This window comes from Acidovorax sp. Root402, assembly GCF_001425125.1.
In the GTDB taxonomy this organism is placed as follows: domain Bacteria; phylum Pseudomonadota; class Gammaproteobacteria; order Burkholderiales; family Burkholderiaceae_C; genus Acidovorax; species Acidovorax delafieldii.
This window is the reverse complement of the sequence record NZ_LMDQ01000013.1, coordinates 277,025-334,695: the sequence shown is the minus strand read 5'-3', so window position 1 is coordinate 334,695 and position 57,671 is coordinate 277,025. Positions and strand designations below refer to the sequence as shown.

The 57,671-nt window shown below is 66.8% G+C and carries 48 protein-coding genes and 1 tRNA gene (2 of these 49 running past the window's edge); 15 read left to right on the top strand and 34 right to left on the bottom strand.

The window, feature by feature from the left end; all coding sequences use genetic code 11:
• Positions 1-1,653, bottom strand: partial view of a CHASE2 domain-containing protein gene (locus ASC83_RS08995; RefSeq protein WP_162245486.1) — the 5' portion only. 357 nt of this gene lie to the left of the window's left edge; 1,653 of the gene's 2,010 nt are visible here — the first part of the coding sequence; its start codon is at positions 1,651-1,653; the stop codon falls past the left edge of the window.
• Positions 1,654-1,832: 179 nt separating this feature from the next.
• Between ASC83_RS08995 and ASC83_RS08990 the strand changes: the two genes are divergently transcribed.
• The 5 genes from ASC83_RS08990 (at position 1,833) to ASC83_RS08970 (ending at position 8,222) form a co-directional block, all read left to right on the top strand.
• A complete protein-coding gene (locus ASC83_RS08990) occupies positions 1,833-2,093 on the top strand; it encodes a hypothetical protein (RefSeq protein ID WP_015013035.1) in 261 nt (86 codons plus the stop codon).
• 47 nt (positions 2,094-2,140) lie between these two features.
• A complete protein-coding gene (locus tag ASC83_RS08985) occupies positions 2,141-3,148 on the top strand; it encodes a formylglycine-generating enzyme family protein (protein WP_200938926.1) in 1,008 nt (335 codons plus the stop codon).
• A 118-nt stretch (positions 3,149-3,266) separates the two neighbouring features.
• Positions 3,267-3,965, top strand: a complete 699-nt coding sequence (locus tag ASC83_RS08980) for a response regulator transcription factor (RefSeq protein WP_056060880.1) — start codon at positions 3,267-3,269, stop codon at positions 3,963-3,965.
• A 74-nt stretch (positions 3,966-4,039) separates the two neighbouring features.
• Positions 4,040-5,782, top strand: a complete 1,743-nt coding sequence (locus ASC83_RS08975) for a FecR domain-containing protein (protein WP_082522395.1) — start codon at positions 4,040-4,042, stop codon at positions 5,780-5,782.
• 103 nt (positions 5,783-5,885) lie between these two features.
• Positions 5,886-8,222, top strand: coding sequence for a CHASE2 domain-containing protein (locus ASC83_RS08970; RefSeq protein ID WP_056060875.1), 2,337 nt, complete (start codon positions 5,886-5,888; stop codon positions 8,220-8,222).
• On the opposite strand, the gene mnmH is transcribed toward ASC83_RS08970, so the two are convergent.
• The 5 genes from mnmH to ASC83_RS08945 all read right to left on the bottom strand — a co-directional run bounded on the left by mnmH (position 8,223) and on the right by ASC83_RS08945 (position 13,045).
• On the bottom strand, positions 8,223-9,329 hold the full coding sequence (gene mnmH, locus ASC83_RS08965) for a tRNA 2-selenouridine(34) synthase MnmH (protein ID WP_056060872.1): 1,107 nt from the start codon (positions 9,327-9,329) through the stop codon (positions 8,223-8,225). It lies immediately after the preceding gene.
• Complete coding sequence (selD, locus tag ASC83_RS08960; protein ID WP_056060869.1) at positions 9,329-10,381, bottom strand: selenide, water dikinase SelD; 1,053 nt, start codon at positions 10,379-10,381, stop codon at positions 9,329-9,331. Before selD ends, mnmH begins: the two co-directional genes overlap by 1 nt.
• 250 nt (positions 10,382-10,631) lie before the next feature.
• Positions 10,632-10,721: transfer RNA gene (locus ASC83_RS08955), tRNA-Ser, on the bottom strand.
• Positions 10,722-10,754: 33 nt separating this feature from the next.
• Positions 10,755-12,071: a serine--tRNA ligase gene (serS, locus tag ASC83_RS08950; protein ID WP_056060866.1), complete on the bottom strand. Its 1,317-nt coding sequence runs from the start codon at positions 12,069-12,071 to the stop codon at positions 10,755-10,757.
• Positions 12,072-12,103: 32 nt separating this feature from the next.
• On the bottom strand, positions 12,104-13,045 hold the full coding sequence (locus tag ASC83_RS08945; RefSeq protein WP_056060863.1) for a threonine/serine dehydratase: 942 nt from the start codon (positions 13,043-13,045) through the stop codon (positions 12,104-12,106).
• 168 nt (positions 13,046-13,213) lie between these two features.
• Here ASC83_RS08945 and ASC83_RS08940 point away from each other — a divergent pair, with 168 nt between their 5' ends.
• Positions 13,214-13,942 carry an HPP family protein gene (locus ASC83_RS08940; RefSeq protein ID WP_056060861.1) on the top strand — a complete coding sequence of 243 codons (729 nt, stop codon included), beginning with the start codon at positions 13,214-13,216 and terminating at the stop codon, positions 13,940-13,942.
• Between the two features lie 129 nt (positions 13,943-14,071).
• Here ASC83_RS08940 and ispH read toward each other — a convergent pair whose 3' ends face one another.
• Both ispH and ASC83_RS08930 read right to left on the bottom strand, forming a co-directional pair.
• Entirely contained in the window at positions 14,072-15,067 is a 996-nt protein-coding gene (ispH, locus tag ASC83_RS08935) for a 4-hydroxy-3-methylbut-2-enyl diphosphate reductase (protein ID WP_056060858.1), read from the bottom strand.
• Positions 15,067-15,531 carry a peptidylprolyl isomerase gene (locus ASC83_RS08930; protein ID WP_056060856.1) on the bottom strand — a complete coding sequence of 155 codons (465 nt, stop codon included), beginning with the start codon at positions 15,529-15,531 and terminating at the stop codon, positions 15,067-15,069. The genes ispH and ASC83_RS08930 overlap by 1 nt, the downstream gene beginning before the upstream one ends.
• 88 nt (positions 15,532-15,619) lie before the next feature.
• Here ASC83_RS08930 and radC point away from each other — a divergent pair, with 88 nt between their 5' ends.
• Both radC and ASC83_RS08920 read left to right on the top strand, forming a co-directional pair.
• Positions 15,620-16,333, top strand: a complete 714-nt coding sequence (gene radC / locus ASC83_RS08925; protein WP_056060853.1) for a DNA repair protein RadC — start codon at positions 15,620-15,622, stop codon at positions 16,331-16,333.
• A gap of 185 nt (positions 16,334-16,518) precedes the next feature.
• Positions 16,519-17,265 carry a Smr/MutS family protein gene (locus ASC83_RS08920; protein ID WP_369816967.1) on the top strand — a complete coding sequence of 249 codons (747 nt, stop codon included), beginning with the start codon at positions 16,519-16,521 and terminating at the stop codon, positions 17,263-17,265.
• Positions 17,266-17,403: 138 nt separating this feature from the next.
• On the opposite strand, the gene ASC83_RS08915 is transcribed toward ASC83_RS08920, so the two are convergent.
• The 9 genes from ASC83_RS08915 to ASC83_RS08875 all read right to left on the bottom strand — a co-directional run bounded on the left by ASC83_RS08915 (position 17,404) and on the right by ASC83_RS08875 (position 26,235).
• On the bottom strand, positions 17,404-19,416 hold the full coding sequence (locus ASC83_RS08915; RefSeq protein WP_235509356.1) for a bifunctional 2',3'-cyclic-nucleotide 2'-phosphodiesterase/3'-nucleotidase: 2,013 nt from the start codon (positions 19,414-19,416) through the stop codon (positions 17,404-17,406).
• 174 nt (positions 19,417-19,590) lie between these two features.
• Complete coding sequence (locus ASC83_RS08910; RefSeq protein WP_056060848.1) at positions 19,591-19,824, bottom strand: hypothetical protein; 234 nt, start codon at positions 19,822-19,824, stop codon at positions 19,591-19,593.
• Between the two features lie 11 nt (positions 19,825-19,835).
• Positions 19,836-20,249, bottom strand: coding sequence for a GFA family protein (locus ASC83_RS08905; RefSeq protein WP_056060845.1), 414 nt, complete (start codon positions 20,247-20,249; stop codon positions 19,836-19,838).
• A complete protein-coding gene (locus ASC83_RS08900; RefSeq protein WP_200938924.1) occupies positions 20,246-20,719 on the bottom strand; it encodes a RidA family protein in 474 nt (157 codons plus the stop codon). The genes ASC83_RS08905 and ASC83_RS08900 overlap by 4 nt, the downstream gene beginning before the upstream one ends.
• Positions 20,720-20,760: 41 nt before the next feature.
• Positions 20,761-21,852 (bottom strand): M48 family metalloprotease, encoded by a 1,092-nt coding sequence (locus ASC83_RS08895; RefSeq protein ID WP_056060839.1) that lies wholly within the window; start codon positions 21,850-21,852, stop codon positions 20,761-20,763.
• A 19-nt stretch (positions 21,853-21,871) separates the two neighbouring features.
• Positions 21,872-22,465, bottom strand: a complete 594-nt coding sequence (locus ASC83_RS08890) for a LemA family protein (protein WP_056060837.1) — start codon at positions 22,463-22,465, stop codon at positions 21,872-21,874.
• Between the two features lie 114 nt (positions 22,466-22,579).
• Positions 22,580-23,002, bottom strand: coding sequence for a group II truncated hemoglobin (locus ASC83_RS08885; protein ID WP_056060835.1), 423 nt, complete (start codon positions 23,000-23,002; stop codon positions 22,580-22,582).
• 124 nt (positions 23,003-23,126) lie between these two features.
• The gene (locus tag ASC83_RS08880; RefSeq protein WP_056060832.1) at positions 23,127-25,316 is read right to left on the bottom strand and encodes a cyclic nucleotide-binding domain-containing protein; all 2,190 of its coding nucleotides are present in this window, start codon (positions 25,314-25,316) and stop codon (positions 23,127-23,129) included.
• Between the two features lie 34 nt (positions 25,317-25,350).
• The gene (locus tag ASC83_RS08875; protein ID WP_056060829.1) at positions 25,351-26,235 is read right to left on the bottom strand and encodes a neutral zinc metallopeptidase; all 885 of its coding nucleotides are present in this window, start codon (positions 26,233-26,235) and stop codon (positions 25,351-25,353) included.
• A 112-nt stretch (positions 26,236-26,347) separates the two neighbouring features.
• Here ASC83_RS08875 and pcp point away from each other — a divergent pair, with 112 nt between their 5' ends.
• The 3 genes from pcp (at position 26,348) to ASC83_RS08860 (ending at position 29,830) form a co-directional block, all read left to right on the top strand.
• On the top strand, positions 26,348-27,022 hold the full coding sequence (pcp, locus tag ASC83_RS08870; protein WP_056060826.1) for a pyroglutamyl-peptidase I: 675 nt from the start codon (positions 26,348-26,350) through the stop codon (positions 27,020-27,022).
• Positions 27,023-27,143: 121 nt separating this feature from the next.
• Positions 27,144-28,133 (top strand): delta(1)-pyrroline-2-carboxylate reductase family protein, encoded by a 990-nt coding sequence (locus ASC83_RS08865; RefSeq protein WP_056060823.1) that lies wholly within the window; start codon positions 27,144-27,146, stop codon positions 28,131-28,133.
• Positions 28,133-29,830 carry a diguanylate cyclase gene (locus ASC83_RS08860; RefSeq protein ID WP_235509339.1) on the top strand — a complete coding sequence of 566 codons (1,698 nt, stop codon included), beginning with the start codon at positions 28,133-28,135 and terminating at the stop codon, positions 29,828-29,830. Before ASC83_RS08865 ends, ASC83_RS08860 begins: the two co-directional genes overlap by 1 nt.
• 59 nt (positions 29,831-29,889) lie before the next feature.
• Here the strand turns inward: ASC83_RS08860 and ASC83_RS08855 are convergent, their stop codons facing one another.
• From ASC83_RS08855 to ASC83_RS08800, 12 genes are all read right to left on the bottom strand, one after another.
• Positions 29,890-30,258: a hypothetical protein gene (locus ASC83_RS08855; RefSeq protein ID WP_056060820.1), complete on the bottom strand. Its 369-nt coding sequence runs from the start codon at positions 30,256-30,258 to the stop codon at positions 29,890-29,892.
• 136 nt (positions 30,259-30,394) lie between these two features.
• The gene (gene dcd, locus ASC83_RS08850; RefSeq protein ID WP_015012892.1) at positions 30,395-30,967 is read right to left on the bottom strand and encodes a dCTP deaminase; all 573 of its coding nucleotides are present in this window, start codon (positions 30,965-30,967) and stop codon (positions 30,395-30,397) included.
• Positions 30,968-31,047: 80 nt separating this feature from the next.
• Positions 31,048-32,346 carry a guanine deaminase gene (guaD, locus tag ASC83_RS08845; RefSeq protein WP_056060818.1) on the bottom strand — a complete coding sequence of 433 codons (1,299 nt, stop codon included), beginning with the start codon at positions 32,344-32,346 and terminating at the stop codon, positions 31,048-31,050.
• 112 nt (positions 32,347-32,458) lie between these two features.
• Positions 32,459-33,559 (bottom strand): BMP family ABC transporter substrate-binding protein, encoded by a 1,101-nt coding sequence (locus tag ASC83_RS08840; protein ID WP_056060815.1) that lies wholly within the window; start codon positions 33,557-33,559, stop codon positions 32,459-32,461.
• Positions 33,560-33,738: 179 nt separating this feature from the next.
• Complete coding sequence (locus ASC83_RS08835; protein ID WP_056060812.1) at positions 33,739-35,313, bottom strand: methyl-accepting chemotaxis protein; 1,575 nt, start codon at positions 35,311-35,313, stop codon at positions 33,739-33,741.
• A 217-nt stretch (positions 35,314-35,530) separates the two neighbouring features.
• A complete protein-coding gene (locus tag ASC83_RS08830; RefSeq protein ID WP_056060809.1) occupies positions 35,531-36,583 on the bottom strand; it encodes an adenosine deaminase in 1,053 nt (350 codons plus the stop codon).
• Entirely contained in the window at positions 36,583-37,566 is a 984-nt protein-coding gene (locus ASC83_RS08825; RefSeq protein ID WP_056060806.1) for an aromatic ring-hydroxylating dioxygenase subunit alpha, read from the bottom strand. The genes ASC83_RS08830 and ASC83_RS08825 overlap by 1 nt, the downstream gene beginning before the upstream one ends.
• Positions 37,567-37,953: 387 nt before the next feature.
• A complete protein-coding gene (locus tag ASC83_RS08820) occupies positions 37,954-39,120 on the bottom strand; it encodes a BMP family ABC transporter substrate-binding protein (RefSeq protein ID WP_056060802.1) in 1,167 nt (388 codons plus the stop codon).
• A 109-nt stretch (positions 39,121-39,229) separates the two neighbouring features.
• The gene (locus tag ASC83_RS08815; RefSeq protein WP_056060799.1) at positions 39,230-40,150 is read right to left on the bottom strand and encodes an ABC transporter permease; all 921 of its coding nucleotides are present in this window, start codon (positions 40,148-40,150) and stop codon (positions 39,230-39,232) included.
• The gene (locus tag ASC83_RS08810) at positions 40,150-41,223 is read right to left on the bottom strand and encodes an ABC transporter permease (protein ID WP_056060797.1); all 1,074 of its coding nucleotides are present in this window, start codon (positions 41,221-41,223) and stop codon (positions 40,150-40,152) included. Before ASC83_RS08810 ends, ASC83_RS08815 begins: the two co-directional genes overlap by 1 nt.
• Complete coding sequence (locus ASC83_RS08805) at positions 41,216-42,802, bottom strand: ABC transporter ATP-binding protein (RefSeq protein ID WP_056060792.1); 1,587 nt, start codon at positions 42,800-42,802, stop codon at positions 41,216-41,218. The genes ASC83_RS08810 and ASC83_RS08805 overlap by 8 nt, the downstream gene beginning before the upstream one ends.
• A gap of 79 nt (positions 42,803-42,881) precedes the next feature.
• Positions 42,882-43,814, bottom strand: coding sequence for a LysR family transcriptional regulator (locus ASC83_RS08800; protein ID WP_082522392.1), 933 nt, complete (start codon positions 43,812-43,814; stop codon positions 42,882-42,884).
• A 104-nt stretch (positions 43,815-43,918) separates the two neighbouring features.
• Between ASC83_RS08800 and ASC83_RS08795 the strand changes: the two genes are divergently transcribed.
• Positions 43,919-45,547 (top strand): xanthine dehydrogenase small subunit, encoded by a 1,629-nt coding sequence (locus ASC83_RS08795; RefSeq protein ID WP_056062072.1) that lies wholly within the window; start codon positions 43,919-43,921, stop codon positions 45,545-45,547.
• Positions 45,544-47,913, top strand: coding sequence for a xanthine dehydrogenase molybdopterin binding subunit (xdhB, locus tag ASC83_RS08790; RefSeq protein ID WP_056060787.1), 2,370 nt, complete (start codon positions 45,544-45,546; stop codon positions 47,911-47,913). The genes ASC83_RS08795 and xdhB overlap by 4 nt, the downstream gene beginning before the upstream one ends.
• Positions 47,914-48,784: 871 nt before the next feature.
• Here the strand turns inward: xdhB and ASC83_RS08785 are convergent.
• Positions 48,785-50,911 (bottom strand): diguanylate cyclase domain-containing protein, encoded by a 2,127-nt coding sequence (locus ASC83_RS08785; RefSeq protein ID WP_056060784.1) that lies wholly within the window; start codon positions 50,909-50,911, stop codon positions 48,785-48,787.
• A 391-nt stretch (positions 50,912-51,302) separates the two neighbouring features.
• Positions 51,303-51,926 carry a Crp/Fnr family transcriptional regulator gene (locus tag ASC83_RS08780; protein ID WP_056060781.1) on the bottom strand — a complete coding sequence of 208 codons (624 nt, stop codon included), beginning with the start codon at positions 51,924-51,926 and terminating at the stop codon, positions 51,303-51,305.
• Between the two features lie 292 nt (positions 51,927-52,218).
• On the opposite strand from ASC83_RS08780, the gene ASC83_RS08775 reads away from it, so the two are divergent.
• Complete coding sequence (locus tag ASC83_RS08775) at positions 52,219-53,259, top strand: porin (RefSeq protein WP_056060776.1); 1,041 nt, start codon at positions 52,219-52,221, stop codon at positions 53,257-53,259.
• A gap of 73 nt (positions 53,260-53,332) precedes the next feature.
• Here the strand turns inward: ASC83_RS08775 and ASC83_RS08770 are convergent, their stop codons facing one another.
• Positions 53,333-54,688 (bottom strand): glycerate kinase, encoded by a 1,356-nt coding sequence (locus ASC83_RS08770; RefSeq protein WP_056062069.1) that lies wholly within the window; start codon positions 54,686-54,688, stop codon positions 53,333-53,335.
• A 101-nt stretch (positions 54,689-54,789) separates the two neighbouring features.
• Here ASC83_RS08770 and ASC83_RS08765 point away from each other — a divergent pair, with 101 nt between their 5' ends.
• Positions 54,790-56,667 (top strand): phosphodiesterase, encoded by a 1,878-nt coding sequence (locus ASC83_RS08765; protein WP_056060773.1) that lies wholly within the window; start codon positions 54,790-54,792, stop codon positions 56,665-56,667.
• 172 nt (positions 56,668-56,839) lie between these two features.
• Here ASC83_RS08765 and ASC83_RS23490 read toward each other — a convergent pair whose 3' ends face one another.
• Entirely contained in the window at positions 56,840-57,172 is a 333-nt protein-coding gene (locus ASC83_RS23490; RefSeq protein ID WP_082522391.1) for a multidrug efflux SMR transporter, read from the bottom strand.
• Between the two features lie 186 nt (positions 57,173-57,358).
• Positions 57,359-57,671, bottom strand: the final stretch of a protein-coding gene (locus ASC83_RS08760) for a urate hydroxylase PuuD (protein ID WP_056060770.1). Its footprint extends 932 nt past the window's final position; 313 of the gene's 1,245 nt are visible here — the last part of the coding sequence; its start codon lies beyond the right edge, outside the window — the gene reads right to left on this strand; it ends in the stop codon at positions 57,359-57,361.

The window sequence follows — 57,671 nt, the reverse complement described above, 5'->3', positions numbered from 1 at the left end:
GTGTGTGGCGCCCGACAGCAAGATGCCTGTGCCAAAGGCCTTGTTGGCGCCCTCCAGCCGCGCGGCGGTGTTCACCGCATCGCCCACAGCGGTGTATGTAAAGCGCTCATGCGACCCCAGGTGTCCCACCGCCGCCTCGCCCGTGTGCAGGCCAATGCGCAGTTGCACCTGGGCAAACGGTGTGCCCTGCCACTGGACCCGCAGGTCCACCATGTCGGCCTGCATGGCCAGTGCGCAGGCCAGAGCCCGGTCCGCATGCCGGGCATCAGGCAACGGTGCGTTCCAGAACGCCATGACGGCGTCGCCGATGAACTTGTCCAGCGTGCCACTGTGCTGGTGCACCGTGTGGGTCATGCGGGAGAAGTAGGCATTCAGCGCCTGCGCCACGGCCTCGGGCGGCAAGTGCTCGCTGGCGGCGGTGAAGCCTGCCAGGTCAGAGAACAGCAACGTCAGCACGCGGCGCTCGCCATGTAGTTGCGGCTGGGCTCCGTCGGCCACCAGGGCGTCGACCACAGCGGCAGGCACGTAGCGGGCAAAGTCCGCGCGCAGCTGTTCGCGGCGGCGGTGCTCGCGCCAGTAGCTCTCGGCTGCACCCACGTTCAAATGCAGCGCCACGCCCGCCAGCGTGGGCAGCGCCGTCCACCACACCCCTGCCAGGTAGGCCCAAAGCCCACCCAGCAGGGCCAGCACTGCCAATGCTGCGCTGAACAGCACCGCCCGCCCACCGCGCCAGCGCCGGGTCAAAGCGGCCACACAGCCCACGGCCAGAATGGCCTGCAGCCAAGGGCCTGCCGGGTGGGCGGGCACCACCCAGTCCCCCGCCAAGCCGTTCATCAGAGCCGTGGCGTGCACCAGCACGCCGGACTGCGTGCCCGCGCCCAGCGCACGCAGGGGCGTGGGGAACTGATCAACCCCGTCCACTGGCGTGTTCTGCCCCAGCAGCACCAGGCGCCCCTGCACGGCCGCAGCCGGTAGCGCCTGGCCGGCCTCCAGCGCCTGGGTGTAGTGGGCGTAAGGCAGCGGGACCTCGGGGGCGTAGTAGCGCAGCAGCGCGCCCGGCGGTGGGGGCTGAAAACTGCGCCTGCCGCTGCGCGCCAGCTCCTGCCACAGGGCATCGCTCCGAGCGGGTGCAAGGCGCAGCACGCCATCGTCGTCCGGCTGCACCGCCACACTGCCCTGGCGGGCCATGGGAAACACCCAGGGCACGGTCTGCCGGTATTGCGCCACCTGCGAGGTGTTCACCGCCACATCGGCCGCAGCCAGCACCACCGGCATACGCCCTTGCAAGGCTGCCGCAAGCGCCGCATCGTCCGCAGGGGACTGGGGTGCGGCAAACAGCATGTCGATGCCCAGCGCCGAGGCGCCCGCCGCAGACAAGGCCTGGACCAGTTGCGCGTGCAGGCGGCGCGGCAGGGGCGGGGTCAGGTTCAGCGCCGCCAGACTGGGTTCGTCCAGCCCGACCACTAGGACGCCCACATCGGGCGGCGGCGCAGCGGTCCAACTGGCCAGCAGGTCATGCTCCAGCCGCTTCAGCGGCGTCCACACCGGCAAGGCGGGCAGCAGCGCCAGCAAGCCCAGCGCGAGCAGTACCCGCAACGCCCAGGGCCGCCAGGCGTCTTGTGTAACCGGTGCTCGCGTACTTGCACTTGCCATCCCGCCCCTCCACCGCTGCATGCAGCCGAGCATGCAGCGCCCACTGTAGTGGCTGTGCCTGCGCGTGCACAGTGGGGGCTTACACGCATGCCCCACGCCACGGACGCCTCGCACAACGCCTATGGGCAGCCACCGGGCATGTGCGTAAACTGGCCTTTTGATCGGCTTGGGAGACTTCCATGAAACTGCTGTGTGCCTCCGTGTCCGTGCTGGCCCTGCTGGCGGGCTGCAATGCGACCAACCCCTACGGCCCCTCAGGCCCCATGGCCTCGGGCCGCGACCGCACCTTCAGCGTGCCGGTCTATGGGCCCGACACTTCCCAGGCGTATGCGGCGGCCAGCCGCGAATGCCAGCGCATGGCCTTGCACGCCAAACTGTTGCGCAACGATGGCTCGCGCCTGGTGTTTGAATGCGTGAGCGAGTTGCAGGACAAGCCTTGAGGCCAGCCGCCCCACCAGCATGCCGTAGCTGGGCGAGCGGTGCGGCCTTGCTGGCGCTGTCCGCGCTGCTGGCGGGCTGCCAGCACACACCGTCCACCCAGGCGGGCACGGTCACGTCGCCCTGGGTCAACAGCCTGGGCATGGCCTTTGTCCGTGTGCCTGCGGGCACCTTCTGGATGGGGGGCGTGCCCCCCGTCGAGACGCTGGAAAAGAACTTCCCGCTGCTGGAGCGCAAGCGCCTGACCGACCTGGCAGATGAATCGCCAGCGCACGAGGTGCAGATCACCCGCGATTTCTACCTCGGCCAGCACGAGGTCACGGTGGGGCAGTTCCAGCGATTCCTGGAGGCGTCCGGCTACCGGCCAGAGTCCGAGGCCGATGGCACGGGGGGTTATGGCTACAACCCCGCCTATGACCCGGCCACCACGCGGCGCGGCGATGCGTTCGAGGGGCGCGACCCGCGCTACTCGTGGCGCAACCCCGGCTTTGCGCAGGGCCCGGACCACCCCGTGGTGAACGTGACATGGAACGACGCGCAGGCCATGGCCCAGTGGCTCAGCCGCACCGAGGGCCATCGCTACCGACTGCCCACCGAGGCGGAGTGGGAATACGCCTGCCGCGCGGGCAGCCGCAGCCTGTACCCGCATGGTGACAACCCGCAAGAGCTGGTCTCAGCGGGCAATACCTTCGACCAGGCCGCAGCCCCTCAGTGGTCACGCTGGCGCCAGCATGCGCTGGCGGGCAACGACGGATACGCGTTTACCGCGCCGGTAGGCCGCTTTGCCCCCAATGCCTTCGGGCTGTACGACATGCTGGGCAACGCCTGGGAGTGGACGGGCGATTGGCATGGCGACACCTACTACGCCGAGTCTCCACGCAATGACCCCACCGGTCCGGCCGAGGGCAGTGTGCGTGTGCGCCGGGGCGGCTCGTGGCACACCTGGGCGCTCTATGCACGCTGCGGCTACCGCAACTGGAACAGCCCGGAGACGCGCTACACGCTGGTCGGCATGCGACTGGTGCGTGAGATTACGGCAGAGCCCCCCGCGCGGTGACCACCACGGGCCGGGAGGGTTAACAAATGTCAAATCCCCTCTCGTTCCGCTCGGCGCGAGCCCGCGCCGTGGTAGTTATCGCCAATAATCCGCAGTTCGATTTTGGATGGGGAGAACCATGCGCATAGCCGCTTTGGACGACGATGCGCTTCAGCTGGATCTGATCAAGCAGGCCACGGAGGCGATGGGCCATGTGTGCCATACCCACCTGACCGGTGCGGAGCTGATGCGCACGCTGCGCCGCGAAACCTTTGATCTGCTGATCGTGGACTGGCACCTGCCCGACACCACCGGACCCGAGGTGGTGCGCTGGGTGCGCCAGAACGTTGCGGCCCGCGTGCCCATCCTGTTCGTCACGCACCGCCAGGAGGAGCGCGATATTGTGGAAGGCCTGGGCAGTGGGGCGGATGACTTCATGGTCAAGCCCGTGCGCATCGGCGAACTCAATGCCCGCGTGGCCGCCCTGCTGCGCCGCGCCTACCCCGACAACACCGGCGGCGTGATGGAGTTTGGCCGCTACCGCTTCCTGCCCGAAACCCGGTCCATCGAAATGGACGGAGTGGCGGTGGAGCTGAAGAACCGCGAATACGACCTCGCCCTGTTCCTGTTCCAGAACATGGGGCGACTGCTGTCGCGCGACCACCTCAAGGAAGTCGTCTGGGGCCAGGTGGCCGATGTGATGTCGCGCTCGCTGGACACCCACATCTCGCGCCTGCGCACCCTGCTCGACCTGCGCCCCGCCAACGGTTTCATCGTGACAGCGGTGTATGGCGTGGGCTACCGTTTTGAAGCCGTCGAAGCCCAGCACAAAGGCTGAAGGCCGCGACAGAGTCCGGCGGGCTCTGCCACCAGCATGCCTGCCCGTTCCGTGCCCCATGAAGGAGACATGACTTGATCACCCCCCTGCCATTTCGCATGCACTCAAGTGCTGCAGCCCTGTTGTGCGTGGCAGCAACCACCGCCTTCTCGGCCCAGCCGGTCGCTGCCCCGGCAGCCCCCCAACAAGGCGATGAAATTGCCCACGCCGTGAAAGAGGGCGACACCCTGGAAGGACTGGCCCGCAGCTACCTCGCCAACCCGCGCCAGTGGCCGTTGCTGCAAGCTCGCAACAAGGTGGCCGACCCCAAGCGTCTGCAGCCGGGCTCGTTGATCTTCATCCCCGTGCGACTGCAGCCCAGCGAATCGGCCACCGTACAGTTTGTGCAGGGCGAGGTCACGGCGCAGGCGCGGGGCAGCGGCACGCCCGCCCCCATTGCGACCGGCAGCAAGCTGGAAGAAGGCACCGAGCTGAAGGTGGGCCCCGAGTCGTTCGTGGCAGTGCAGCTGGCCGATGGCACCGTGGTGCGGGTACAGGCGCAGTCCGAGCTACAGCTGCGCCAGCTGCGTCGGCGGGGGCGCGCAGGCAGCGTGCAGTCAGTGCTGGAGATGCACAAGGGCGGCGTGGAATCGACCGTGCCCCTCAGCGCCGAGCCCCTGCGCCGCATGGAGATCCGCACACCGCTGGCGGTGACCAGCGTGCGGGGCACGCAGTTCAGCGTGGCACTGGCCGATTCGGGCCAGACCACGGCGTCGGTAGAGCATGGCTCTGTCGCGGTGCAATCGCGGCGTGACACTGACAGCGAGCCCGGCGCTGCACTCGAGGCGCCGACCGCGCTGCTGGCTCCGGGCCAGGGTCTGGCAGTGGCCACGGATGGCACGGTGGGCGCCCCCCGTCCTTTGCTGCCCGCCCCCGATACCTCCGGCATGCCCACCACACTGGGCGATGCGGGACTGCTGGCCATCGACCTGCCCATGGCCTCCGGGGCCACCCGGTATGTGGCGCAGGTGGCGCAGGACCCGACGTTCACCCAGGTGCTGCGCCATGGCAGCTTCCCCGACGGCCGTCTGCGCTGGAAGGCGCTGGACGATGGCCGCTACTACCTGGCCGTTCGGGCACTGGACGATGCAGGCATCGCGGGCCTGCCCGCCGTGCAGCCGTTCACCGTCAAAACACGCCCGGTCGCACCGCTGTACCAGCACCCTGCGCCCGGCGCCGTCGTACCCAGTGGCGCGGCCGAGCTGCGCTGCACGGAAGTCCCCGGCGTGCGCTGGTACCGCGTGCAGGTGGCCGCCGACGCCCAGTTCACCCAGCCCCTGCGCGACGAGCAGCGCCTGACCGAATGCCGCCTGCCCCTGGGGGCGCTGCCCGCAGGCAGCTACTTCTGGCGCATCGCCAGCCTGCTGGCGCTGCCCGACGGGCAGGCAGACCAGGGGCCGTTTGCACCGCCACAGCCTTTCACGGTGGCCGACCGGCCGACCGCCTTGTCCCTGCAAGCTCTGCAGGCGGAGGACGGAGACCCGACCGTGCGCCTGCACTGGCCTGCCCAGGCGGGCCAGCGCTTCCGGCTGCAGCGCACTGTGGCTACCGATCTGGACTTTGCCAAGGTCGCAGAGGACACCGTGCTCGACGCCCCGACCTGGACGGCCAGCAACCTCGCCGCCGGCGAGTACCTGGTGCGCATCCAGGTGCTGGATGCCAGCGGGCTGGAGAGCGATTTCTCCCCCCCGCGCAAGATCCGCGTGGGCACTGGCATCCGCACCGGTGCGGGTTTGCCGGTGTCCACCAGCAGCGGCACGCCCGTGGGGCGCCCTTGAGCGGGGCATGGAGCCCGTCCAGCCCAGCCGTGCGGGTCGCACCAGCGCGCGCAGCGGCCCTGGCATGCGCTGAGCAGACGCCCCGCATCCCACCACCCCTTTCATGCTGACCATCGCCCACCTGCGCCGCCGCCGACGCCGCCTGGAATGGGCGCTGCTGGCCTGCGCGCTGATGGCGCTGGTGACCTGGCTCAGCACCGCGGATAGCCTGAGCCGCGTCAACCACCTGGTGCAGGATGCAGGCATGCGACTGGTCTCGCGGCCCGCACACCCCGACATCGTGATCGTGGCCATCGACGACGCCAGCATCGCCGCCATCGGCCGCTGGCCCTGGCGCCGGGCGCTGCATGCCGAGCTGATCTCGCGCCTGACCACCCAGAACCCCCGTGCCATCGGCATGGACGTGCTGTTCAACGAAGCCGACCTGGACTATCCCGAGGACGACGTGCTGCTCACCGACGCCATCCGGCGCAGCGCCCGTGTGGTGCTGCCCGTGCTGCGGCGCGGCTATGGCTCGGTCAGCAACCAGACCGACCTGCCCTGGCCCGCATTTGCCGAGGCTGCCGCCGGCCTGGGCCATGTGCATGTGGCGCCAGACAGCGATGGCGTGGTGCGCAGCCTGTACCTGCAGGAAGGCCCGGCGGCCGCCCCCTGGCATCACTTCAGCACGGCGCTGCAGTGCGTGGCAGACCGTCAATCTGTGGCCGCCTGCGCGCCCTCGCCCGCCAGCGCATCGGATACCAGCCCCTGGCAACGCAATGACCCCACGCTCATCGCCTACGCCGCCGGGCCATCGCCCTTCACCACCTACTCCTACATTGATGTGCTGCGTGGCCAGGTGCCAGCCGGAGCACTGGAGGGCAAGTACGTGCTGGTCGGCGCTGCAGCCTCGGGGCTGGGCGACATGTTTGCTACGCCCGTCAGCCAGCAGTCGCGCCTGATGCCGGGCGTGGAGGTGGTTGCCCATGTGCTGGATGCCCGCCTGGTCGGCGAACACATCGTGCGCGCACCGCAGGCCTTGAACATCGCCTTCAACCTGGTGCCTGTGGCCTGTGCGCTGGTGGCCTTGCTGCTCATCGGCCCCCTGGCCGCCTTGCTGACCAGCGCCGGGCTGGCCCTGGCCACCTTGCTGCTGAGCATGGCCCTGCCCTGGTGGGCAGGTCTGCAGTTCGCTCCGGCCGCCGCCTTGCTGGGCCTGGCGCTGGCCTACCCGCTGTGGAGCTGGCGGCGCCTGAGCGCGGCTGCGCACTTTCTGCGGCTGGAGATGGAGAACCTTCAGCGCCAAGGCCTGGCCATGCGCTTGCGCAGACGGCCCGGAGACTCCGCCGACTTTCTGGAGCGCCGCATCAACGCCGTGGAGCGCGCATCCCGCCAGCTGCGTGACCTGCACCAGTTCGTGAGCGAAAGCCTGCAGCAGTTGCCCTCACCCACCATCGTCTGCGCCCCCGACGGTGAAATCCTGCTGGCCAACCAGGCGGCCCGCCAACACCTGGGTGGGTCCGCCCAGCCCTCCTTGCAGGGCCTGTCCGTGGTGGACCTGCTGGCCGACCTGGTGCAGACAGGGAATCAAGAGCCGATCGTTACCCAGGCAGCCTTGCAACATGCTGCCTTGCCAGAACAGACCGAGGGCACCGACGCCCGGGGCCGCAGCCTACTGGTGCAGTGCAAGCCTTTCACCAACCTGGCCAATGCAGGCTGGCTGCTGACCCTGGTGGACCTGACCGAGATGCGCCGTGCGCTGCAGCAACGCGACCAGGCGATGCACTTCATCTCGCACGACATCCGCGCGCCCAACGCGTCCATCCTGACGCTGCTGGAGATGCAGCGTGCCTACCCCGGCCGCCTGTCGGACCACGAGTTGCTGGAGCGCATCGAACGTTATGCACAGGCTTCGCTGGGCATGGCCGAAAGTTTTGTGCAACTGGCCAGCGCGCAGACGCAGGAATACCGCATGGCGCCGCTGGACCTGGCCGCCCTGCTATCCGAAACCACCGACGACCTCTGGACCCTGGCCCGTGACCGCAACGTGGACGTGCGCACGGTGTCCACCCCAGACACTGCGCCCTGCCTGGGCGACCGCGCCCTGCTGTCCCGCGCGCTGACCAACGTGATCCACAACGCCATCAAGTTCAGCCCCGACGGCGGCACGGTGCAATGCGCCATCGTGGCGCGGGGTACGCACTGGGTGGTGTCGGTACGGGACCAGGGCCCGGGCATTGCCCCCGAGCAGCAAGGCCGCCTGTTCACGCCCTACCAGCGGTTGCACGACCACAGCCACCCGGCCATCGCAGGGGTCGGCCTGGGTCTGGCACTGGTTCAGACCGTCGTGCTGCGCCACGGCGGGACGCTGGAGGTGGACAGCGACGTAGGGCGGGGGGCCGAGTTCCGGCTGGTGCTGCTGCAGCGGCTGGATGCGCCGCCGGACGACGACGAGCAATAGCTAGCGGCGAGGGGCTGACTGCGACTGCAGAAAATCGAGCACCGCCCGGTGGTCGCCCTGGAAAACGATGCGATCAGCCCGGCTTTGCCGCTGGTAGGCATACATCGGGTCGTAATAGTCGCGCATGAGTGCAGCAATCCAGCCGCGGTGCAGAGACAGGTCACCCTGATTGCGTTGCTGTACCAGCGCTGCCTGCATTGACCCACGAAGCGCCTGGTAGCGGTCGCCCCCAAGGCGCTTGGCGAGTTTGCCCAAGCTATCGAGCAACCGCGCTGCAAACAGGTCGGTACCCGCCACCTCGCCATGGACGGCCACAAAATCTGCGCACTGCTGCCACACATAGTCGCCCAAGATGCGCTCTACACGGGCATCGAAAGCGTCCTCCAGGCAGACGACGGGCACCTGCTCCAGCCGCTGCCGCAGCTCCAGGGGCACTGAGCAGCTGCCCACATGGCGACCCTCGTCCTCCAGCACAAAAGTCGCATGGCCCCGTGCTCGTTTCTTCAGCACGTCGATGGCCAGCCGGTTCTCAAAATCGATCTGCGTCGGCTGGCCGCTCACGCGCTGGCCAAAACTGGAGCCTCGGTGGTTGGCATGGCCTTCCAGGTCCAAACCGTTGGCCAGTTGCGCAATCACCTCGGTCTTGCCGGTGCCGGTCAGGCCACTGAGCACCACAAACCCACACTCCGCCGCCGCAGCCTGCGTGGTGCCGATGAGGAAACCCCGCATGGCTTTGTAGCCCCCCACCACCCGGGGGTAGTCCATGCCCGCTTCGTTCAGCAACCATTGCTGCACGATCTGCGAGCGCAGCCCGCCACGAAAGCAATACAGCACGCCTTGTGGATGCGCCTGCGCAAACTGCGCCCACGCCTCAATGCGCTGGCGCTTGATGTTGCCAGACACCAGCTGGTGCCCCAGCGCAATTGCGGCCTCCTGGCCCTTGTGCTTGTAGCAGGTGCCCACCTGCTGGCGCTCGCCATCGTCCATCAGGGGAAGGTTGGCTACGCCAGGAAACGCGCCCTGCCCAAACTCCACCGGCGCGCGCACATCCATCATGGGCACATCGTTCAGGAAGATGTGCCGGTAGTCCGTCAGGTTGTCGGGCATCAGCGCAACTCGACGGCAAAGGCCTGTCGCGGGGTGAGCTGGCCGATGGGCTGCAGCGCCAGGCCCAGTTCCGCAGCCGCCTGCAGGAACTCGGCCTCGCCCTCCGGACTCACGGCCACCAGCAGCCCCCCGCTGGTCTGAGGGTCGCACAGCAGGTGCTTTTGCACCTCCGTCAGGGGCGCAATCTTCGCGCCATAGCTGTCAAAGTTGCGCAACGTGCCTCCAGGCACACAGCCCTGGTCCATGTAGTAGTCCACTCCCTCCAGGCGGGGTACTGCCGCATAGTCAATCACAGCGCTCAAGCCGCTGCCCTCCGCCATTTCGACCAGATGCCCCAACAGGCCGAAGCCGGTCACATCCGTCATGGCTGCCACGCCTGCCAGCCGGCCGAATTGGCTCCCCGGCCGGTTGAGCGTGCACATCAGGTCGCGCGCCACCCCCACATCCTGGGGGCGCAACTTGGCCTTTTTCTCTGCGGTGGTCAGGATGCCGATCCCAAGGGGCTTGGTCAGATACAGACGGCAACCCGCCGTGGCCGTGTCGTTGCGTTTGAGATGACGCTTTTCGACGATGCCCGTCACCGCCAGGCCGAAAATGGGCTCAGGCGCATCGATGGAGTGACCGCCCGCGAGCGAAATACCTGCCGCATCGCACACCGCACGCCCACCGCGCACCACCTCACGCGCGACCTCAGGCGGCAGCACATTCACCGGCCACCCCAGGATGGCAATGGCCATCAGCGGATCGGCACCCATGGCGTAGATGTCGCTGATCGCATTGGTGGCAGCAATGCGCCCGAAGTCGTACGGGTCATCCACGATGGGCATGAAGAAATCGGTGGTGGACACCACGCCGCGCTCGGCATCCAGGGCATACACCGCCGCATCGTCCCGCGAGGTGTTGCCCACCCAGAGCCGGGGGTCCAGTTGCTGCGCCCCACTGCCCGCCAGGATCACGTCCAGCACCTTGGGGCTGATCTTGCAGCCACAGCCCGCGCCGTGGCTGTACTGGGTCAGGCGGATGGGGGATGTTGTCAGGGTCTCAGGGAGCATGCGAGGTTCTTTCGTGGCATCAGGCGCGGGGCGCGCTACCCGTATTCTGGCGCTGCGCGGACGCGGCCATGCATTGCAACGAATACCCTACCCGTCCTGCGCCCGCACAGCGATACGAACACAACGGCGAATCTGCGAGCCGCTTCACCAGCGCCATCCGAAGCGGGCCAGCGAGCCACCTGAATTGTTCCAACGGACCCAAAGAAAAAGGCCCTGTGCTATTGATTGGATAGCTACAGGGCCTTGATGCTGGCGGAGAGGGTGGGATTCGAACCCACGGTAGTGTTGCCACTACGCCTGATTTCGAGTCAGGTACATTCGACCACTCTGCCACCTCTCCTATGTGTCGAAGCCTTCGATTATAGCCAGATTTTCAGGGCTTGAGCACAGCGGTGCCGCCCAGGTAGGGGCGCAGCACCTCGGGCACCGTCACGCTGCCGTCGGCCTGCTGGTAGTTTTCGAGCACTGCCACCAGCGTGCGGCCCACGGCCAGGCCCGAGCCGTTCAGGGTGTGCAGCAGCTCGTTCTTGCCTTGGGCATTCTTGAAGCGGGCTTGCAGGCGGCGGGCCTGGAAGGCTTCGCAGTTGCTCACCGAGCTGATCTCGCGGTAGGTGTTCTGCGCGGGCAGCCACACTTCCAGGTCGTAGGTCTTGGCTGCGCCAAAGCCCATGTCGCCGGTGCATAGGCTCATCACGCGGTAGGGCAGGCCCAGCTTTCGCAGCACCGCTTCCGCGTGGCGGGTCATTTCCTCCAGCGCTTCGTAGCTCTTGTCGGGGTGCACGATCTGCACCATCTCGACCTTGTCGAACTGGTGCTGGCGGATCATGCCGCGCGTGTCGCGGCCGTAGCTGCCGGCTTCGGAGCGGAAGCACGGCGTGTGGGCCGTGAGCTTGATGGGCAGGTCGGACTCGGCCACCACCACGTCGCGCACAAAGTTGGTCAACGGCACTTCGCTGGTGGGGATGAGGTAGAGCGCCGCGTTGTCGGGCACGGGTTCGCCGTCCTGGCCGCCCTTCTTGGCGGCAAAGAGGTCGCCCTCGAACTTGGGCAGCTGGCCCGTGCCCTTGAGCGAGTCGGCATTGACGGCGTAAGGCACGTAGCACTCGGTGTAGCCGTGCTCTTGCGTCTGCACATCCAGCATGAACTGGCTCAATGCGCGGTGCAGGCGGGCGATGGGGCCCTTCATCACGGTGAAGCGCGAGCCCGACAGCTTGACGCCCATGTCGAAATCGAGGCCCAGCGGGGTGCCGACATCGACATGGTCTTTCACCTCGAAATCGAATTTGGCAGGCGCGCCCCAGCGGCGCACTTCCACGTTGCCAGCTTCGTCGCTGCCCACCGGCACGGACTCGTGCGGCAAGTTGGGCACGGCCACCAACATGGCCAACAGTTCGGATTGGATCTGCTCCAGGCGCGCGGCGGATTGCTCCAGCTCCAACTTGCCTGCGGCCACCTGGGCCTTGACGGCTTCGGCGCCGTCCTTGTCGCCCCGGCTCATCAGCATGCCGACCTGCTTGGACAGCTGGTTGCGCTGGGCCTGCAGCTCTTCGGTGCGGGTCTGCAGCGTCTTGCGCTCGGACTCCAGGGCCTGGAAAGCGGAGACGTCCAGGAAGGCCTGGGGCTTTTTGCGGGTTTCCAGCCGCGCGATGGCGGTGTCGAGGTCTTTGCGGAGGAGAAGAATGTCAAGCATTGCAGGATTTTAAGGGGGTGGTCGGCACAGGCTCAGGCCAAGCTGGCGGGGTCAAAGTTGGCGCCACAGAGAATCAGGGCCACCGTCTCTTGCGGTTGGGGCTTGTAGGCGCGGGTTTGCAAAGCTGCCAAGCCCAGCGCGGCGGCGGGCTCCACGGCCAACTTCAGTTCCTTCCACAGCCACAGCTGGGCCACGCGGATGGCGTCATCGGGCAGCAGCAGCGCGTCGCGCACATGGCGTTGGCTCACTTCCCAGCTGATCGCCCCGATGCGGCGGGCGCCCAGCGAGTCTGCAGCCACGCCACCTACATCCACATCCACGGGCTGGCCCACAGCCCGCGCGGCGTGCAGCGTAGGCGCGCGTTCGGGCTCCAGTGCGACCACATGGGCGCGGCTTTCCACCCACGCGGCCACACCGCCAATGAGGCCGCCACCGCCCACGCTGACCAGCACCGAGTCGGGCAAGCGGCCGCCCTGCTCTTCCATCTCCAGCGCCAGCGTGCCCGCACCCGCTACCACTTCGGGCTGGTCGTAGGCATGGGCCTGCAGCGCACCCGTGGCCTTCTGGCGGGCCACGCAGGCTTCAAAGGCTTCGGAATATGCGGCGCCAGTGACGACCACCTCGGCCCCCAGGGCACGCAGGCGGGCACGTTTGGCCTCGGGCGAGACCTCGGGCACAAAGACCTCGCAGCGCACCCCCAGGGCCTGGGCGGCCGCCGCCACGGCAATGCCGGCGTTGCCGCCGGAGGCAATGATCACGCCGCTCTCGGGCACCGGGTTGGCCAGCAGGCGGTACAACATGCCCCGCGCCTTGAAGCTGCCGCCCACCTGCAAATGCTCCAGCTTGAGCCAGACCTCTGCACAGTCCACGCCCAAGGACTTGCCGGACAGGCGCATCAGCGGCGTGGTGCGCAGAAAGTCGGGCTGGGTGGCCAGTTGGCGGCGGGCAGCAGCAATGGCGGCGCGGTCGATCATGCAGGGGCTCCGAATGGCAGATGGTGTCAAAAGAAGGGGGCAGTGTAGGGGCTGCCCGCAACATGCAGACACAACGCTGACTGCGCGCGCGCCGCACAACTGCCGATAACATGGGCAGAGCAGTCCCCACCCCACCGCGCTGGCCGGCCTGCGCGCAGGAGAAAAACCATGTTCTTTGTGTTCGGCCCGTCAGGCCAGATGTACCGGGGCGGCCCCGAAAACCTGGCACGTATCTCTGCGGTGCGCAGCGTGCAGCGCCCGCAGGCCCTGCGCACGCGGGCCATGGACGCACAAGATGGCCAGCCAGGGCCCGTCTTCACGGCCCCGCCCCGCCCCACTGCGGCCGACACCAACGCTGCTGCGCCTGCAGCCATCGTCAACCTGCGCATGCACGACGCGGTGAGCGCCTACGCACAGACAGAGCAAGGCCCCCAGGCCAGCACCCGCCAGCCGTTGACCAAGGTGAGCGATGTGATGACCACCGGCGGCGTGAGTGTGGCGCCCGACGTGCGTGTGAACGATGCCTGGCAGACCCTGGCCGAGCACAAAGTGGCGCAGGCGCCCGTAGTGGATGTGCTGGGCCGCGTGATCGGACTGCTGCTGAGGGCCGACATGGCGCCACTGGACCTGCTGCCCGAGCCCGGCGCCGTCAAACAGGCCATCGACCTGGCCCGCCGCCCGGTGGCCGAGGTGATGGTGAGCCCGGTGCCCACTGTCTCCCCCGACACCGAGCTGCGCCGCGTGGCCGCCGTGCTGCTGGACACCGGCCTGCCCGGCCTGCCGGTGACGGACGAGGCGGGCGTGCTGTCGGGCTTTATCTCGCGCACCGACATCCTGCGCGCCGTGGCAGCCGACCCACCACTGGACCTGTGGAGCGGGCCCGCCGTGCCCTTGTAAGGAAATATTTGAATAAAAATGGCCGCTGGCGCTAGAAGAATATGCGCCAGCCGCTATCAATTCAGGAGTGAATAAAAAGGGCGCCTGTTGGCGCCCTTGCACGATCACCGGCGGCCCCTCATGCCACCATCAGTGGGCCGATGGACCTGTCTCTGGCGTGCGCTCACGAATCTCCAGCCCCGTGGCCGCGTCGATCTTGAGCCCCTTGGGCAGCGGGAACTTGATGGTTTCCTCGATGCCCGCCATGGTGCGGACCGACACAGCGCCCAGCGCCTTGATGCGGTCGATGACCTGCTGCACCAGGATTTCAGGCGCGGAGGCACCCGCAGTGAGCCCCACGCGCGAACGGCCCTTGAACCACTCGCCCTGCAGCTCGTCCGCACTGTCCACCATGTAGGCGGTGGTGCCCAGCTTGGCGGCCAGCTCGCGCAGGCGGTTGCTGTTGGAGCTGGTGGGGCTGCCCACCACGATCACCACATCCACCTGCGGGCTCAGCACCTTGACGGCGTCCTGCCGGTTCTGCGTGGCGTAGCAGATGTCCTGCTGTTTGGGTTCGCGCACATTCGGAAAGCGCGCCCGCACGGCGGCAGAGATTTCGGCAGCGTCGTCCACACTCAGCGTGGTCTGCGTGACCACCGCCAGCTTCTCGGTCTGCGCGGGCTGCACGCGGGCCACGTCCTCCACGTCTTCCACCAGATGGATACCGTGGTCGAGCTGGCCCATGGTGCCCTCCACCTCGGGGTGGCCCTTGTGGCCGATCATGATGAACTCGTAGCCCTCTTTGGCAAGCTTGGCCACTTCGACATGTACCTTGGTCACCAGCGGGCAGGTGGCGTCAAAAATGCTGAAGCCACGCGCCTCGGCCTCCTGCTGCACGGCCTTGCTCACACCATGGGCGCTGAAAACCAGCGTGGCGCCCGGGGGCACATCCGACAGCTCTTCGATGAAGATCGCGCCCTTGGCCTTGAGGTCGTTCACCACGTAGGTGTTGTGCACGATCTCGTGGCGCACATAGATGGGGGCGCCAAACTTCTGGATGGCGCGCTCCACGATCTCGATGGCGCGGTCCACACCGGCGCAAAAGCCACGCGGCTCGGCCAGCAGGATTTCTTTCGGCGCCAGCATCACAGGATCCCGATCAGCTGCACTTCAAAGGTCACGGGCTGGCCCGCCAGCGGGTGGTTGAAGTCGAACAGCACGGCGCCGTCGTCACGCACCTGCATCACGGCCCCGGCGTAGCTGCCCTGGCCGTCGGGCGTGGGGAACTGCACCACGTCGCCCACGTTGTACTTCTCGTCGGGATCGCCCAGTTCGTTCATCAGCTTGCGGGCCACCCACTGCTGCATGTCGGGATTGCGCTCGCCAAAGGCCTCGCCCGCAGGCAGCTCGAACGTGGTGCGCGTGCCCTCGGCCAGGCCTAGCAGGCGCTGTTCCATGGCGGGCGACAGCTCGCCCGTGCCCAGCGACAGGGTGGCGGGTTTGTCGGTAAAAGTGTTGATCACATCCCCCGCCGGGCCGGCCAGGCGGTAGTGCAGCGTGAGGAAGGAGCCCGGCTGAACAGTGGGAAGGGAGGTGGAAATAGAGGTCATGAGAGTCCCGATAAACTGCCGCGATTGTAGAAAACCGGGCAAACCCCTACCGCAGCCACCGCTGCTGGCGCGTCCCACCTCCTCTTCCATGGCCATCAAAGACCTGCCCGCCGACGCCCAGCCCCGCGAAAAACTGCTGGCACGCGGCCCCGCCGCGCTGGCCGATGCCGAGCTGCTGGCCATCCTGCTGCGCACAGGCATCGTGGGCAAGGGCGTGCTGCAGATGGCGCAGGAGCTGCTGGACCCGCCCGGCATCGACCCCGACACGGGCGCCGTCACCGGCGGCTTTGGCGGCATTGCCGGGCTGTTGCACACCAGCGCGGCCGACCTGGAACGCATCAAGGGCCTGGGCCCCGCCAAACGCGCCGAGCTGGTGGCCGTGCTGGAGCTGGCCCGCCGCGCCCTGGCCCAGCAGCTGCGCGAACGCGAGGTGTTCGACTCGCCCGATACCGTCAAGCACTATTTGCAACTGCACCTGGCCGCCAAGGGACACGAGGTGTTTGCCGTGCTGTTCCTCGATGCACAAAACCGCCTGCTGGCGCTGGAGGAGCTGTTTCGCGGCACGCTCACGCAGACCAGTGTGTACCCGCGCGAGGTGGTGCTGCGCGCCCTGCACCACCAGGCGGCCGCCGTGGTGCTGGCCCACAACCACCCCAGCGGTAGCGTGCAACCCAGCCGCGCCGACGAGGCGCTGACCCAGACCCTGAAGACCACGCTGGCCCTGGTGGATGTGCGCGTGCTCGACCACGTGATCGTGGCGCCGGGCCAGGCGCTGTCGATGGCAGAAAAGGGCCTGGTATGACCGCCCCAGCCCCCGCGCCCCCCCCGCTACCCACGGCCCTGCAAGCGGCGCTGGCACGTGCTGCGTACGCTGCTCCCGGTAAAGCGGCGCCTATGGAAACCACCGCTCCCGCACCGGCCCCCACCGCGCCCCGGTCCACCCGGCGCGTAGGGCTGGCCGACAAAAAAGCGGCGGCCAAGGCGGCCATGCGCCCGCTGCGCCACGCCCCCGCCGCGCCTGCGGCCACAGACAACCCCGCACCACCCCACCGCCGCGCTCCCCCGGCCCCGCGCCGCGCGGGCGAACGCATCACCCAACTGCAGGACCTGGCCACCGTGGCCCGCCGCCTGCGCGAGGACCAAGAGCGCCGCGAGGCCGAAGACAAAGCCCGACGCGAAGCCGCCGCCCGGGCCGAGGCCGAGCGCCACCTCTTCAGCCGCAGCGTGGGCCCCGTCACCCCACTGCGCAACCCGAATGTGGCGCGTCTGCGCCGCCACCAGCCGCCGCCGCTGCCGGTGCAGCACTGGCTGGACGAGGAACGGGTGCTGCTTGAATCCATCAGCGACGACTTCGACGTGAGCACCCTGCTCGACACCGACGACCAGTTGAGCTTTCGCCGCCCAGGCATTGGTGTGGAAGTGACGCGCCGCCTGCGCTCTGGCCACTGGAGCATCCAGCGCCAGCTGGACCTGCATGGCCTGCGCGTGGACGAGGCGCGCGAAGCGCTGGGCGACTTCATCCGTCATGCCCACAAGACGGGCCTGCGCTGCGTGCGCGTGGTGCATGGCAAGGGGTTGGGCTCGCCCGGCAAAAGCCCCGTGCTCAAGGGCCGCGTGCAGCGCTGGCTGGTGCAGAAGAACGAGGTGCTGGCCTTCGTACAGGCGCGACCCATGGATGGGGGCGCAGGGGCGCTCGTGGTGCTGTTGCAACCCGTTCTACGCAAAAATTCATGAAAAATAGCTGCAAGCGTTACATCCATATGCGCTTGCAGCTATCAAAGGCAGAGCATTTCAGAGCCCTACAGCAGGCTGCTCCGTAGCGGTGCTACGAACGCATGCACCGCCACGGCCTCCGTAACAGGAGGGGGACGACTACTTGGACAGGTCCACGCCGTACTTTGACGTGCCCTTGCCCGACCCGTCATCGGCCGCCAGCAGCGACACATTGCCCAGCCCGGCCGCCTGCGCCACGCTGAGGGCATTGGCGCCCGAGCTGAACACCACTGGACCCGCCACCGTGGCCTTGGCAAAGCGCCAGCTCTTGGCAGCGCCGTTGGCTGCGCGGGTCACTGCCGGGTTCTTGCGGATGTAGTCGATCACCACGTCGCGGTTGGCGTCGGGCGAAGCCCAGATGGTGCCTGAGCCGTCGAGCTTGTCGATGAAGCTCTTGCCGCTGGTCGCGCGGTAGTTGTTGGTGGCGATCACGAACTCCTGCGCCGCGTCGATGGGCTTGCCCAGGTACGTCAGGTTCTTGATGCGGCTGCCCACGGGCTGGGTCACGTCGATCTCATACTGCATGTCGGCCGTAGTGAACATGTCGAAGTTGTACCCAGGGAAGGTGCTGATGAGCTGCTGCTCGGTGGTCTTGGCGGGGTCGATCTGGTTGAAGCGCTTGGCAGCGGCTTCGAGCCAGTTCTTGATGTCGCCACCGTTGACCTTCACCGCGTAGACGGTGTTGGGGTACAGGTACAGGTCGGCCGCGTTGTTGATGGCCAGCGGGCCCACGGCCACGTCGGTGTAGTCGGCCCCGCCCTGGAAGCCGCTCTTGAACGGTGCGCTCACCGACAACACCGGCAGCTGCGCATACTGCGGCAGGCTGGCCTTGATGTACGCCGCCACGTAGGCCTGCTGTGCCTGGTTCACGATCTGGATCGCGCCCGGGTCGCCCACGTCGGCAAACAGCGTGCTCATGCGGAAGTCGGTCTGGCCGATAGGCGTCTTCACGTACTTGATCGCGGCCTGGTGCTGGGTCTCGATCAGCGGAGCGATGGCGGGGTCGGCGTCCACGGTCACCGTGGCGCCTGCGGCATTCTTGTTCTGGATGTTGCGCAGCTCGCTCTTGCTGGCGGACTTGTTGACCACCCACTTGCTGCCGTCCCATTGCAGCGCCAGTTGCACCACACCCAGGGCCTTGCCCCAGGAGCTGGCCATGACGGCAGGCACGCCGTTGATGGTGCCCGCCTTGTGGTCCACGCCGGCCAGGTTGAAGCTGGGTGTGGCGGCCGTGTCGGGGAACACGCCATGCTGGTGGCCCATCACCATCGCGTCGATACCTGCCACCTTCGACAGGTACAGGCCCGGGTTCTCCATGGTGGCCGAGTAGGCGGCACTGTCGAGCCCGCCGTGCAGTAGCGCCACCACGATGTCAGCCCCCTTGGCACGCAGCTCGGGCACGTACTTGTTGGCGGATTCGACGGCGCCTTCGGTGTAGACCTTGCCTTCCAGGTAGCGCTTGTCCCAGTTCATGATGCCGGGTGTGGTGAAGCCGATCACGCCGATCTTGATCGGCAGCTTCACTTCCTTGCCATCCGTACCCTTGGCCACCAGCGTGCGCTCCAGCAGCGTGTAGGGCTGCACCAGCGGCTTCTTGGTCTTATTGCTGTACACGTTGGCCAGCACGGCGGGGTAGCCAGCGCCTGCGCACTTCTTGGAGGGGTCCACGCCGTCCACATCCAGCCCGCCGCCCAGCACCTGGTTCAGGAAGGGCAGGCCGTAGTTGAACTCGTGGTTGCCCAGCGTGCCCGCATCAAAGCCCAGCGCGCCCATGGCTTTGTACATGGACAGCTGCTGCGTGCAGGGGATAGGGCTGATGGTGGCCTCGTAGTCGGCCAGCGCGGTGCCCTGGATGGTGTCGCCGTTGTCCACCAGCAGCGTGTTGGCAAACTCCTTGCGGGCCGCGCGCACCAGCGTGGCCGTGCGCTCAAAGCCGTAGCTTTTGTCTTCGGCCAGCTTGAAGTAGTCGTAGCTGCGCACGTTGAAGTGCAGGTCGGTGGTCTCCAGCACGGCCAGCGTGGCCGTGGCGCCCGCGTTGCTGCTGGCGTTGTCGCTGCTGCCGCCGCAGGCAGCCAGCGACGCGGCCAGCGCCACCATGCCCCATGCAGCCATGCGGCGTGAAACATGCGAAGGAGAAATCAGAAAGCCCAGAGTGCGTTCAGACATGAACAGTCCCGAATTGAAACAAGGGACCGAGTGTCTGGGCCGGGTTTGACAGCGGTGTGACGTGGCAACGTGGCCGCAACACTTGTGTCTCGTGCTGCGGTCAGTGCGCCTTGCAGCGAGTCAATCGATGCGGTACACGTCGCCGTTGTGCGGCGAGGCGCTTTCGTGGAACAGGTCTTCCAGAAACTGTGCCAGCTCATGCTCTTCGACAAAGTCGGGGATCACAAAGCCCGACGGTGAGCGCTTGCCATCTGCGCCCACGCGGTAGGCCTGCCACAGCGCACCTTCGCGGCGCACTTCGACGATGCGACCGAAAACATTAAAACGGGGGTGAGCGTTCAACGGTGCTGCCATGGGGTACCGATCTATCCTTCGGCCTCTTGCCGAAAACCATCACAGATCACTACCCATGCGGCTTTGGAGGCCACGTGGATGTGCTTTTGGGGCGGGGTCTCGTAGGCGGTGTCCAAGGTACCCAGCGGCACGGCCACCCACTCGCTATAGGGGCCTTCGCTGTGCCACAGCAAGGGCGAGCCACACACCGAGCAAAACGTGCGCGTGACCGGGGGCGAAGACCGGTAGGTGCGCGTCAGCCCTTGCCCAGACACGAAGCGATGGTGCACACGCAACACGCTGCCATAGCTGCCAAACGCCGCACCATGCGCCTTGCGGCACATCGAGCAGTGGCAGTGCGATGCACCCTGCAATGGCGCCGTGGTTTCGTAACGCACGCCACCACACAGGCAACTGCCTCGCTGCACAGCAGCAGGCGTCGTCATGGCGCCACCGACGCGATCAAGTCCACCTCCACCGTCGCGTTCTTGGGCAGCTGCAGCACACCCACCGAGGTGCGGGTGTGGGCACCAGCCTCGCCCAGCACGGCAAACAGCACCTCGGAGGCACCGTCGGCCACCTCGCTTTGCTGCGTGAAGGCAGGCGCCGACTGCACGTACACGGTGATGCGCAAAATGGATTGCACGGCATCGAGCGAACCCAGCGAGCGCTGCAGCAGGGCCAGCGCCCGTATCACACACACCTTCGCTGCTTTTTGCGCATCGGCCAGCGTGGCGACCGCCCCGGCAGCGCCCGTGACCACCACCGTGTCGCCCACGCGCGGGATCTGCCCGCTCAGGTAGATGTGGTGGCCGTCACGCACCAGCGGCACATAGTTGCCACCAATCTTGATCTCGCCCTCAAAGCTGTAGCCCAGTGCCTGGGCTTGTTCCTGAAATCTCGCGTCGCGTGACATGGACATGGGTCTCCTGAAAAAACTGCGGCCTTCGCAACGGGCTACATGAAGCGCGCAAAAGGGTCTACCAGCGAGGCGATCGACACGGTGCCGGGCGCCCCACCCTCGTCACGCCGCGCCGATTCATGCCCTGCATGTACGGGCACGGCGGGCAAAGGCTGCATGCGGCGGCCATACACGCGCTGCACGCGGTCGTCGAGCGTGGGGTGGGTATCCAGCCAGCGCTCCATGCGGCTGCGGCCGGGTACATCCACCAGCAGCATGTGTTGCACGGCCGGGTGGGCCAGGCCGGTGTGGACGGGGTTCTCGGCATACCCGGCCAGGGTGTCACGACGCTGGGCCATGACCTTGCGCAGTACGCCACCCAGGCCATCGCGGCTGCGGGTCCATTGCACCGCGCGTGCGTCGGCCAGGTATTCGCGCTGGCGTGATACGGCGGCCTTGAGCATGCGGCCGGTGAGCCAGCCCGCAAAGCCCGCCACCATGATGGCCGACCCGAACCACCAGGCCAGGCCCCGACGCTCGCGCATCGTGTCGCCAAAGTTGTAGACCAGCTCCAGCCCGAACACCATGCCCGCCAGGCGCATCTTCAGGCGGGTGTCGCCCTCATGCAGATGGCTCAGCTCGTGCGCCAACATGCCCTGCATCTCTTCGCGGGTGAGGTAGTCCAGGGCACCCTGCGTCACGGCAATGACGGCGTCGCTCTCGTCCCACCCGGCAGCGAACGCATTGATGGCATCGGTGCGCGGCATGACCATGATCTGCGGGCGCGGCATGTGCGCGGCAATGCACAGCTCGTCCACGATGTTGGACAGCCGCTGCTCGGCGTGCGACAGCGACGGGCGCAACTCGCGCGCGCCCACACGCTGCGCCAGCTTGACACCGCCTGCGCGCAAGTTGGACGTCTCCACCCACCAGCCGCCCAGCACCAGCATCAGCGAGACACCCACATTGGCGGCCAGAAAACCTTGTGGAAAGGGCAAGTGCACGGGCAGCACCGCCACCATCAGCCACCAGGCCAACGCCAGGGCAGCGTGCACAGCCGCTACCAGAACGACCACAGCGAAGGCAAAACCCAGCAGCAAGCGACGCGTCTCGCTGCGCGCGTTGTGCTGGTGATCCCAGAACTTCATGCGAATGGAAGCGGAAGGGTCAGAACTTCACCCGGGGCGCGGCGCGCTCTTCATCGGACTGCGTGGATGCCAGCATGGGCGCGGGCGCAAAACCCAGCAGGCGCGCGACGATGAGGTCCGGGAACTGCGCCGCCGCGTCGTTGAACTCCAGCGCCTGGTCGTTGTAGGCCTGACGTGCAAACCCCAGGCGGTTTTCGGTGCTGGTGATCTCTTCGGACAGCGACTGCATGGAGGCGTCGGCCTTGAGTTCAGGGTAACTCTCGGCCACCACCATCAGGCGGCCCAAGCTGCCGCCGAGTACACCCTCTGCCGCCGCCAGCGCGCCCATGGCGCTGGCGCTTTGCGGTGCGGCACGCACCGCTGCAGCCGCGCCCTGCGCCTGGCTGCGGGCCTTGATCACGGCTTCCAGCGTGGCGGCCTCGTGCGCCAGATAGCCACGCGCCACCTCTACCAGGTTGGGGATCAGGTCATAACGGCGCTTGAGCTGCACGTCGATCTGGCCAAACGCATTGGCAATGCGGTTGCGCAACTGCACCAGCCGGTTATAGACCGCCACCGCCCACAAGCCCAACGCGACCAGCACAACGACCACGACCCATGCGGTTGCCGACATACCCCACCTCCTGTATTTGTTGGAGGGAGCATCTTAGAGCCTGTGGAGGCGGCTCCCAGGAAACATACCAGGGCGCCATTCAACGGCGCAAACGGGCACCACCTCGCGGGCGGGCTACACCCCTTTGTTGCGCATCCAGTCCGCCGTGCCCATGAAGCTTTCCTTCAGCCGCACGCGCAGGTCGGAGGGCACGCCGGTCTCGCCCATGGCCTGGTCCATGCAGGCCACCCATTGGTCGCGCTCCTTGATGCCGATGGCAAACGGCATGTGGCGCGCGCGCAGGCGCGGGTGGCCAAACTGGTCGGTGTAGTACGACGGCCCACCCAGCCATCCGCACAAAAACATGAACAGCTTTTGCCGCGCCTGGCCGAGGTCGCTGCCATGGGCGGCACGCAGCTCGGTGTAGCCGGGCTCCAGGTCCATCAGGTCATAGAAGCGCTCGGTCAAGGCGCGCACGCGTTCTTCGCCGCCGATCCATTCAAAAGGGGTGGTGGCCACGGGGGCATCTGCGGCGGAGGACGAGGGGGTGGATTCCATGGGGTTGGCAAGGAGAGGTTGCCAGACGGTGTCGGGAAGACTTGGATTATAGAAATCCGGGCCTTGTCATGCGCCTGCCGCGCCGTTGGCACAGCCGCACTCCGACACCCAATGCCCTGCCCTGCTACTCCAGCACCGCCCGCAGCTGCCGCGTGGTCACCGCCAAGCGCCGGGCGCCGATCTGGGCCAGATTGTTCATCACCGTGAGGGCCGCCTCGGGGTACTGCCTTGCCCAGGCATCAAAATGTGCGCGCGACAAACGCACCAGATGCGCCGGGCCACGTTCGGCGCCCGCGCAGGCACTGCGTGCCGCACCATTGAGGAAGGCCATTTCGCCAAACGCCATGCCGGGGCCTACGGTGGCCAGGCGCAAGCCCTTGTCGGGCGGCCATTGGGTGACCAGCGTGATGTGGCCGGACTTGACCACGAGGAGGTCATGGTCCGTATCCCCCGCATGGAACACTACGCCATGGGGCGGGACAGCCTGGGACACCAGCAGCGCCTGCAAGGCCTCGGCGGCGGCCTTGGGCACGCCCTCGCCCACCTCGCCCAGCACATCGCGCTCGGGGTGCGCGGGGCGTTGCTCGATGGGCCGCTGCGACAAGATGCCCACCTCGGCCCATTCCAGCGCCCGGTCCAGGTCGGCAAAGGCGCGCACATGCTCCCCCGCATGCTCGGCGGCCATGGGGTCCAGGGCTGCCACGGCCGCGGCGATGCCCTGCTGGTCCAGATCGCGCACCAGCGCCCGCAGTTGGGCCATTGCGGTGCTGTCCCACGCGGGCACGCGGCCCGCGTCCAGAATGACCCAGCGATGCCGCGGCAGCAGCAGCATGCGCACCTGCTCGGCCAGGTGGGCAGCCACGCCAAAAGACATCACGCCTTGCAGTTCAAACACCGCCACCTGGTTCATGCGCGGCGTCAGCCAACTGTCCGACCCGGCACGGCGCAAGCGCCGCGAGCGCAGCTCGCCATCCAGACGCACATGGCGCAGCACCGTGGCGGCAGAGTCGTGCAGCAGCACAAACGTGGCCACCACCAGGCCAGCCACCAGCGCCCCCACGCCCCCCATCACGGCAAACACCAGCGCCACCAGCCAGCTTTGCGCCCAGGTCACCCGGGACCGGCGGGCATAGCCCAGCGACCACATGAGGCCCGGCACCTGCATCAGCCCCGCCAGCACCAGCCCCCCGGCAAGACAGGCCATGGGCACCCAGTGCAGCCACCACGCCCCGGTGACCGCCACACCCAGCATGATGGCGGCGTGCCAGCGCGGGGCATCGCGCGAGGCCCCCGCCTGCGCCAGCACAATGCGCGAACGCGACGCGCTGGTGGACGCGGGAATCATGCCCATCAGCCCACACAGCGCACCCAGCAAACTCTCGCGGCGCAGCGCCAGGTTGGCATTGCCACGCAGGCCATGGTCCAGCTCCAGCTCCTGGTTGAATACCAGAATCTCCAGGCTGTTGACCAGCGCCATCAGCACCGCCAGCACCACCAGAGCGGAGCCCTGCTGCCGGGCCAGGGCCATCCAGGGAATGCCCGTCCAGTCGGGCAGCATGGGCCAGGCAAACACGCTGGGCGGCACGGCCGGCACAAACACACTGCCCAGCCCCACACCCCATACCCCCGCCAGCGCCACGGCCAGTGCCACCAAGGCCACAGCCGACAGCAGCCCCGGCATGCGGGGCCAGCGCCGGCGCAGCCCCCAGGCCAGCCCCACCACGGCCAGCGCAGCCAGCAGGTGCCAGCTGGTGCGTGCATCCCACAGCGCATCGGCACCCGCACCAAAGCCATTGCGCACCTGTCCCACCACCATCGACAAGCCCACACCGGCTGCAAACCCGTGGGTGACCGAGATGGGAAGAAACCGCGCCACCGACGCCAGCCGCAACACCCCCAGCAGCCACTGGAACACAAAGGCCAAAGCCACCGTGGCACCGCTAACCGCCAGCACCTGGCGCGCGCTCAGGCCCAGGCTGGGGGCCGCTCCGTGGGCAGTCGCCAGCACGGCGGCAAACAGCAGGGCCACCACCGTGGTCGGTGCATACACCACCCCGGCACGGGGTGTCACCAGGGTCAGCAGCAGGCCGGGCAATGCAGCCGACCACAACGCCAGCGCGGCCAGAGAATGCTCACCCGCCAGCGGCGCAAATGCCAGCAGCCCCAGCCCCACGGCGTGGGGCACGGTGACCGCTGCCGCAGACCACGCCGCCGCTGCGCCCGAGGGCTGCGGCGCCGACGGCCCGACCTCAGCCCCCGCCGAAGGCCCGGCACGGCGATGCAGCGAGGCAGTCACGGGTGCGGTCGGCGGCATGGAGAAGGTCTAATAATCCCTGGACACTGCGCGCCTAGAGGCTGCGCGCCGCAAAGGTGTCGCAGGTCTTGACACTGCCACTTTGCAGGCCGCTGTTGAACCATCGCTGCCGCTGGGCGCTCGTGCCATGCGTGAAGCTCTCGGGCACCACCGCGCCGCCATTGGCCCGCTGCAGCGCATCGTCACCAATCTTGGCGGCGGCGTTCATGGCTTCTTCCACATCGCCCTGCTCCAGGATCTGGCGGGACTTCTGGGCGTGGTGGGCCCACACCCCCGCAAAGCAGTCGGCCTGCAGCTCCAGCCGCACCGACAGCGCGTTGTATTCCACCTTGCTCACACGCCCCCGCATCTGGTCCACCTTGGCGCTGATGCCCAGCTGGTTCTGCACGTGGTGTCCCACCTCATGGGCAATCACGTAGGCCTGGGCAAAGTCGCCCGGGGCACCCAGCCGGGTCTTGAGAGTCTCGTAGAACCCCAGGTCGATGTAGACCTTCTGGTCAGCGGGGCAATAGAACGGCCCCATGGCTGCCTGCCCCGTACCACATGCGGTGGGCGTAGCGCCCCGGAACAACACCAGCCGCGGGTCCTGGTAGCGCCCGCCGCCCTGGCGGAACACCTCGCCCCACACGTCCTCCGTGTCGGCAAGCACCGTGGACACAAAACGTGCCATGGTGTCATCGGCCGGTGGGCGGTGGGCCGGGGCATGGGGCTGCGTCTGTAGCTGGGGCGCCGGGCCGCCGCCGCTGAGCAGTCCCAGGATGGTCAAGGGGTTGATGCCCAGCACCCAGCCCCCCACCAGCGCGATCACGATGGTGCCAATGCCGATGCTGCGCCCACCAAACACCGGCGATCCACCGCCGCCGCCCTCGTCACGGCGGTCTTCCACGTTGTCGGACTCGCGATTGCCTTCCCATTTCATTGCGTCTCTCCAGCGCCCTCCAGGTGGGGCGGCCAAGCCTGCATGTTACGCGCGGGGCCGCCCTGGCGCGGACGATTTACGATGTGTTCCACCCCGCTTTTGCCTGCCTTTCATGACATCTGCCGCACACCATAGCGCGCCCCATGCCGGGCCCACCATTCTTCTGACCGGTTTTGATCCGTTTGGTGGTGGCGCGCACAACCCCAGCTGGCTCATTGCGCAAGCGCTGCACGGGCAACGCATCGCAGGACACCAGGTGGTGGCTGCGCAATTGCCCACGGTGTTCGGGCAGTCGTTGCAGCGGCTGCAGTCGCTGTTGCTAGAACACCGGCCCACCGTCACGCTGTGCTTGGGCCTGGCAGGTGGTCGGGCAGCGCTGTCCATCGAGCGCATCGGCATCAACATCAACGATGCGCGCATTCCAGACAACGGTGGCGCACAGCCCATAGACACCCCGGTGCAGCCCGGCGGACCTGCCGCCTACTTCGCCAGCCTGCCCATCAAAGCCATGCTGCGCGCCGTGCAACGCGCAGGCGTGCCCTGCGAGGTGTCGCAAACCGCTGGCACCTTTGTCTGCAACCATGTGCTGTACGGCCTGATGCATCTGCTGGCACAAGGCATAGGCCCAGAGGGCGCACGGGGTGGTTTTGTGCACGTGCCCTGGCTCAGTGGCCAGGGGGACCCCCATCTGCCCCTGCGCGACATGGTGCGCGGCATGCATGCCGCCCTGTGGGCTGCGGTGCTGACGCCGCAGGACATCGCGCTGCAGGCAGGAGCCACGCATTGATGGGGATGGCAGCCATGGCGAACCTGAACCCGCGCCCAGCGCACGCTGGGTGACCTTGGGCACCGCACAGGTGAGGGCTTCTCCGCTCCCACGAGAGCGGCATGCTGTGTACAGTCCGCCTATGCTTTTTGCCCCCTCTTCAGCCCCCTCGGGCGTGCTGGACGCAGCAGCCACCGCTGCGCGGTTGCCCTGGTCCGATCTGGCTGACGAAATAGCGGCCTTGCTCAAAGACCCCAAAGTCGTGGTGCCGCAACGCGCCGTGCTGCCGCTGGCGCAAGGCGGCAGCTTGTTTGTGATGCCCGCCACGGATCAATCGGTGGCGATGACCAAGCTCATCACCTTCACCCCGGGCAACGCGGGCACAGGACGCCCGTCGATCCAGGGCGATGTGGTGGTGTTTGACATCGCCACGGGCGAGCGTCGGCTGGTGCTGGACGGGCCCACTGTCACCGCGCGGCGTACCGCCGCGGTCTCTCTGCTGGCCGCCAGGCATCTGGCGCAGGTGCCACAGGGCCCTTTGCTCATCGTCGGCGCAGGGGTGCAGGGCCTGGCACATGCCGAGGCATTCATCCACGGCCTGGGCGTGCGCGAGGTGTGGATTGCCTCGCGCAGCAGCGCCAGCGCCCAGGCCCTGGCAGCGCAGGTTCGCGACCTGGGCATCGACGTGCAGGTGGTGGCCGATGCCGATGCCGCCGTGCCCCACTGCCCGCTGATAGCGACCTGCACCACGGCCAGCGCACTGGTGCTGAGCGCCCCGCCCCGGCCCGACGCATTTTTGGCGGCCGTGGGCGCTTTCACGCCCGCCATGGCAGAGCTGGCCCCAGCCCTTTGCCAGCATGTGGCACGGCACGGACGCATCCTGGTGGACACCAGCGATGCACTCCATGAGGCAGGTGACCTGCTGCAGGCAGGCCTGGATGTGGCGGCGCTGCCGACGCTGGGTGAGATGGTCCGGAGCCCTGGTGCCGCAGCCCCCGAGCGGCGTTCGGGCCCGGTGCTGTTCAAGAGTTGCGGCTGGGCCGGCTGGGACCTGGCAGCAGCCCGGCTGGCCCTGCGCCGCGCCAGCCCGGCACCGGCCGCGACGGCACACTGGGCAGACCCTTCCGCATGATGCTCATCACACGTTTTTCAGACCACAGCCTGCGCATGCAGATCGCGCTGGTGTTTGGCACGCTGGTCGTGACCCTGTCAGTGCTGCTGTCGCTGGGGTTTGGCGAGTTGCTCAAGCACCGCATTCAGCGCGATGCAGGCAGTTCCTTGCAGGTGGTCGCCGAAAACGCAGGCAAGCTTCTGGCCCTGGGCCTCATGCAGCGCAGCCTGGAGGCCGAGGTGATGGCCAGTGCCGAAGTGGTGTGGTCCAAGGGGCTCGACTCTGCCGAGGCCCAGCACATGCTGGCCCGCAGCCAGGCCATGCAGCCCACCAACATCTGGATCGGTGTGGCCGATGCGCAAGGCGTGGTGCGCAATGCCACACGCGGCCTGCTGGTGGGCCAGAGCGTGGCCCAGCGGCCCTGGTTTCAACACGGACTCGAAGGAGTGCATGTGGGCGACGTCCACCCCGCCAAGCTGCTGGAGTCCCTGCTGCCCCCCACCGCCACCGGCGAACCGCACCGGTTTGTGGACTTTGCAGCGCCCATACGCATCGGTCCCACCACGGTGGGCGTGCTGGGAATCCACGGCAGCTGGCAGTGGACACGCGAGGTACTGGAGAGTTTGACCCCTGCGTCATCCGATGAAAGCGCGCTGGAACTGTTCATCTTTGACCGTGAAGGCCAGTTGATTTTCGCGCCTGGCGGACAGACCGAGGTGATGCGGTCCGCCGGACAGCGACTGCCCGAGGACATCAGTGTCAACAACAACCGTGATGGCGACCGTACGCAGACCACCGTGGTGCGGTGGAGGGATGGCAAGCGCTACCTGACCGCCGCCACGCAGCTGCAACCGCGCAACGCGGCCAGCGATCTGGGCTGGCGCATCGTGGCACGCCAGCCTGTCGAATTGGCTTTCGCGGAGGCAGACAACACCGTGCAACTGGCACTGGTGATTGGCCTGACGGCCGCGCTGCTGGCATCCGCCCTGGCCTGGCTGGCCGCCCGGCGCCTGAGCGTGGACCTGTATGCCCTGGCCGACGCGGCCAGTGCGGTGGAGGCCGGGCTCCCCGGCAGCGACATTCCGACCATGCAAAGCAGCCGCGAGGTACAACAGCTGTCTCAGTCTCTGGGCCGCATGACGCACCGCCTGCTGGCCGCCCGCGAGGCGATGGAAGAAAAAGTGCGCCTGCGCACGCTGGAGCTGGAGGCCGCGAACCGCGCGCTGGACCTGCAGGCACGCACCGACGCCCTCACCGGGTTGCTGAACCGGCGCGGCTTCGAGACACAAATGGCCTTTGCGGTGGCGCTGGCGCGGCGCAGCAGCCGTCCGCTGAGCCTGATCACCGTGGACGTGGACCACTTCAAGCGGGTGAACGACACCTACGGGCATGAAGCCGGAGACGAGGTCCTGCGGCGCCTGGCACGCACGCTGGAGTCCCGCCTGCGTGGCTCTGATGTGGTGGCGCGACTGGGGGGAGAAGAGTTCGTGGCGTTGCTGCCCGACACCGACCTGGGGGGCGCCCAGTCCATTGCGCAGGCCCTTGTCACCGCCATGGCAGAGCAACAGAACCCGGTCGTGGGCACCATCACCGTCAGCGCAGGTGTCGCAACCATGCGCAGCGCAGACGACAACGGCGCCGCCATGCTGCGTCGGGGCGATGCAGCGCTCTACGAGGCCAAGGGCCAGGGACGCAACAGGGTCTGCGTGGAGGCGTGAGGGCTGCCCGAGCCCGCAGTGGCGCCGTCCCCCGGTGTTGCGGGCCGTGGCTCCGGGCTTTAGGCTTGCAGCACGGGTGCCTCAAAATACGGCTGCAGCTGGGCTGACAGCTCTTGCAGGCCAGCGTCCGGAGCGCCGGCCGCCAACGCCAATCGCTCCAGGGCATAGGGCCGGTGGCCCAGCATCATCGACATGTTCACGCAGTGGCCGTGTGCTGCCATGCGCAGCACAAAGGCATTGAGCAACTCACAGGGCCAGTAGGTGTGGTGTGCCTGGCAGTCGGCGTCGGCAGAATGCGGCGCAACGTCTGGGCGCCGGGGCGGCGGGATGACAGAAGGCGCAGGGGCTGGAGCGGGATCGGCCAGCGCTGGCGCCAGAGCGCGGATGGGCGCAAAGAACAAGGTTGAGGCGGCAGCGGACATCAGCATGGTGAAACTCCATCAGCCTCCATCTCCCGGGAGGCGTGTCACCGATGCTAGAAAACTTACCGATGCTTGCATTTCAGCCAAAGCGCATGGCGCGTGTAGGACACAACCCCTGCCACCGCCCGCCATGTGCGCCTGGTCAGGCCTTGGGCAGTGTCACGCCCACCTGGCCCTGGTACTTGCCGCCCCGGTCTCGGTAGCTGACCTCGCACACGTCGTCCTTGTCGCTCTCGAAGAACAGCACTTGTGCGCAGCCCTCGCCTGCGTAGATGCGCGCTGGCAGCGGCGTGGTGTTGCTGAACTCCAGCGTCACATAGCCTTCCCACTCGGGCTCGAACGGCGTCACGTTGACGATGATGCCGCAGCGGGCATAGGTGCTCTTGCCCAGGCAGATGGTGAGCACATTGCGCGGGATGCGGAAGTATTCGACCGTGCGGGCCAGCGCGAAGCTGTTGGGCGGGATGATGCAGCTGTCACCCTCGAAATCGACAAAGCTCTTTTCATCGAAGTTCTTCGGGTCCACCACCGTGCTGTGGATGTTGGTGAACACCTTGAATTCGGGCGCACAGCGGATGTCGTAGCCGTAGCTGCTGGTGCCGTAGCTGATGATCTTGCGGCCTTCGACCTCGCGAACCTGGCCGGGCTCGAAGGGCTCGATCATTCCGTGCTCGGCCGCCATGCGGCGGATCCATTTGTCGCTCTTGATGCTCATAGCAGAACTCCCTGCGCTGTGGCCCGCTCAGTGGTGGACTGCCGGGCGCTATTAAATACGTAGCTGTTAGCGCATGAATATCAAGCGCTAGAGCCGTATTTTGCTTGAGAAATCACCGTTTGCTGCACCACACGGTCGTCGCCGAGCACGATCAGCGCAAACAAAAGCTCATCGAGGTTGCGCGCCTGGCGGGTCTTGCGCGCCAAAAGCGGCGTGGCTGCGGGGTTCAGCACCACAAAATCGGCCTCGCAGCCCGGCTGCAGATTGCCGACCACACCCGCCAGGCCCAGCGCCCTGGCCGCGCCCGCCGTGTGTTGCCACCACAGTTGCTGGGGTGACAGACTCAGGCCCTGCTTGGTCTGGCCCTCACGCCCCACGTAGTACGCCGCCAGCATGGTGTGGAACGGGCTGAAGCTGGTGCCTCCGCCCACATCGCTGGCCAAGCCATAACCAAACCCCACGCGGTCGGCACCGGCGTAGTCGAAGAACCCGCTGCCCAGAAAGAGGTTGCTGGTGGGGCTGACCGCCGCCACCGCGCCGGTGTCGCGCATCAGCGCGCGGTCGTCGTCATCGAAGTGGATGCAGTGCGCATACACCGCACGTTCGCGCATCAGGCCAAAGTCGTCGTACACGCCCAGGTAGCTGCGCGCGGCGGGGAACAGCTCGCGCGCCCAACGGATCTCGTCGCGGTTCTCGGCCACGTGGGACTGGATCCACACATCGGGGTAGCGCGCAGCCAGCTCACCCGCGCCGCGCAATTGTTCATGCGTGCTGGTGGGCGCAAAACGCGGGGTGATGGCATACCCCAGGCGGTCCACGCCGTGCCAGCACTGGATCAGCGCCTCGGTGTCGAGGAGGCTCTGCTCGGTGTCGTCGCGAACGCCATCGGGCGAGTGGCGGTCCTGCAGCACCTTGCCGGTGATCAGGCGCATCCGCTGGCGCTGGGCCTCGGTGAACAGGGCATCCACCGACGCGGGGTGTGACGTCGAAAACGCCAGGGCTGTGGTCACGCCGTTGCGCAGCAGCTCGGCCACAAAAAATTCGGCCACCTGTGCGCTGTAGCCGGGGTCTACAAATCGGGATTCGTGGGGAAAGGTGTAGTTCTCCAGCCAGGGCAGCAGGCCATCGGCTGGCGAGCCGATCACGTCCGTCTGCGGGAAGTGGATGTGCATGTCCACAAACCCCGGCGCCAGGATGCGCCCCGGCAGATGCACCACAGGCTCCCCGGCAAATTGTGGCGCGAGAGTCTGCCAAGCGCCCGCCGCCAGCACACGCTGGCAGCCCTGAGCGTCAGGGCCAACGGCCAGCAGGCCATCTTCGTCATAGAGGGCGCTGCCGTCGTCGGCAAAACGCAAAAGAGCGGAACGGTAAACAGGCATGGCGCCAAGCTTAGCGGCAGGGGGCGCCGTTTGTATATGCAGCACCCCATAGTGGCTATGGGGTTCGGGGAGCGCCGACCAGTGAAAACGATGGGCGATATGCCCTGCAGGATCAGCGGGACACCTTGCCCACCACGCCTTCCACCAGCCAGTTCATCTGCAATATCTGGGCATCCGGCAGTGCCTGGCCAGCAGCAATGCGCTCCTGCCCTTCGTTGTCGCGCACCGGCACTTTGCCCGCACGGAAGGGCTGGAGCTTGCCCGCGCCCACGGCCTTCTGGGCATTCAGCACCTCCTGCTGGACGGCCGCTGGCACCCGGGTGCCAAAGTCACCGACGCGGATCATGCCCTCGCGCACGCCGCCCCACACATTGGCACTTTTCCAGGTGCCGTTTTGCACGGCGCGCACGCGCTCGGTGTAGTAGCTGCCCCACTGGTGCGTCACGGCCACGATCTGCGCGTCCGGGCCCGTCTTGCGCATGTCCGAGTGATAGGCCACGGCCATCTTGCCGCGCTCTTGCGCAGCCGCCATCACGGCAGTGGAGCCAGTATGGAAAGCAATCACATCCACGTCCTGGTTGAACAGTGCCATGGCGGCATCCCGCTCCTTGGGCGGGTCGAACCATACGTTGAGCCACACCACCTTGACAGTGGCCTTGGGGTTGACCGAGCGCATGCCCAGCGTGAAGGCGTTGATGCCCTGCAGCACTTCGGGGATGGGAAACCCGGCCACGAACCCTGCCACGCCGGTCTTGCTCATGCGGCCCGCAGCGATGCCCGCCAGGTAACGCCCCTCGTAGTAGCGCGCATTGGCGGCGGCCACATTGGGGGTGGTCTTGTAGCCGGTGATGGACTCGAACTTCACCTGCGGATAGTCCTGCGCCACCTTGAGCGTGGGCTCCATGTAGCCAAAGCTGGGGGTGAAGATGATCTGATGGCCGGTGGCGGCCAGGTCGCGGATCACGCGTTCTGCATCGGCGCCTTCGGCCACGTTCTCGACCAACGTGGTCTTCACCTGGCTGCCCAGCGCGGCCTCGACGGCCTTGCGGCCTTCGTCATGCTGGCGCGTCCAGCCTGCCTCGGTGATGGGTGAGACATAGACAAAACCGGCTTTGACGGGCTCGGCGACGCTGCCCTTGGCGGACGTGGTCTGGGAAAAAACGGGGGAGAAAAAACAGGCGGCCACGAGCGTGGCAGCGAGGTTTTTGTACATGGTGTTCCTCTACATGGCCCTGATGGAATGGACCGGAAGCACCGCAGGACGACGGTGCCACCGGGAAGGTCAGACTGTGCGAAAACTACATGAAGCGATGTTGCAAAGATTGTCGGAAAAAAAGCGCTTTCAAGCACGGGCGGAGCGCTGCAGCAGCGCACAGAGCCCCGCCATCAATTTCAATTCAGCCGCAGCGCCTGCGGGCCCGCGCCCAGGCGGAAAGCACCGACGACTTCGGCCAGGCGCGACGCCTGATCCTTCAGGCTTTCGGCGGCAGCGGTGGACTCTTCCACCAGGGCTGCATTTTGCTGGGTCATCTGGTCCAGCTGGGTCACCGCCACATTCACCTGGCCAATGCCCTGGCTCTGCTCCGAAGCGGCTGCGCTGATCTCGCCAATGATGTCGGTCACGCGGCGCACGGAACTCACGATCTCGCCCATGGTGGTGCCGGCGTTCTGCACCAGGGCAGCACCCGACTCAACCTTTTCCACGGACACGCCGATCAGCGTCTTGATTTCCTTGGCCGCCTGGGCCGAGCGCTGGGCCAGTGAGCGCACTTCGCTGGCCACCACGGCAAAGCCACGGCCCTGCTCGCCCGCACGGGCGGCTTCCACGGCGGCGTTGAGGGCCAGGATGTTGGTCTGGAACGCGATACCGTCGATGGTGCCGATGATGTCGGCAATCTTCTTGCTGCTGGTGTTGATCTCGTCCATGGTGGTCACCACCTGTGCCACCACATCGCCACCGCGCTGGGCCACCTGCGCCGCCGACACGGCCAGCTGGTTGGCCTGCACGGCCGAATCGGCGCTCTGGCGCACGGTGCTGGTCAGCTCTTCCATCGAGCTGGCGGTCTCCTGCAGGCTGCTGGCTGTCTGCTCAGTGCGCGCGCTCAGGTCCTGGTTGCCAATCGCGATCTGGGTGCTGGCGGTAGAGATGCTGTCCACCACGCCCCGCACTTGCTGCAGCGAACGGTGCAGCGCGCTGCGCATGGCATCCAGCGCGCGCAGCAGGTGGCCGGTTTCGTCATTGGCGTAGCTCGCCTGGGGGGCACCCGTCAGGTCCATGTTGGCGATGGTCTCTGCAATGGCCTCTGCCTTGCGCAGCGGGCGCGTGATGCTGGTGGTCAGCAGCCAGGCCAGCAAGGCGCCCAGCAGCAGCGACACGCCGGTGCAGATCTGCAGCAGCAGCGTGGTCTGGGCACGCAGCTCTTCGCTGCGCTTGCCGGCCGCATCGAGCTCGGCGCGCTGGCCATCCACCATCTGCTGCACACCCGCCAGATAGCTGCGGGAGGTGGGCTCAAACCGCTCGGTGAAAACCTTGTTGGCGTTCTCGGCATCGCCCGCCTGCTTGAACTTGCTCACTTCCTCGCGGGCCGCCAGGTAGTCCTTGCGCAGGTCTCCCACCTTGGCAAAAAGCTGCTTCTTCTCCGCCGTGTCCATCTTGGACTCGATGAATTTCTGCAGCTCGTTGGTATCACGGATCGACGCGGCCGTGGCGGGCGCAAAGTATGGGATCAGGCTCGCGTCGCTGCTCTTGGCAATGGCTGCCGCGCGCTGCACGCCCGATGTGGTGTGGCGCAGCCAGTCCGAGCCCGCGCGCTCGGTCTTGATGTTGTCGTTGACCATGGCGTCGATCTCCCTGCCCAGCTGGCTGAGCTTGACCACGGCCACCACGCTGCTGGCAAAAAACAGCGCCAGGATGAGGCCAAGCACCAGGGTCAGGCGCTTGCCAATGGAGATTTGACTGAGAAACATGGAAGGCTCCAAAAAAGGGGGCAACACGGCACCCGTGCACTCCACAAGGGAGCGCAGGGTAAGGGCCATGGTGGTGGATCACCCCTTGGGCCTGGGCCGGACGCAATTCGAACGAATACTTACTATTTTAAGGGTTTACCCAGATCATGCCCCTGCCGCACTGGCGACAGTCCCTCTGGCGCCATTTCCCCAGCCCACTGCGTGCGCTACCCGAAGCTCAGTAGTCGTGCTCCACGCACCGCTCGAACGCTTCCTTGAGCTTGTGCTCCCACACCCGCTTGTCAGCATTGCCTGCAAAGCTGGCTTCAAAACTGTTGAAAGCCAACTGGTAAGCATGTTTGGCCGTGAGCCCCGTGGCCGCAAACACCTGGGTGAAGTTCTCGTTGATGTAGCCACCAAAGTAGGCAGGGTCGTCCGAATTCACGGTGGCAGCCAGCCCGGCATCGAGCAGCTTGCCGAGGTTGTGGTCCGCAAGGTTGGGGAAGACGCACAGTTTCTGGTTGGACAGCGGGCACACCGTGAGCGCAATGCGGTCTTGCGCCAGGCGCTGCATCAGGGCAGCGTCGTGTACCGCCTGCACGCCATGGTCGATGCGCTCGACCTTGAGCACATCCAGCGCACTCCAGATGTAGGCGGGAGGACCCTCCTCCCCCGCATGGGCCACCAGGTGCAGGCCCAGCTCGCGGCAGCGGGCGAACACGCGGGCAAACTTCTCGGGCGGGTGCCCCAGTTCGCTGGAGTCCAGACCCACACCCACCATCTTGTCGAGCAGCGGCATGGCCTGCTCCAGCGTTTCGAACGCCGACTCCTCGCTCAGATGGCGCAGGAAGCACAGGATCAGCGTGGCGCTGATTCCGAGTTCGGCGCGGGCATCCTGGCAGGCACGGTGCAGACCGTTGATGACGGTCTCCATCGCCACGCCGCGTGCGGTATGGGTTTGCGGGTCGAAGAAGAGTTCGGTGTGCAGCACGTTGTCGCGCGCCGCACGACCCAGGTAAGCGCGCGCCATGTCGTAAAAATCCTGTTCATGCAGCAGCACACTCGCACCGGCGTAGTAGATGTCCAGAAAACTCTGCAGATTGGTGAATGCATAGGCGCTGCGCAAGGCGTCCACGCTGGCATAGGGCAGCGTCAGCCCATTGCGCTGCGCCAGCGCAAAGATCAGCTCGGGCTCCAGCGAGCCCTCGATGTGGATATGCAGCTCGGCCTTGGGCATGGCACGCAGCAGGCTGGGAAGGCGCTCGGCGGAGATGGGGGGGATCTTGAACATCAGCAGACTCCAAAGGTGATGCCACTCTGGCGCAGAAAGCGGCGATACGCAGATGATGCCTTGTCGGCAGCGGTATGCAACTCCGCGCGCAGGTCAAGCGGCAGGCACTGTGGCGTCTGCGACTCCAGCACGGGCTGGTCCTGCGTGAAGATGGTGTGCTGGAAGGCCTGCAGTTTCTCGTCCGGCGAATCGAAATCCGCCACGGCCAGCCGAAACCACACCCGGCTGCGCACCGGCGTCACCGGACAGATGAACAGCGCAATGGACTCGCGCCAGCCATCGACCGCCGTGGTGCCCGCCTCGGGCACCTTGGTCAGCACGGCCGCATAGGGCGCGGTGACTTCGTAGGTGTATTCGACCTGGGCGGCCGCCGTGGAATGCAGGTTGGATTGCGGTTGCCAGGCCTTGCAGCCCGTGGCCAGGAGGCCCGTGGGCGTGGGCTCCACGCGGTAATCGTCGATGGCCGTCGCCTCACGGCTGCCGAGCCAGCCTTCGTGCACAAAGCCGAAATGCGACATGTCCAGAAAGTTCTCGACGATGCGCGGCGCGCTGGCCGCCACGTCGTAGGGACCGCAGTTGAGCTTGCGCAGGCGAGCATCCCCCTCCGCCGCAAACACAGGCAGTCCCTGCTCGCCTGGTGCGATGCGCACCCACACAAGGCCATAGGCTTCCTGCACCTCGAAATGGCGGGCGCAGTGCGTGGCCGGGGGCACAAAGGTAGGCAGTGCAGGCACGTGCGTGCATTGCCCACCGGCCGCAAACTGCCAGCCATGGTAGGGGCACTCCAACTGGCCCTGGGGCGTCACGCGGCCCAGCGACAGGCGGGCGCCCCGGTGCGGGCACTGGTCGGCCAGCGCGAGCACGGCGCCTTCGCTGTCGCGCCACAACACCACGGCTTGTTCCAGCAACTGCACGGCCAGTGGTGCCTGCGCCGCTACGGCTTCTGACAGTGCCACCGGGTGCCACAACGTAGATTCCACCATCGTCCTTGCTCCTTAGAACCTGTTCAAAGTCTTTTTGGAGATTGCATTGGAGTGCAATCGGGATGAGTGGATGCTTCGGATGCGCCGCGTGGGCTCATGCCCATGCAAGCAGCCGGGGCGTCCAATCGCCCGATTTCACTCCAACCCTTCGGGCAAGTGCCTTGCCGGGCGGTCTGCGGCGTTGCGGGGCTTGCCAATAGCACGGGCTATTGGCTGCGCACCGCGCCTGGCATCCCATCCCGGCAAGGGACTTGTGCGACTCCAAAAAGACTTTGAACAGGTTCTTAATGCTGCAGGCCGCAAACGCGCCTGCAAAACAAAAGGGCCACCCCAGGGCGGCCCTTTGTCACAGCAGCTCGCAAGAACTGCCGATGAACGCGGTGCGAATTACTTCTTGTCGCCGCCAGGGATCTTGCCTTCCACGCCCTTGACGTAGAAGTTGATGCCGCCCAGGAACTTGTCGTCAGCCACAGCGTCCTTTTCCAGCACGGGCTTGCCGTCCTGACCCACGATGGGGCCCTTCCAGATGCTGAAGCTGCCGTCGGCCAGGCCCTTCTTCACGGCTTCGACCTTGGCCTTGGTGTCAGCAGGCACGTCTTCAGCGATGGAGACGATGTCGATAGCGCCTTCCTTCACACCCCACCAGCTTTGGCCCGAAGCCCAGGTGCCGTCCAGCACGTCCTTGGTGGCCTTGACGTAGTACGGGCCCCAGTTGATCACCGCCGATGCCAGGTGGGCCTTGGGGCCGTAGGCGGTCATGTCGCTGTCCCAGCCGAAGGCGCGCTTGCCCTTTTCCTGGGCGGTCTTGAGCACGGCGGGAGAGTCGGTGTTCTGGAACAGGATGTCCGCGCCGCCGTTGATCAGGCTGGTCGCAGCTTCGGTTTCCTTCGGTGGGCTGAACCATTCATTCACCCACACCACCTTGGTCTTGATCTTGGGATTGACCGACTGCGCACCCAGCGTGAAGCTGTTGATGTTGCGGATCACCTCAGGGATCGGCACCGAGCCCACCACGCCCAGCGTGTTGGACTTGGTCATGGCACCAGCGATGATGCCGGCCATATACGCGCCTTCGTAGGTGCGGCTGTCGTAGGTGCGCAGGTTTTCGGCGGTCTTGTAGCCGGTGGCGTGTTCGAACTTCACACCCTTGTTGTCTTCCGCGACCTTGAGCATGGACTCCATGTAGCCGAAGGTGGTGCCGAAGATCAACTTGTTGCCCTGGCCGGCCAGGTCGCGCAGCACGCGCTCTGCGTCAGCAGACTCGGGCACGCTTTCCACAAAGCTCGTCACGACCTTGTCGCCAAATTCCTTCTCGATGGCCTTGCGACCGTTGTCGTGCGCGAACGACCAGCCGCCGTCGCCCACCGGGCCGACATAGGCAAACGCGATCTTCAGTGGCTCGGGCTTGGGTGCCGGTGCTTCTGCGGCAGGGGCCGGTGCAGGCGCAGGGGCCGGTGCCGGTTCTTCCTTCTTGCCACAGCCCACCAGGGCAGCAGCAGCCACAGCGGAGAGCGCTGCCACCTTGAGCAGGGAGCGTTTCTGCAGATCAGTCATGTCGGTTTCCTTATCGAAGAAGTAGGACTTGCAAAGGTTGGGGGACGAAAACAATGATTATGGTGCGATCTACCGCAGGGTAACCAGATTTTCCGGTGGGCTAGCCCTTTCAGGAGCCCGGATAAAACGGTTTGCCCAGCGATGCCGGCATGTTGATGCGGATCCACGCCGGATTGCGCGAGATCAGCGCCAGCACCACGATGGTGGCCACATACGGCAGCATGCTCAGCAACTGACTGGCCACCTGCACGCCCGTGGCCTGCAAATGGAACTGCAGCATGGTCACGCCGCCGAACAGATAAGCACCAAGCAACACCCGTGCCGGGCGCCAGGTGGCAAAGGTGGTGAGCGCCAGGGCAATCCAGCCGCGCCCGGCCACCATGCCCTCGACCCACAGCGGGGTGTAGACAGTGGAGATGTAAGCCCCGGCCAGCCCGCACAGCGCCCCGCCCACCACCACGGCCGCCAGCCGGATGCGCCGCACCGGGTAGCCCAACGCATGGGCTGACTCAGGCGATTCGCCCACCGACCGCAGCACCAGCCCGGCGCGGGAGCGGTACAGAAACCAGATCAACCCCGCCACCAGCAGCATGGTGAGATACACCAGCGGGTGCTGCTGGAACAGCGCTGGCCCGAGGAGCGGCACATCGCCCAGCACGGGAATGGCGTACTTGGGCAGCTCGGGCAGCTTGGCCTGCACATAGCTGATGCCCGCAAACGCGGAGAAGCCCACGCCGAACAGACTGAGCGCAAGCCCCGTGGCGTACTGGTTGGTGTTGAGCCAGATCACCAGCACACCAAAGATGGCGGCCAGCACGGCACCTGCCGCCATGCCTGCCGCAAAGCCCAGCCAGGTGTTGCCCGTGTGCACCACGGTGGCAAAGCCGGCAATGGCGGCGCAGAGCATCATGCCCTCGGCCCCCAGGTTGACGATGCCCGCCTTTTCGTTGATGAGCAGGCCCAGGGCCGCAATGGCCAGCACGGTGCCCGCACTGAGCGTGGCGCCGATGAGCAGTGCATAAGACTCCATCAGACACCTCCTTTCTTGCTGCCGACCCAGCGGATGCGGTAGGCAATCAGCGTGTCACAGGCCAGCAGCGTGAACAGCAGCAGGCCCTGGAACACACCGGTGAGCGACTTGGGCAGGCCCAGGCGCGACTGCGCGAGTTCACCGCCGATGTAGAACATGCTCATGAGGACGGCCGAGAGGATCATGCCCACCGGGTGCAACCGCCCCACAAAGGCCACGATGATGGCCGCGAAGCCGTAGCCCGCAGGCACATAGGGCGTGAGCTGGCCGATGGGCCCTGCCACCTCCAGCGCGCCCGCCAGGCCAGCGGCGCCGCCCGAGATCAGCAGCGCCGTCCACAGCGCGCGGCGCGACGAAAAGCCCGCATAACGCGCCGCCGCCGGTGCCAGCCCGCCCACCTGCTGTGCAAAGCCCGCCCGCGTGCGGAACAGGAACACCCACAAGGCCCCAGCGCCTGCGAGCGCCAGCAGCAACCCGATGGACACGCGCGAGCCCTGCATCAGGCGCGGGATCTGCGTGACCTTCTCGAACGTCTTGGTCTGCGGAAAGTTGTAGCCCATCGGGTCCTTCCACGGGCCATAGACCAGATAGCCCAGCACCAGCGTGGCCACATAAACCAACATCAGACTCACCAGGATTTCGTTGGCGTTGAACTTGTCGCGCAGCAGCGCCGTGAGCCCCGCCCAGGCCATGCCGCCCAGCACCCCGGCGAGCAGGATGGCGGGCACGATCCAGGGGCCCGTGGTCTTGTCGGCCAGCAGCGCCACGCCACCCGCCACCACGGCGCCGATCACAAACTGGCCTTCGGCACCGATGTTCCACACGTTGGAGCGGAAACACACGGCCAGCCCCAGCGCAATCAGCAACAGTGGCGTGGCCTTGACCATGAGCTCGCCAATGGCGTACTGCGTCTTGATCGGCTCCCAGAAGAACACCTGCAGCCCGCGCACCGGGTCTTTGCCCAGCGCAATGAACAAGGCCACACCGATCAGCACGGTAAAGGCCAGCGCCAGCAGGGGCGAGCCGTAGGTCCAGAGCTTGGAAGCCTGGGGGCGTGGTTCCAGCTTAAGCATGCTGCACCTCCGCTGCCTTGGCCTGTTGTGCGAGGTGCGCTTGGACATCGGCATGCCACAGCCCGCTCATCCATTCACCGATGCGTTCCACCGTGGCCTCGGCGCGTGGCACGGAAGGCGACATATGCCCCTTGGCCACCACGTGCAGCCGGTCGCAGATTTCAAACAATTCGTCCAGCTCCTCACTCACCACCAGCACGGCGCAGCCTGCGTCACGCAGGGCCAGGATGGAGCCCCGGATCTGTGCGGCGGCGCCCACATCCACGCCCCAGGTGGGCTGCGAGACGATGAGCAGCTTGGGGTTGGCGTCAATCTCGCGCCCCACGATGAACTTCTGCAGGTTGCCACCCGACAGCGACTTGGCCGCTGCGTTGGGTCCACCCGCCTTCACATTGAAGCGCCGGATGATGTCCTCGGCATGTTTTTGCAGCGCACCCACCTTGATCCAGCCACTGCCGCCGACCGAATTGGTGCGGGTGAGCAGCAGGTTGTGCGCCAGCCCCATGGTGGGCACGGCGCCCCGGCCCAAGCGCTCTTCGGGCACAAAATGCAGGCCCAGCGCACGGCGCTCGCCGGGACCCATGCGGCCCGCGTTCTGGCCGGACACCTGGATGCAGGCCGCGTCAGCCCGCTGGTCTTCGCCCGACAACGCGTAGAGCAGCTCTTTTTGCCCGTTGCCCGACACTCCGGCAATGCCCACCACCTCGCCCGCCTTGACCTCGAACTGCAGGTCGATCAGGTCCACGCCGAACTGGTCGGCTCGCGGCAGCGACAAGCCCTGCACGCGCAGCACCGTGGCGCCGGTCTGCACGGCGCGGTGTTCCAGCGCCGGCGGCTCGGCGCCGATCATCAGCCGCGACAGCGATGCATTGGATTCCTCGGCCGGGTTGCACACACCCGTCACCTTGCCGCCGCGCAGCACGGTGCAGGCGGTGCACAGCGCGCGGATTTCGTGCAGCTTGTGGCTGATGTAGAGGATGCTGCAGCCCTCGCTGGCCAGCTTGCGCAGCACCACGAAGAGCTTTTCTACGGCCTGGGGCGTGAGCACCGAAGTGGGTTCGTCCAGGATCAGCACCTTGGGATTGGTGAGCAGCGCGCGGATGATTTCTACCCGCTGCATTTCGCCCACGCTCAACGTGTGCACGGGGCGCAGGGGGTCGATGTCCAGGCCGTATTCGGCGGCCTTGGCGGTGATGCGGCCGGTCACTTCGGCCAACGTCAGGCTCTTGTCCAGGCCCAGCCACACGTTCTCGGCCACCGTGAGGGTGTCGAACAGGCTGAAATGCTGGAACACCATGGCAATGCCCAGGGCCCGCGCTTCTTGCGGGTTGCGCACCTGCACGGCCTGGCCGTTGAAGAACACGCTGCCTTCATCGGGCTTGACCGAGCCGTAGATGATTTTCATCAGCGTGGACTTGCCCGCGCCGTTTTCGCCCAGCACGGCGTGGATTTCACCCGGCAGCACCGTGAGCGACACGCCGCTGTTGGCCACCACGGCCGGGTAGCGCTTGGTGATGCCCACCAGCTGCAGCCGTGGCGGCGCCGCACCAGGCGCTGAAGGATTGGGGGGAGAACTCATGCGGGGATTGTCTCTCAGTTTTACAACTTGTTATAAGAATGAAAATACCTCATGGCGCTTGTTCAGCATGCTCAAGCAGCTATTCTTTTCGTAGCGAAGCAGCCACGGTTTTCACGCAATCTCGCAGCCAGGCGGCCGCCGCCGAGTGGTGCGTGCGGGCATGCCACAACTGGTAATACATGAGCCGGGGAAAGGGCACCGGGCACGGCAGGATGGCCAGGGGCAGCTGGTCCACATACCGCTCGCAGTACTGGCGGCCCGTGGTCAGCACAAGCAAGCTCGATGCCACGATGCTGGGGATGAGGCTGAAATGCGCGCAGCGCGCCGTGATGTGGCGCTGCATGCCCAGGCTGTCCAGGTGGGCGTCGATCACGCCCCGCGCGCCAGGGTGGGTGGGCGTGGGGGCGATGTGCTCGGCGGCCAGCCAGCTCTCCACGTCCCAGCCGCGCCGCACGGCAGGGTGGTCCTTGCCGACCAGGCACACCACCTCGTCGCCAAACAGGCGGCCCATGTGCAGGTCGTCCGGCGGCTGGGGCCAGTTGCCGATCACCACGTCCACGTCGCCCTGCGCCAAGTGCGCGTGGTAGTGCGCGTCGGCCGACAGGGGCAGGATCTCGATCGGACACAGGGGCGCCTCGACCTTGATGCGGGCCACGAGCTGGGGCAGAAAGAGTGGGTCGAGGTAGTCGCTGGCCGCCACGCGGAAGGTGCGGGTGGCCGTGCGCGGATCAAACCCGCGCGCGTCCGAAAACAGTGCCTCGGCCGCCCGCAAAATGGCGCCTGCAGGCTCCACCATGCGCAGTGCGGCGTCGGTGGGCATCATGCTGGCGCCGGAGCGCACCAGCAGCGGGTCGCCCGACAGGTCGCGCAGCCTTTTCAACGCAGCCGACACCGCCGGCTGGTGCATGCCCAGGCGGACGGCGGCCCTCGATACGCTGCGTTCTGTGAGCACGGTGTGCAAGACCCTTATGAGATGGAGGTCTATCTTGTCGAAAAGGGCGTGGTCTCTCATAGCGGTGGGGGCATGGGTGCCATAAGCTTGCGCATATGCCGGTAACGGTACTGCGTTCTACCCTCTGCTGAACCTTTCCATCAAAGATCGAAGTGGCGTTTGTCATGACAACAAGACCCTTGCAATTCCTGCGCCGAGGCCAGCCCGTGGCGCTGGGCAATGTACCACCCGACCGCACTCTGCTGGAGGTGCTGCGCGAAGACCTGGGCAACACCGGCACCAAGGAGGGCTGCGGCGAAGGCGACTGTGGCGCCTGCACCGTGGTACTGGGCGAAGAACGCGATGGCCAGCTGCACTACAGCGCCGTGAACAGCTGCATCCGCCTGGCCCATTCGGTGGACGGTATGGCGCTGTGGACCGTGGAGGACCTGGCCGAAGACCCGCTGATCCAGCCGGTGGGCGACGCCCCCGCTGCGGCGCGGCAAGCGATCACCTTGCACCCTGCCCAAGAGGCCATGGTTCAGTGCCACGGGTCGCAGTGCGGGTTCTGCACCCCCGGTTTTGTCATGAGCCTGTTCGGCATGTACCAAAGGCACATTGCCCCCACGCTCCCCACTGCGTGTGGTTCGCTGCCCCCATCCGGGGAAGGCCCCCCGGACTCCCGTGCGCCCGGGGCCCTCGCGCCTAGGGGCGGCCCGTCGGCGCTCGACCACGTCCGCCACGGCCAACCCATCACCCGCGAACTGGCGCAGGAAGAACTCTCGGGCAACCTGTGCCGCTGCACTGGCTACCGCCCCATCCTTGATGCCGCCCAGCAGATGGCATCGCTGCCCGGCATGGCGGTCAACGAGGCTGAAGTGCTACAAAAATTGAAGCTGCTTCGGCATGGTGCACTAGCGCAAGCGGCCGATTCGGCGTATATCGCGCCCTCCACCCTCCCAGAACTGCTCGCAGCCCGCGCCGCCCACCCGGGCGCCCAGGTGGTGGCGGGCTGTACCGACGTGGGGCTGTGGGTGACCAAGCAGCACAAGCAGTACACCCAGGTGCTGGACGTGACCCGCGCGGCCGAGTTGCGGCAGGTGGCACAGCACCCCGACGCCATCCACATCGGCGCTGCCGTCACGCTGACCGACGCGTTTGCAGCCCTCACCGCACAGTGGCCGCAGTTGCATCGATTTGCCACACGGTTTGCGGGGCTGCCCGTGCGCAACTCGGGCACGCTGGGCGGCAACGTGGCCAACGGCTCGCCCATTGGCGACTCCATGCCACTCTTGATCGCCCTGCGCGCCCAGGTGGTACTGGCAAGCCAGGCCCGGGGCGAGCGCCAGCTGCCGCTGGAAGACCTGTACACCGGCTACCGGCAAAACGTGATGGCGGCCGATGAGCTGCTGGTGCGCATCGTGGTGCCCCGCCCTTCTGCCCAAGAACAGCTGCGGGCATACAAGATTTCGAAGCGCTTTGACGACGACATCTCAGCCGTCTGCCTGGTGCTCAACCTCGACATCGCAGGCGGCACCGTGCAGCGCGCCAGCATCGGCGCAGGCGGCGTGGCTGCCACACCGGCCCGTGCGCGGCAGACCGAAGCCGCGCTGACCGGCCAGCCCTGGACCGAGGCCACCGCGCAGCGTGCCGCTGCGGTGCTGCAGGCCGAGTTCAGCCCCATCTCCGACATGCGCGCCAGCGGTGCCTACCGCCGCCAGGTGCTGGGCAGCCTGCTGCAGCGCTACTGGCTGGAGAGCCAGGGCCAACCCTCGGTCAGCCTGGACACCTTGACGCTGGAGGCCGCCGTATGAACGCCCCACACACCATCGCAGAGACCGCCCTGCCCGCGCCCACCCGCGCCGCCATGGGCCAGTCGCACATCCACGAAAGCGCCCGCGCCCAGGTGGCGGGCGCCGCGCACTACATCGACGACCTGCCGGAGGTGAAGGGCACGCTGTACGCAGCGCCCATCCTCTCCACCGTGGCCCACGGCACCCTGAACGGGGTGGATGCCACCGCCGCCCTCGCGCTGCCCGGCGTGCGCGGCGTGGTGCTGGCCAGCGACGTGCCCGGCGACAAGATCCTGGCCGCGTTCGGGCACGACGAGCCCGTGTTTGCGCTGGACAGTGTGCAGTTCGTCGGCCAGGTGATCGGCCTGGTGGTGGCCGACTCGGTCATGCAGGCGCGCCGCGCGGTGCGGGCCGTGAAGCTCGACATCACCCCCCTGCCCGCCGTGCTGACGGTGCAGGACGCGCTGAAGGCGCAAAGCTATGTGCTGCCGCCGGTGTTTGTGCGCCGGGGCGATGCGGCCACCGGCCTCGCGCAATCGGCGCACCGCATGCAGGGAGCGTTTGAAGTCGGCGGCCAGGAGCATTTCTATCTGGAAGGCCAGATCGCCTACGCCATGCCGCTGGAGCAAAAACAGTGGTGGATTTACTCCAGCACGCAGCACCCCGGCGAGGTGCAGCACTGGGTGGCGCACGCGCTGGGCATCGACAACCACGCGGTCAAGGTGGAATGCCGCCGCATGGGTGGTGGCTTTGGCGGCAAGGAGACCCAGGCCGGGCACCTGGCTGTGTGGGCCGCCGTGGCCGCGAACAAGCTGGGCCGCCCCATCAAGCTGCGGCTGGACCGGGACGAGGACTTCATGGTCACCGGCAAGCGCCACCCGTTTGCGTACGAGTACGACGTGGGCTTTGACGGCACGGGCCGCATCACGGGCCTGAAGCTCCAGATGGCCGCCAACTGCGGCTTCAGCGCCGACCTGTCGGGCCCCGTGGCCGACCGCGCGGTGTTCCATGCCGACAACGCGTATTACCTGAGCGATGTCGAGATCGCGTCGTACCGCTGCAAGACGAACACGCAGAGCCACACCGCCTTCCGCGGCTTTGGCGGCCCGCAGGGCGTGATCGTGATCGAGGCCATCCTGGGCGACATCGCGCGTGCGCTGGGCCTGGACGCACAGGACGTGCGCCTGGCCAACCTGTACGGCAAGGACGCGAGCACGGGCCGCCACGTCACCCACTACCAGATGGCGGTGGAAGACAACATCCTGCACGAACTGCTGCCCACGCTGGAGCAGACCTCGCACTACCGCCAACGCCAGGCCGAGATTGCGGACTGGAACGCGCACAACACCGTCATCAAGCGCGGCATGGCCATCACGCCCGTCAAGTTCGGCATCAGCTTCACGGCGACGCTGTTCAACCAGGCGGGCGCGCTGGTGCACGTGTACACCGATGGCAGCGTGCAGGTAAACCATGGCGGCACCGAAATGGGCCAGGGCCTGCACACCAAGGTGGCGCAGATCGTGGCCGACGAGCTGGGCGTGCCCCTGCACCGCGTGCTGGTGACGGCCAGCGACACCAGCAAGGTGCCCAACGCCAGCGCCACTGCGGCCAGCAGCGGCACCGACCTGAACGGCCGCGCCGCCCAATATGCCGCGCGCAACGTGCGCGACAACCTGGCCTCGTTCGTGTGTGGGCTGGACGGCTGCGGCGCAGGCGCGATCCGGTTTGCAGGCGGCCAGGTGATCTCGCCCAAGACGGTGCGCAGTTTTGAAGAGGTGGTGCAGACCGCGTACGCCAACCGCATCCAGTTGTGGAGCGACGGCTTTTACCGCACACCCAAGATCCACTACGACAAGACCACCCTCACCGGGCGCCCGTTCTACTACTTTGCCTACGGCGCCGCCTGCACCGAGGTGGCCATCGACACCCTGACCGGCGAGAGCCGCGTGCTGAAGGTGGACATCCTTCACGACGTGGGCCACAGCATCAATCCGGCCATCGACATCGGCCAGATCGAGGGCGGTTTTGTGCAGGGCATGGGCTGGCTGACGACCGAGCAGCTGGTGTGGAACGACAAGGGCACCCTCGCCACCCACGCGCCCAGCACCTACAAGATTCCCGCCACGGGCGACATTCCGGCGCACTTCAACGTCCACCTGTGGCCCGAGGCGAATCGGGAGGACAACGTGGGAGGCAGCAAGGCGGTGGGGGAGCCGCCGTTCATGCTGGCGATCAGCGTGTACGAGGCGCTGCGCAATGCGGTGGCAGCGGGGCGTAGCGGCGTGGATGCTGCGGCGCCAGTGGTGTTGACGGCGCCGGCGACTGCGGAGAATGTGCTGAAGGCGTTGGGGCGGTTGGGAAGTGACGTTTTTGGCTTCTGGCGGTAATGGGATATGGGTTGGTAGCTATTGATTTTGTAGTGTTTGGTTGTGTGCGCTGACTGAGTCGCATGCCTTTGTTAAGGGCGGAGGCCGGGAGTCGCCCGGCAGGCGAGGCACTTTTCTTTGCTTCGCCAAAGAAAAGTGCCCAAAAGAAAGGCGACCCCGCTGTCTGCGTCCCCTGCGCTGACGCTACGGGGCAACCTGCGGTGCTCGGGTTTGGCGGGGGTCTCGCTCAACTCGCGCCGCTGCGCGTCGCTCAGACACACGCGAGCCCTGATCCGCCAAACCCTGCGCTCCTCGGCGCATCCACAGGGGCACTGGGGGCAGAACTTCCACACGGGCCATTGCTTCGCTCGGCCCAGGCTGCGCAGCGCGTGGCGCTTGCGCCCGCGAGGTGGGGCCGAGCGCAGCAATGGCCCGTTCGGCTGTTCGGCTGTTCGGCTGTTCGGCTGTTCGGCTGCTTGGCTGCTTGGCTGCTTGGCTGTTTGGATGTTCGGCTGTCCACCCCCCTGCTGGCTGCGCCTGCGGCGGGGCGGTTGCGGGGTGAGCATGGGCGTCGGAGCGCCCATGCTTCGTGAACTGACTCGCCGTGGCTGTCTGAGCGGCGCGCGGCAGCGCAAAGCGAGTTCCACGGCGCACCTCGCAGCCGCCCCGCCGCAGGTTTGCCCCTTCGCAACGCGAAGGGGTCGCAGACTGGGGGGCGCCTTTTCTTTGGTGACTTTCTTTTGGCGAAGCAAAAGAAAGTTACTCGCACGCCGGGCGACTCCCGGCCTCCGCCCTCAACACAGGCAAGCAGCCCAATCAGCACAATGACCAGACACTACAAAATCAATAGCTACCAGCCTATATCCCACTAGCGCATCCAGCCCAAAAGCCCTCAAACAGGCCCCAAAGCCATCCGCCCCGAAGAAGTCACCGACGCATCCCTCGCATGCCGCGTCTCCACCCGGTTGCGCCCCGCCCGCTTGGCGTCATAACAAGCCATGTCCGCCGCATACAACACCGACGGCACATCCTGCAAGCTGGCGTCCAGCACCACCAGCCCAATGCTCACCCCCAGCGTAAAACTGCGCCCCTGGTACGACGGCTCCCACGCACGCACCGCTGCACGCAACTGCTCGGCCACGGCCTGGCCGCGTGCCAGAGCGCAGCCGGGCAGCACCACCGCAAACTCGTCCCCCCCCAGGCGCGCCGCCCAGCCGATCTGGCGCACATGGGACGCCAGCAGCCGGGCCACGTGGCGCAGCACATCGTCGCCCGCGTCATGGCCCGCAATGTCGTTGACCACGGTGAAATGGTCCAGGTCGAGGAACAGCACCACGCCGTCGCCCTGGGTCTCACCGCCCTCCTCATCGGCGGCGGGTGCCACAGGGCGCTGACGGGCCGACCGCTCCGCCATCAGCTGACCCAGGCGCTCGTCAAACGCGGCGCGGTTGTACAGCTGCGTCAGCGCGTCGTGCGCGCGGCCCCAGGACTGCTGCACCTGGGCCTCGCGCGCGGCGGTGATGTCTTCCAGAATCCACACGGTGCCACCGTGCACCTCCTCGGGGCGCACACCCTGGCCCTGCACGCGGGCCCACACGGGGGTGCCGTCCTTGCGCAAAAAGCAGACATCGCCGTCGAACGCGCCGTGCGCCGCCACCTCGGCGCGCACACGATCGCCCACCTGGGCATAGTCGGCGTCGCTGGCGTACAGGATGCGCGCGGGGCGGCCCTGCAGCTCGTGCGCGCTGTAGCCCAGCATCACGCAGGCCTGGTGGCTCACCACCTCCAGCATGCCGTGGCGGGTGATGACGATGCCCACCGGGGCGCTGTCCAGCACGGCCTGGAACTGGCCGACCACCGTGTCCTTGCGCGACTGCTGCAGGCTGCCCTGCTGCACCAGACCCTGGAACACTCGCACCAGTTCGCCCACCTCGCCGCCTGCGCGGGGCCAATGCACATCTTGCGCAGGCTGCTGGCGCGCGCTGGTCCTGAGCAACTGGCGCGCCTTGAAGGTCAGCTGCGCCAGCGGCTGGGCCATCCAGCCCATCAGCGCCACCGCCAGCAGCATGCACAGCACCATGCTGGCCACCGCCAGCCACCAGGCTTCGCGCTGGGCGCCGCGCAGCGGTGCCAGCAGCGCCTGCGACTGGCTCACGCGCGCCACGATCCACTGCGGCAGCGGCATGCCCGCCATGCTCACGATGTGGTCGGACTGCACATGGGTCATGCCCCGCCCCACCACCGGCTGGGCCTGGCTTTGCCAGCGCGTGTACACCGGGGCCAGGCCCACTTCATCACGCACCTGGCCCAGCACGCGGGTGGGGTCGGAGTGCGACAGGATGGTGCCGTCGCGGGTGAAGACGATGAGCTGCGAGTCATCGCGGGCGGGCAGCGTCATCGACGGTGGCAGCAGGCTTTGGGATTGCAGGCGCAACGCCCCTGCCACCACGCCCACCACCGTGCCGTCTTCGCGGTGCAACGGCATGGTGAACATGACCCGCGCCTCGCCCCGGCGGCCGGCGATCAGCTCGGACACCAGGGGCTTGCCATCGACCAGGGTGCGGCGCAGGGCATCGCGTTCGGTGGGGTCCAGGTCCGCGGCCTTTTCGATCTGACCGGCGCGCAAATTCAGGCGCAGTTCGCCGTTGTCGCGGGCGACCTGCATGGTGTCGAAGAACTGCACCGCAGGCAGGCCCTGCTGCAGCAGCCATTCCAGCGACGAGGGTGACTCCAGCATCGCCGGTGTGATGCCTGCGGCCACGGTGCGCAGCACCTTCTGGCTTTGTTCGATCTTGCTGGCCAGCAACCGGGCCACCACCTCGACCTCGTCGGTCTGCTGGCTCACCACCCGGCGCATGGCCTCCTGCCCGGAGGCCCGTGTCACCAGCCAGGCGGCCACCGCCCCCGAAAGCGCCACCGCCAGCGCCGCCACCAGCATCAGCCGCAGCACCAGGGCGCCGGGCACCAGCCAGCCCGGATCAAGGTCCGGGGCTGCCTTGGGGCCGGGCGGCGGCGTCATGGACGCTTCCCCCCTGCAGGCTGATGGGCACACTCAAAGTTCGGCATGGGGACGGGTCATGGCAGACATGTCCCAACAAATATACGCAGGGCCTGTGCCCGGGGGCTTGGGTGGAACCCTTGGGTAAAGCCAAGGAAAAACCCTGAGCCCGTCGGGGTGCGGGAAGGGAACGGGAAGGGTGTGTGGAGGGATGAAAGCGGACTGCGGCAAGGGCCCTGCAGCGTGGTGCCAGCTCCCATAGCCAGGCAGAACGTGCCACCAGCCAAAGGCGCATCACCCCGGGGTGCGGGGCTTGTCAGCAAATGCAACGCAAGGGCAGTCCGTGGCTGCCGGCTGGCGCAACCCGACAGTCGCTGCAGGGCGTCGAGAGCGCGGTGTCAAGAACGCTGTGTCAGCAGCCCGCCATCGACTGCAATGCCCGTGGTTGGGGTAGCGCCAGCACATTGCCGGTGCCGTGGATCAGGCCCAGCTCGCGCAGGTGGCGCAGCACGCGCGAGAAGGTTTCGGGCGCAATGCCCAGCTGCGCCGCAATCAGGCGTTTGCGCTGGTGCAGGGTGACCTGCATGGCACCGCTGTGGTCGGGCTGGGCGTGGTTCAGCAGCCACTGCGCGCAGCGCGATTCGGCGTCCTGTGCCAGGCGGCTCACGGCCAGCTCGGACTGCTGCCGGTAGCCCTGCGCCATGTCCAGCAGCAGCCCGCGCGCGCCCGCAGGCATGGCGGCCAGGCTGCGGCGAAACTCTTCGATGGGGATGCGCCGCACATGCACGCGCGTGTCGGCCACCATGTCCACCGGTAGCGGCAGGCCCATCAGGGCCGACGCGGCGTCGAGCCAGAACGGCCCCTCGACGGCACCGAGCTGGTGGCGCAGGAAACCGTCGTCCAGCACACCGCGCAGCACACGGCCGTTTTCGAGGTGCAGCACCGTCGTCAGCACCTCATTGCGCCTGCGCAGCACTTCGCCGGGGGCGATCACCTCGGTGTCAGCGGGCAGAGAAAAAAGGGTAGATGGCAGCATGGAAGCCACTGTGCCGTGCGGCTGCGCCCGTGGCATTGAGCCACATCAAAGCCGCACCATGTCGCCCGCCCCGCGCGCCCCAGGTTTGCGCCAAAACACACGAAAACTGCGCCAGCAACGTGCATGGGTGCGCCCTGACCCGGCCAAAAAGTATGTAAACAGGTGTTGCACTAGGGCATGGAACTTGCGATGCCCCAACGGCGGGCCCCGCCCTGCACCACGGTGCAACAGGGGCCGCGTCTCCCCTTGCACCCGCCGGACCTCCGGCGCTTTCATCCCCAGGAATCACTCCATGAAAAAAAACCTGATTGCACTGTCTCTATCGCTCGGTGGCGCCCTGCTGTGCTCCACCGGCGCCCAGGCCCAGAGCTCCGTCCAGCTGATGGGCTTGACCGATGTGTTTGTGGGCTCCATGAAAAACGCCGGTGACGCCGGCAGCAGCAAGGTGGTCAACAGCGGCGGCATGACCACGTCGTGGTTCGGATTCAAGGGCACCGAAGACCTGGGCGGCGGGCTCAAGGCCAACTTTGCGCTCACCTCCTTCATCAAGGTGGACAGCGGCATCCAGGGCCGATTTGCCAACGACACGTTCTTCTCGCGCGATGCCAACGTGGGCCTGAGCGACAGCTGGGGCACCGTGACCGTGGGGCGCGGTCTGGCGCCCAACTTCCTGCCGTCCATCCTGTCGAACCCGCTGGGCGACTCGTTCACCTTTGCACCGCTGATCCTGCACATGAACGTGCCTCTGTTCAACGGCACGGGCTGGGGTTCGACCACGCCGTCCGACACCGGCTGGTCCAACGAAATCATCTACAGCACGCCCAACCTGGGCGGCCTGACCGCCAACCTGCACTACCAGTTTGGAGAGGTGGCGGGCGACAGCAGCAAGAAGAACGTGGGCATCAACGCGCTGTACTTCAACGGCCCCATCACCCTCACCGGCTTCTACGAGCGCGACCAGATGAGCAACCCCGCCGTGCCCAGCACCTACCTGGGCACCACCAAGACCGACTGGATGCTGGGCGGCGCGTATGACTTTGCGATCGTGAAGGCCTTTGCGAGCTACGGCCAGGCCAAGGCCGACAACACCACCAACAAGGCCAAGACGACGCAGCTGGGCGTGTCGGTGCCCGCAGGCGCCACCGGCAAGGTGCTGGCATCGTGGGCGCAGACCAAGATGACGGCCACCGACATCTCGCGCAAGACCTTCACCGTGGGGTATGACTACTTCCTGTCCAAGCGCACCGATGTGTACGTGATGGCCATGAACGACCGCATCACCAACCAGACCAAGGGCAACAGCTTCGGCGTGGGCATCCGCCACCGGTTCTGAGGCCTGCACAGGGCGCCCGGGGCCTTTTTCAAGCCCCAGCGGCCCCAGGCGCTACTGCAATACGCCTGAGCAGCTACAAAATCAGTAGCACCCGAAAATCGTTCACGTTGGTGTGCGTAGGGCCGGTGACCAGCAGGTCGTCCAGCCCCGCAAAAAATCCCCAGGCGTCGTTGCGCGCCAGGTGGTCGTCGATGCGCAGGCCTGCAGCGCCTGCGCGCGCCAGCGTGTCGGGGCACACAAAGGCCCCCGCGTTGTCTTCGCTGCCGTCGATGCCGTCGGTGTCGGCCGCCAGCGCCCACACGGCGGGCTCGCCCTGCAGCGCCTGCGCCAGGCCCAGGCAAAACTCACCCGCACGCCCGCCCCGCCCCCGGGGCACACCGGGTGCACGCGGACGCACGGTGACGGTGGTCTCCCCCCCCGACAGGATCACACACGGCGCCGCAAACGGCTGGCCGCGCCGCGCCACCGCGCGGGCCAGCGCCGCATGCACCTTGCCCACTTCGCGCGACTCGCCCTCGATCTCATCCGACAGCACATGCGCAGGCAGCCCCGCCGAACGGGCCAGCGCGGCCGCGGCCTCCAGCGCCTGCTGCGGCGTGGCGATCAGATGCACGGCATGCCCGGCAAAGCGCGCGTCGCCGGGTTTGGGCGTCTCCAGGCGGCCTGCCTCCAGCGCAGTGCGGATGGCCGGGGGCACCTCGATGCCATAGCGCGCCAGAATGGCCAGCGCATCGGCGCAGGTGGTGGCATCCGGCACGGTGGGGCCGCTGGCGATCACCGACGGGTCGTCGCCGGGCACGTCGCTGATGGTGAGCGTGACCACGCGCGCTGGCGCACAGGCCGCCGCCAGGCGCCCGCCCTTGATGCGCGAGAGGTGCTTGCGCACGCAGTTCATCTCGCCAATGTGCGCGCCGCTGTCGAGCAGGGCGCGGTTGATGCGCTGCTTGTCTTCCAGCGTCACCCCGTCGCAGGGCAAGGTCAGCAGGGACGAGCCCCCGCCCGAGATCAGGCACAGCACCAGGTCGTGCTCCGTCAGCCCCTGGGTCAGATCGAGAATGCGCTGCGCCGCGGCCAGCCCCGCCGCATCGGGCACGGGGTGCGCGGCCTCGACCACCTCGATGCGCTGCGGCACGCCCGCAGGCCGGGGCGGCACATGCCCGTAGCGGGTGACCACCAGGCCCGACAGGGGCGCGTCCTGCGGCCACAGGGCCTCCAGTGCCTGGGCCATGGCGCCCCCCGCCTTGCCCGCGCCCAGCACCAGGGTGCGGCCCCCGCTCTCGCGGCTGGGCGGCTGGGGCAGCCACTGGCGCATGCCGTGCAGGGGTTGTGCGCTGTGCACTGCGGCATCAAACAGCGCCTTCAGAAAGGCGCGGGGATGGGTGCGGTAGTCCGGCAGGGAGGGACTGGCTGGCTGGGTTTCTGGGTGCATGCCGCGCATTGTGCAGCGGTAGTACCAGTCACGTTGCTGTAACCAGCCTGTCACACGCCACCGGTATCGTCGGCACCCTTGCTCAGGGACCCACAACAGCCATGCACAACACCCCATGGAGCCGACTGGAGGCGATGATGGCGCTGCTATCGCCCGCCGCCCGCCAGGGCACCGGCCCCCTGGCGCGGCTGATGCGCGAGGGCGGGCTGTACTGCGTGTTCCAGCCCCTGGCCGACCTGCGCGAGGGCCAGGTGTACGCGCACGAGGCACTGATCCGGGGGCCGCAGAACACCCCCTTGCACACCCCCGACAAACTGCTGGAGCTGGCCCGCCGCGAGGGCATCCTGAGGGACTTTGAGTTGCTGTGCGTTTACACCGCACTGGAGCAATGGGGGCGCCACGACGCGCCGGGCCGGCTGTTTGTGAACATCAGCGCCGATGCGCTGGTGCATGGCGTCCAGCTGATCGGCGCCACCGAGCTGGGCAACACCGTGCGCAGCCTGGGCCTGAGCGCCCGCATGCTGGTGCTGGAGATCACCGAACACGAACGCGTGACCGACATGCCCCAGCTGCGCCAGGCCATCAAGGCCGTGCATGCCTGCGGCGCGCGGCTGGCGCTGGACGACTTTGGCGATGGCCGCTCCAGCCTCAGGCTGTGGTCCGAGGTGAAGCCCGACTTCGTGAAGATCGACAAATACTTCATCCGCGACATCAGCGACCACCCCGAGAACCTGCAGATGCTGCAGGCCATCAAGGGCATTGCCGACGTGTTCGGCACCCAGCTCATCGCCGAAGGCATCGAAACCCGCGACGACCTGCGCGCGCTGCGCGACCTGGACATCCCCCTGGGCCAGGGCTGGCTGCTGGGCCGCCCGGCCATGGCGCCGCGCGAGGCGGTGGACGACGCGGCGCTGGAGGTGATGCACGACCGCCGCGTGGCCGTGCTGCCGCACCTGGGGCAGACCGCGCGCCCAGGCATCCTGCGCAGCCTGCTGGTGGTGCAGGCGCCCACCGCAGCGCCCGCCACCAACAACGATGCCGTGGCCGCCCTGTTCCGCCAGCACACGGACCTGCACGCGCTGGCGGTGGTGGACGGGTCGCGCCCCGTGGCCCTCATCAACCGCCAGCAGTTCATGAATCATTACGCCACGCCGTACTTCCGCGAGGTGCATGGCCGCAAGTCCTGCCTGGCGTTTGCCAACCTGGCGCCGCGCGTGGTCGAGCTGGACTGCGATGTGGACCAGCTCGTGGGCATCCTCACCTCGCAGGACCAGCGCTACCTGAGCGACGGCTACATCGTCACCGACAACGGCCGCTACCTGGGCCTGGGCACCGGCGACCAGCTGGTGCGCGCCGTGACCGAGACCCGTATCGAGGCCGCGCGCCACGCCAATCCGCTCACCTTTTTGCCAGGCAACATCCCCATCAGCCTGCACATCCAGCGCTTGCTGGAAAGCGGCACCGAGTTCGTGGCGTGCTATGCGGACCTGAACAACTTCAAGCCCTTCAACGACCACTACGGCTACTGGCGCGGCGACCAGATGATCCGCCTGGTGGCGCGCCTGGCCACGGCACACTGCGACGCGCGCAGCGACTTTGTGGGCCATGTGGGTGGGGACGACTTCATGCTGATCTTCCAGAGCAGCAACTGGCTGCAGCGCTGCAAGAACATCGTGGACGAGTTCGCACGCGAGGCCGTCACGCTGTTTGACGACAGCGCACGGCTGGCAGGCGGCATCCATGCCGAGGACCGGCATGGCGTGCAGCGGTTCTTTCCGTGCACCACGCTGGCCATCGGCGCGGTGCGCATCACGCCCGGGCGCTTTCGGCACGCCGAAGAAGTGGCCAACCTGGCCGCCGTGGCCAAACATGAGGCGAAGCAGGCATCCACGGGAGTGGTGCTGCATGGCGGCTTCACCGAATCCAGCCTGGGGGCGGTGGCTGCCACGCGGGCGCTGCAGGATGTGCTGGCGGCGTAGGACCTGTTTGGATCGCGCCCCAAGGACGCAACACCAAAGCAAAAACGGGGTTCTGGCTTGCCGGCATTGGGTCCTCGAAGCTGCTCGGCTTGAGGCAAACAAGTCCGCTTCGGTCCCTTTGCAGCCGTTCCCTGAAGCGTGAATCAGTCTTTGAAAATGCGTGTCCGGCGACCTATCGGGCACTCAAGTTCAAAGCAATGACGCCCAAAACAATGAAGCTTAGACCGGCCAGTCGAAGGAAGCTCGCCGACTCACCAAACCAGAGCATTCCGAGCACCGCCGTCAAAGCTGTTCCGCTTCCCGCCCATACCGCATAGGTAAGTCCGACTTCCATATGCCGGACGGCGATTGCCATAAGCCAGATAGCGGCGGAATAACAAAGCCCTGAAAGGACGGAAGGGAAAATACGTGTGAAGCCATCCGCATAGCGGAGTGCAATGGTTCCAACGACTTCCGAGAGCACGCTTGCCGCCAGTACAAGCCAGGCAAAGGTTGAGTCACGCACAGAGCACCTCTCAAGCCAGGCGCCTATACCGAGCGCGGCCAGAGGTTCTAAGAGCGGTACCCCGGATCGGTATTGGAGAGTATCAGAGGCGCGCCGAAACAGCCTAAGGCTCAGTCGAGCCACGTCCGCTTCCTGGCGATTCTGTGAGCGACTGCTTATGGCCGATTGCCGCGGCACTCAACACATTCAAGGCCCCGTTGCAGCCCCTGCCTCAAACCACTTCCCAATCAACGCACGCTCCGCATCGGTAATGCCCGTGGCGTTGTTCATGGGCATGAGCTTTTGCACCACGGCCTGCTGGTAGATGGCCTGGGCGTGTTGCTTCACGCTGTCGGGCGAATCAAGCCGCAGGTTCTTCATCTGCACCTGCTCGCCGTGGCACATGTAGCAGCGCTGTTCCAGCACCGCCTGCACGGCCTTGAAGTCATTTTGGCTGCTAGCGCCGTTTTTATCTGCGCTGGCAGCTCCTGAAACAGGAGCATTCACCACGGGGGTGGCC

Coding starts and splice junctions, on each gene's coding strand:
- ASC83_RS08990 (WP_015013035.1), top strand. CDS start 1,833: ATGAAACTGCTGTGTGCCTCCGTGTCCGTGCTGGCCCTGCTGGCGGGC.
- ASC83_RS08980 (WP_056060880.1), top strand. CDS start 3,267: ATGCGCATAGCCGCTTTGGACGACGATGCGCTTCAGCTGGATCTGATC.
- ASC83_RS08970 (WP_056060875.1), top strand. CDS start 5,886: ATGCTGACCATCGCCCACCTGCGCCGCCGCCGACGCCGCCTGGAATGG.
- mnmH (WP_056060872.1), bottom strand. CDS start 9,329: ATGCCCGACAACCTGACGGACTACCGGCACATCTTCCTGAACGATGTG.
- selD (WP_056060869.1), bottom strand. CDS start 10,381: ATGCTCCCTGAGACCCTGACAACATCCCCCATCCGCCTGACCCAGTAC.
- serS (WP_056060866.1), bottom strand. CDS start 12,071: ATGCTTGACATTCTTCTCCTCCGCAAAGACCTCGACACCGCCATCGCG.
- ASC83_RS08945 (WP_056060863.1), bottom strand. CDS start 13,045: ATGATCGACCGCGCCGCCATTGCTGCTGCCCGCCGCCAACTGGCCACC.
- ASC83_RS08940 (WP_056060861.1), top strand. CDS start 13,214: ATGTTCTTTGTGTTCGGCCCGTCAGGCCAGATGTACCGGGGCGGCCCC.
- ispH (WP_056060858.1), bottom strand. CDS start 15,067: ATGCTGGCGCCGAAAGAAATCCTGCTGGCCGAGCCGCGTGGCTTTTGC.
- ASC83_RS08930 (WP_056060856.1), bottom strand. CDS start 15,531: ATGACCTCTATTTCCACCTCCCTTCCCACTGTTCAGCCGGGCTCCTTC.
- radC (WP_056060853.1), top strand. CDS start 15,620: ATGGCCATCAAAGACCTGCCCGCCGACGCCCAGCCCCGCGAAAAACTG.
- ASC83_RS08920 (WP_369816967.1), top strand. CDS start 16,519: ATGCGCCCGCTGCGCCACGCCCCCGCCGCGCCTGCGGCCACAGACAAC.
- ASC83_RS08915 (WP_235509356.1), bottom strand. CDS start 19,416: ATGGCTGCATGGGGCATGGTGGCGCTGGCCGCGTCGCTGGCTGCCTGC.
- ASC83_RS08910 (WP_056060848.1), bottom strand. CDS start 19,824: ATGGCAGCACCGTTGAACGCTCACCCCCGTTTTAATGTTTTCGGTCGC.
- ASC83_RS08905 (WP_056060845.1), bottom strand. CDS start 20,249: ATGACGACGCCTGCTGCTGTGCAGCGAGGCAGTTGCCTGTGTGGTGGC.
- ASC83_RS08900 (WP_200938924.1), bottom strand. CDS start 20,719: ATGTCACGCGACGCGAGATTTCAGGAACAAGCCCAGGCACTGGGCTAC.
- ASC83_RS08895 (WP_056060839.1), bottom strand. CDS start 21,852: ATGAAGTTCTGGGATCACCAGCACAACGCGCGCAGCGAGACGCGTCGC.
- ASC83_RS08890 (WP_056060837.1), bottom strand. CDS start 22,465: ATGTCGGCAACCGCATGGGTCGTGGTCGTTGTGCTGGTCGCGTTGGGC.
- ASC83_RS08885 (WP_056060835.1), bottom strand. CDS start 23,002: ATGGAATCCACCCCCTCGTCCTCCGCCGCAGATGCCCCCGTGGCCACC.
- ASC83_RS08880 (WP_056060832.1), bottom strand. CDS start 25,316: ATGCCGCCGACCGCACCCGTGACTGCCTCGCTGCATCGCCGTGCCGGG.
- ASC83_RS08875 (WP_056060829.1), bottom strand. CDS start 26,235: ATGAAATGGGAAGGCAATCGCGAGTCCGACAACGTGGAAGACCGCCGT.
- pcp (WP_056060826.1), top strand. CDS start 26,348: ATGACATCTGCCGCACACCATAGCGCGCCCCATGCCGGGCCCACCATT.
- ASC83_RS08865 (WP_056060823.1), top strand. CDS start 27,144: ATGCTTTTTGCCCCCTCTTCAGCCCCCTCGGGCGTGCTGGACGCAGCA.
- ASC83_RS08860 (WP_235509339.1), top strand. CDS start 28,133: ATGCTCATCACACGTTTTTCAGACCACAGCCTGCGCATGCAGATCGCG.
- ASC83_RS08855 (WP_056060820.1), bottom strand. CDS start 30,258: ATGCTGATGTCCGCTGCCGCCTCAACCTTGTTCTTTGCGCCCATCCGC.
- dcd (WP_015012892.1), bottom strand. CDS start 30,967: ATGAGCATCAAGAGCGACAAATGGATCCGCCGCATGGCGGCCGAGCAC.
- guaD (WP_056060818.1), bottom strand. CDS start 32,346: ATGCCTGTTTACCGTTCCGCTCTTTTGCGTTTTGCCGACGACGGCAGC.
- ASC83_RS08840 (WP_056060815.1), bottom strand. CDS start 33,559: ATGTACAAAAACCTCGCTGCCACGCTCGTGGCCGCCTGTTTTTTCTCC.
- ASC83_RS08835 (WP_056060812.1), bottom strand. CDS start 35,313: ATGTTTCTCAGTCAAATCTCCATTGGCAAGCGCCTGACCCTGGTGCTT.
- ASC83_RS08830 (WP_056060809.1), bottom strand. CDS start 36,583: ATGTTCAAGATCCCCCCCATCTCCGCCGAGCGCCTTCCCAGCCTGCTG.
- ASC83_RS08825 (WP_056060806.1), bottom strand. CDS start 37,566: ATGGTGGAATCTACGTTGTGGCACCCGGTGGCACTGTCAGAAGCCGTA.
- ASC83_RS08820 (WP_056060802.1), bottom strand. CDS start 39,120: ATGACTGATCTGCAGAAACGCTCCCTGCTCAAGGTGGCAGCGCTCTCC.
- ASC83_RS08815 (WP_056060799.1), bottom strand. CDS start 40,150: ATGGAGTCTTATGCACTGCTCATCGGCGCCACGCTCAGTGCGGGCACC.
- ASC83_RS08810 (WP_056060797.1), bottom strand. CDS start 41,223: ATGCTTAAGCTGGAACCACGCCCCCAGGCTTCCAAGCTCTGGACCTAC.
- ASC83_RS08805 (WP_056060792.1), bottom strand. CDS start 42,802: ATGAGTTCTCCCCCCAATCCTTCAGCGCCTGGTGCGGCGCCGCCACGG.
- ASC83_RS08800 (WP_082522392.1), bottom strand. CDS start 43,814: ATGAGAGACCACGCCCTTTTCGACAAGATAGACCTCCATCTCATAAGG.
- ASC83_RS08795 (WP_056062072.1), top strand. CDS start 43,919: ATGACAACAAGACCCTTGCAATTCCTGCGCCGAGGCCAGCCCGTGGCG.
- xdhB (WP_056060787.1), top strand. CDS start 45,544: ATGAACGCCCCACACACCATCGCAGAGACCGCCCTGCCCGCGCCCACC.
- ASC83_RS08785 (WP_056060784.1), bottom strand. CDS start 50,911: ATGACGCCGCCGCCCGGCCCCAAGGCAGCCCCGGACCTTGATCCGGGC.
- ASC83_RS08780 (WP_056060781.1), bottom strand. CDS start 51,926: ATGCTGCCATCTACCCTTTTTTCTCTGCCCGCTGACACCGAGGTGATC.
- ASC83_RS08775 (WP_056060776.1), top strand. CDS start 52,219: ATGAAAAAAAACCTGATTGCACTGTCTCTATCGCTCGGTGGCGCCCTG.
- ASC83_RS08770 (WP_056062069.1), bottom strand. CDS start 54,688: ATGCACCCAGAAACCCAGCCAGCCAGTCCCTCCCTGCCGGACTACCGC.
- ASC83_RS08765 (WP_056060773.1), top strand. CDS start 54,790: ATGCACAACACCCCATGGAGCCGACTGGAGGCGATGATGGCGCTGCTA.